Origin of the sequence: Sphingomonas mangrovi (assembly GCF_047975845.1) — a bacterium.
Lineage (GTDB): Bacteria > Pseudomonadota > Alphaproteobacteria > Sphingomonadales > Sphingomonadaceae > Sphingomonas.
Genome location: NZ_JBIUCZ010000002.1, coordinates 55,916 through 112,742 on the forward strand (window position 1 = coordinate 55,916; position 56,827 = coordinate 112,742).

The 56,827-nt window shown below is 68.7% G+C and carries 51 protein-coding genes (2 of these 51 cut by a window edge); 26 read left to right on the top strand and 25 right to left on the bottom strand.

The features are described from left to right. Positions 1-692: the 3' portion of a succinyl-diaminopimelate desuccinylase gene (gene dapE, locus ACBY01_RS01615; RefSeq protein ID WP_416459013.1), read on the top strand. Its footprint begins 463 nt before the window's first position; only the last 692 of its 1,155 coding nucleotides appear in the window; its start codon lies beyond the left edge, outside the window; the stop codon is at positions 690-692. Here the strand turns inward: dapE and ACBY01_RS01620 are convergent. The 4 genes from ACBY01_RS01620 to ACBY01_RS01635 all read right to left on the bottom strand — a co-directional run bounded on the left by ACBY01_RS01620 (position 656) and on the right by ACBY01_RS01635 (position 4,904). Beyond that, positions 656-2,371, bottom strand: a complete 1,716-nt coding sequence (locus ACBY01_RS01620) for a putative bifunctional diguanylate cyclase/phosphodiesterase (protein WP_416459014.1) — start codon at positions 2,369-2,371, stop codon at positions 656-658. The genes dapE and ACBY01_RS01620 overlap by 37 nt on opposite strands. A 61-nt stretch (positions 2,372-2,432) precedes the next feature. Next, positions 2,433-2,987 carry a Smr/MutS family protein gene (locus ACBY01_RS01625; RefSeq protein WP_416459015.1) on the bottom strand — a complete coding sequence of 185 codons (555 nt, stop codon included), beginning with the start codon at positions 2,985-2,987 and terminating at the stop codon, positions 2,433-2,435. Further along, entirely contained in the window at positions 2,968-4,254 is a 1,287-nt protein-coding gene (gene mltA / locus ACBY01_RS01630) for a murein transglycosylase A (protein ID WP_416459016.1), read from the bottom strand. The genes ACBY01_RS01625 and mltA overlap by 20 nt, the downstream gene beginning before the upstream one ends. Before the next feature lie 5 nt (positions 4,255-4,259). After that, positions 4,260-4,904, bottom strand: a complete 645-nt coding sequence (locus ACBY01_RS01635; RefSeq protein ID WP_416459017.1) for a Tim44/TimA family putative adaptor protein — start codon at positions 4,902-4,904, stop codon at positions 4,260-4,262. Between the two features lie 183 nt (positions 4,905-5,087). On the opposite strand from ACBY01_RS01635, the gene secB reads away from it, so the two are divergent. The 3 genes from secB to trpS are packed head-to-tail and all read left to right on the top strand — an operon-like array spanning position 5,088 to position 8,214. Beyond that, the gene (secB, locus tag ACBY01_RS01640) at positions 5,088-5,603 is read left to right on the top strand and encodes a protein-export chaperone SecB (protein ID WP_416459019.1); all 516 of its coding nucleotides are present in this window, start codon (positions 5,088-5,090) and stop codon (positions 5,601-5,603) included. A gap of 28 nt (positions 5,604-5,631) precedes the next feature. Then, positions 5,632-7,194: a murein biosynthesis integral membrane protein MurJ gene (gene murJ / locus ACBY01_RS01645; protein WP_416459021.1), complete on the top strand. Its 1,563-nt coding sequence runs from the start codon at positions 5,632-5,634 to the stop codon at positions 7,192-7,194. A 15-nt stretch (positions 7,195-7,209) separates the two neighbouring features. Then, a complete protein-coding gene (gene trpS / locus ACBY01_RS01650) occupies positions 7,210-8,214 on the top strand; it encodes a tryptophan--tRNA ligase (protein ID WP_416459022.1) in 1,005 nt (334 codons plus the stop codon). A gap of 6 nt (positions 8,215-8,220) precedes the next feature. Here the strand turns inward: trpS and ACBY01_RS01655 are convergent, their stop codons facing one another. After that, entirely contained in the window at positions 8,221-9,282 is a 1,062-nt protein-coding gene (locus tag ACBY01_RS01655) for an SDR family oxidoreductase (protein ID WP_416459023.1), read from the bottom strand. A gap of 98 nt (positions 9,283-9,380) precedes the next feature. On the opposite strand from ACBY01_RS01655, the gene ACBY01_RS01660 reads away from it, so the two are divergent. Further along, complete coding sequence (locus tag ACBY01_RS01660) at positions 9,381-9,758, top strand: winged helix-turn-helix transcriptional regulator (RefSeq protein WP_416459025.1); 378 nt, start codon at positions 9,381-9,383, stop codon at positions 9,756-9,758. Between the two features lie 31 nt (positions 9,759-9,789). On the opposite strand, the gene dnaA is transcribed toward ACBY01_RS01660, so the two are convergent. The 3 genes from dnaA to mutM all read right to left on the bottom strand — a co-directional run bounded on the left by dnaA (position 9,790) and on the right by mutM (position 12,838). Then, entirely contained in the window at positions 9,790-11,196 is a 1,407-nt protein-coding gene (gene dnaA, locus ACBY01_RS01665) for a chromosomal replication initiator protein DnaA (protein WP_416459027.1), read from the bottom strand. Between the two features lie 472 nt (positions 11,197-11,668). Continuing rightward, positions 11,669-11,932, bottom strand: coding sequence for a 30S ribosomal protein S20 (gene rpsT, locus ACBY01_RS01670; RefSeq protein WP_416459028.1), 264 nt, complete (start codon positions 11,930-11,932; stop codon positions 11,669-11,671). 93 nt (positions 11,933-12,025) lie between these two features. Further along, the gene (mutM, locus tag ACBY01_RS01675) at positions 12,026-12,838 is read right to left on the bottom strand and encodes a bifunctional DNA-formamidopyrimidine glycosylase/DNA-(apurinic or apyrimidinic site) lyase (protein ID WP_416459030.1); all 813 of its coding nucleotides are present in this window, start codon (positions 12,836-12,838) and stop codon (positions 12,026-12,028) included. Positions 12,839-12,896: 58 nt separating this feature from the next. On the opposite strand from mutM, the gene ACBY01_RS01680 reads away from it, so the two are divergent. From ACBY01_RS01680 to ACBY01_RS01720, 9 genes are read left to right on the top strand one after another with little or no spacing between them, the layout of a single operon-like run. Next, a complete protein-coding gene (locus ACBY01_RS01680) occupies positions 12,897-13,643 on the top strand; it encodes a class I SAM-dependent methyltransferase (protein ID WP_416459032.1) in 747 nt (248 codons plus the stop codon). Positions 13,644-13,674: 31 nt separating this feature from the next. Continuing rightward, complete coding sequence (gene ubiB / locus ACBY01_RS01685; RefSeq protein ID WP_416459034.1) at positions 13,675-15,207, top strand: 2-polyprenylphenol 6-hydroxylase; 1,533 nt, start codon at positions 13,675-13,677, stop codon at positions 15,205-15,207. Then, complete coding sequence (locus ACBY01_RS01690; RefSeq protein ID WP_416459036.1) at positions 15,207-16,307, top strand: hypothetical protein; 1,101 nt, start codon at positions 15,207-15,209, stop codon at positions 16,305-16,307. Before ubiB ends, ACBY01_RS01690 begins: the two co-directional genes overlap by 1 nt. After that, positions 16,304-17,479 (top strand): bifunctional phosphopantothenoylcysteine decarboxylase/phosphopantothenate--cysteine ligase CoaBC, encoded by a 1,176-nt coding sequence (gene coaBC, locus ACBY01_RS01695; RefSeq protein ID WP_416459037.1) that lies wholly within the window; start codon positions 16,304-16,306, stop codon positions 17,477-17,479. Before ACBY01_RS01690 ends, coaBC begins: the two co-directional genes overlap by 4 nt. Further along, a complete protein-coding gene (locus ACBY01_RS01700) occupies positions 17,466-18,254 on the top strand; it encodes an alpha/beta fold hydrolase (RefSeq protein ID WP_416459038.1) in 789 nt (262 codons plus the stop codon). Before coaBC ends, ACBY01_RS01700 begins: the two co-directional genes overlap by 14 nt. Next, on the top strand, positions 18,251-18,700 hold the full coding sequence (gene dut, locus ACBY01_RS01705) for a dUTP diphosphatase (RefSeq protein WP_416459039.1): 450 nt from the start codon (positions 18,251-18,253) through the stop codon (positions 18,698-18,700). Before ACBY01_RS01700 ends, dut begins: the two co-directional genes overlap by 4 nt. Positions 18,701-18,702: 2 nt before the next feature. After that, the gene (locus ACBY01_RS01710) at positions 18,703-19,128 is read left to right on the top strand and encodes a hypothetical protein (protein WP_416459204.1); all 426 of its coding nucleotides are present in this window, start codon (positions 18,703-18,705) and stop codon (positions 19,126-19,128) included. Then, complete coding sequence (locus ACBY01_RS01715) at positions 19,125-19,877, top strand: HesA/MoeB/ThiF family protein (RefSeq protein ID WP_416459040.1); 753 nt, start codon at positions 19,125-19,127, stop codon at positions 19,875-19,877. Before ACBY01_RS01710 ends, ACBY01_RS01715 begins: the two co-directional genes overlap by 4 nt. Further along, the gene (locus tag ACBY01_RS01720; RefSeq protein WP_416459041.1) at positions 19,856-20,224 is read left to right on the top strand and encodes a DsrE family protein; all 369 of its coding nucleotides are present in this window, start codon (positions 19,856-19,858) and stop codon (positions 20,222-20,224) included. Before ACBY01_RS01715 ends, ACBY01_RS01720 begins: the two co-directional genes overlap by 22 nt. A 31-nt stretch (positions 20,225-20,255) precedes the next feature. On the opposite strand, the gene galU is transcribed toward ACBY01_RS01720, so the two are convergent. Then, a complete protein-coding gene (gene galU / locus ACBY01_RS01725) occupies positions 20,256-21,128 on the bottom strand; it encodes a UTP--glucose-1-phosphate uridylyltransferase GalU (protein WP_416459042.1) in 873 nt (290 codons plus the stop codon). A gap of 114 nt (positions 21,129-21,242) precedes the next feature. On the opposite strand from galU, the gene wecB reads away from it, so the two are divergent. Both wecB and wecC read left to right on the top strand, forming a co-directional pair. Further along, positions 21,243-22,382 (top strand): non-hydrolyzing UDP-N-acetylglucosamine 2-epimerase, encoded by a 1,140-nt coding sequence (gene wecB, locus ACBY01_RS01730; protein WP_416459043.1) that lies wholly within the window; start codon positions 21,243-21,245, stop codon positions 22,380-22,382. Next, a complete protein-coding gene (gene wecC / locus ACBY01_RS01735) occupies positions 22,366-23,664 on the top strand; it encodes a UDP-N-acetyl-D-mannosamine dehydrogenase (RefSeq protein ID WP_416459044.1) in 1,299 nt (432 codons plus the stop codon). The genes wecB and wecC overlap by 17 nt, the downstream gene beginning before the upstream one ends. A 557-nt stretch (positions 23,665-24,221) precedes the next feature. On the opposite strand, the gene ACBY01_RS01740 is transcribed toward wecC, so the two are convergent. From ACBY01_RS01740 to ACBY01_RS01765, 6 genes are all read right to left on the bottom strand, one after another. Beyond that, positions 24,222-25,646, bottom strand: coding sequence for an exopolysaccharide biosynthesis polyprenyl glycosylphosphotransferase (locus ACBY01_RS01740; protein WP_416459045.1), 1,425 nt, complete (start codon positions 25,644-25,646; stop codon positions 24,222-24,224). Between the two features lie 281 nt (positions 25,647-25,927). Continuing rightward, positions 25,928-26,521 carry an FKBP-type peptidyl-prolyl cis-trans isomerase gene (locus ACBY01_RS01745; RefSeq protein WP_416459046.1) on the bottom strand — a complete coding sequence of 198 codons (594 nt, stop codon included), beginning with the start codon at positions 26,519-26,521 and terminating at the stop codon, positions 25,928-25,930. Between the two features lie 120 nt (positions 26,522-26,641). Next, positions 26,642-26,848 (bottom strand): 30S ribosomal protein S21, encoded by a 207-nt coding sequence (gene rpsU / locus ACBY01_RS01750; RefSeq protein WP_125961043.1) that lies wholly within the window; start codon positions 26,846-26,848, stop codon positions 26,642-26,644. A gap of 187 nt (positions 26,849-27,035) precedes the next feature. Next, positions 27,036-27,425, bottom strand: coding sequence for a response regulator (locus ACBY01_RS01755; protein WP_416459047.1), 390 nt, complete (start codon positions 27,423-27,425; stop codon positions 27,036-27,038). Positions 27,426-27,491: 66 nt separating this feature from the next. Next, positions 27,492-29,876, bottom strand: coding sequence for an ATP-binding protein (locus ACBY01_RS01760; RefSeq protein ID WP_416459048.1), 2,385 nt, complete (start codon positions 29,874-29,876; stop codon positions 27,492-27,494). Positions 29,877-29,995: 119 nt separating this feature from the next. After that, entirely contained in the window at positions 29,996-31,261 is a 1,266-nt protein-coding gene (locus ACBY01_RS01765; protein ID WP_416459049.1) for an EAL domain-containing protein, read from the bottom strand. A 603-nt stretch (positions 31,262-31,864) separates the two neighbouring features. On the opposite strand from ACBY01_RS01765, the gene ACBY01_RS01770 reads away from it, so the two are divergent. Then, positions 31,865-33,226 carry a UDP-glucose dehydrogenase family protein gene (locus ACBY01_RS01770; protein ID WP_416459050.1) on the top strand — a complete coding sequence of 454 codons (1,362 nt, stop codon included), beginning with the start codon at positions 31,865-31,867 and terminating at the stop codon, positions 33,224-33,226. Further along, positions 33,226-34,245, top strand: coding sequence for an NAD-dependent epimerase/dehydratase family protein (locus ACBY01_RS01775; protein ID WP_416459051.1), 1,020 nt, complete (start codon positions 33,226-33,228; stop codon positions 34,243-34,245). Before ACBY01_RS01770 ends, ACBY01_RS01775 begins: the two co-directional genes overlap by 1 nt. A gap of 47 nt (positions 34,246-34,292) precedes the next feature. Here the strand turns inward: ACBY01_RS01775 and ACBY01_RS01780 are convergent, their stop codons facing one another. After that, positions 34,293-34,730, bottom strand: a complete 438-nt coding sequence (locus ACBY01_RS01780) for a GFA family protein (protein ID WP_416459052.1) — start codon at positions 34,728-34,730, stop codon at positions 34,293-34,295. Positions 34,731-34,857: 127 nt separating this feature from the next. Here ACBY01_RS01780 and ACBY01_RS01785 point away from each other — a divergent pair, with 127 nt between their 5' ends. Continuing rightward, positions 34,858-35,124: a hypothetical protein gene (locus ACBY01_RS01785; protein WP_416459053.1), complete on the top strand. Its 267-nt coding sequence runs from the start codon at positions 34,858-34,860 to the stop codon at positions 35,122-35,124. Beyond that, complete coding sequence (locus tag ACBY01_RS01790) at positions 35,117-35,599, top strand: SRPBCC family protein (protein ID WP_416459054.1); 483 nt, start codon at positions 35,117-35,119, stop codon at positions 35,597-35,599. The genes ACBY01_RS01785 and ACBY01_RS01790 overlap by 8 nt, the downstream gene beginning before the upstream one ends. 33 nt (positions 35,600-35,632) lie before the next feature. Here ACBY01_RS01790 and ACBY01_RS01795 read toward each other — a convergent pair whose 3' ends face one another. Both ACBY01_RS01795 and ACBY01_RS01800 read right to left on the bottom strand, forming a co-directional pair. Then, complete coding sequence (locus tag ACBY01_RS01795) at positions 35,633-36,283, bottom strand: UPF0149 family protein (RefSeq protein ID WP_416459055.1); 651 nt, start codon at positions 36,281-36,283, stop codon at positions 35,633-35,635. A gap of 318 nt (positions 36,284-36,601) precedes the next feature. After that, on the bottom strand, positions 36,602-37,273 hold the full coding sequence (locus tag ACBY01_RS01800; RefSeq protein WP_416459056.1) for a TetR/AcrR family transcriptional regulator: 672 nt from the start codon (positions 37,271-37,273) through the stop codon (positions 36,602-36,604). An 84-nt stretch (positions 37,274-37,357) separates the two neighbouring features. Between ACBY01_RS01800 and ACBY01_RS01805 the strand changes: the two genes are divergently transcribed. Next, positions 37,358-38,482 carry an FAD-dependent oxidoreductase gene (locus tag ACBY01_RS01805; RefSeq protein ID WP_416459057.1) on the top strand — a complete coding sequence of 375 codons (1,125 nt, stop codon included), beginning with the start codon at positions 37,358-37,360 and terminating at the stop codon, positions 38,480-38,482. A gap of 70 nt (positions 38,483-38,552) precedes the next feature. Here ACBY01_RS01805 and ACBY01_RS01810 read toward each other — a convergent pair whose 3' ends face one another. Continuing rightward, positions 38,553-39,764 (bottom strand): MFS transporter, encoded by a 1,212-nt coding sequence (locus ACBY01_RS01810; protein WP_416459205.1) that lies wholly within the window; start codon positions 39,762-39,764, stop codon positions 38,553-38,555. Positions 39,765-39,851: 87 nt separating this feature from the next. Here ACBY01_RS01810 and ACBY01_RS01815 point away from each other — a divergent pair, with 87 nt between their 5' ends. Further along, positions 39,852-40,763, top strand: coding sequence for a LysR family transcriptional regulator (locus tag ACBY01_RS01815; RefSeq protein WP_416459058.1), 912 nt, complete (start codon positions 39,852-39,854; stop codon positions 40,761-40,763). A gap of 155 nt (positions 40,764-40,918) precedes the next feature. Here ACBY01_RS01815 and ACBY01_RS01820 read toward each other — a convergent pair whose 3' ends face one another. Continuing rightward, positions 40,919-42,340 carry a sulfatase-like hydrolase/transferase gene (locus ACBY01_RS01820; protein ID WP_416459059.1) on the bottom strand — a complete coding sequence of 474 codons (1,422 nt, stop codon included), beginning with the start codon at positions 42,338-42,340 and terminating at the stop codon, positions 40,919-40,921. Positions 42,341-42,839: 499 nt separating this feature from the next. Here ACBY01_RS01820 and ACBY01_RS01825 point away from each other — a divergent pair, with 499 nt between their 5' ends. Beyond that, positions 42,840-43,706: an SDR family oxidoreductase gene (locus ACBY01_RS01825; RefSeq protein ID WP_416459060.1), complete on the top strand. Its 867-nt coding sequence runs from the start codon at positions 42,840-42,842 to the stop codon at positions 43,704-43,706. A 44-nt stretch (positions 43,707-43,750) separates the two neighbouring features. Then, positions 43,751-44,497, top strand: a complete 747-nt coding sequence (locus ACBY01_RS01830; protein WP_416459061.1) for an SDR family oxidoreductase — start codon at positions 43,751-43,753, stop codon at positions 44,495-44,497. Positions 44,498-44,584: 87 nt separating this feature from the next. On the opposite strand, the gene ACBY01_RS01835 is transcribed toward ACBY01_RS01830, so the two are convergent. Both ACBY01_RS01835 and ACBY01_RS01840 read right to left on the bottom strand, forming a co-directional pair. Next, positions 44,585-45,925: a sensor histidine kinase gene (locus ACBY01_RS01835; RefSeq protein ID WP_416459062.1), complete on the bottom strand. Its 1,341-nt coding sequence runs from the start codon at positions 45,923-45,925 to the stop codon at positions 44,585-44,587. Positions 45,926-45,945: 20 nt separating this feature from the next. After that, positions 45,946-46,668, bottom strand: a complete 723-nt coding sequence (locus ACBY01_RS01840; RefSeq protein WP_416459063.1) for a response regulator — start codon at positions 46,666-46,668, stop codon at positions 45,946-45,948. A 268-nt stretch (positions 46,669-46,936) separates the two neighbouring features. On the opposite strand from ACBY01_RS01840, the gene ACBY01_RS01845 reads away from it, so the two are divergent. Further along, positions 46,937-49,150, top strand: coding sequence for a TonB-dependent receptor (locus tag ACBY01_RS01845; protein WP_416459064.1), 2,214 nt, complete (start codon positions 46,937-46,939; stop codon positions 49,148-49,150). A 30-nt stretch (positions 49,151-49,180) separates the two neighbouring features. Here ACBY01_RS01845 and ACBY01_RS01850 read toward each other — a convergent pair whose 3' ends face one another. Beyond that, on the bottom strand, positions 49,181-52,489 hold the full coding sequence (locus ACBY01_RS01850) for a glycoside hydrolase family 2 TIM barrel-domain containing protein (RefSeq protein WP_416459065.1): 3,309 nt from the start codon (positions 52,487-52,489) through the stop codon (positions 49,181-49,183). Between the two features lie 143 nt (positions 52,490-52,632). Between ACBY01_RS01850 and asd the strand changes: the two genes are divergently transcribed. Then, entirely contained in the window at positions 52,633-53,676 is a 1,044-nt protein-coding gene (gene asd / locus ACBY01_RS01855; protein WP_416459066.1) for an archaetidylserine decarboxylase, read from the top strand. A gap of 280 nt (positions 53,677-53,956) precedes the next feature. Here the strand turns inward: asd and guaA are convergent, their stop codons facing one another. Then, positions 53,957-55,516, bottom strand: a complete 1,560-nt coding sequence (gene guaA / locus ACBY01_RS01860) for a glutamine-hydrolyzing GMP synthase (RefSeq protein ID WP_416459067.1) — start codon at positions 55,514-55,516, stop codon at positions 53,957-53,959. Between the two features lie 206 nt (positions 55,517-55,722). Further along, a protein-coding gene (locus tag ACBY01_RS01865) for a prolyl oligopeptidase family serine peptidase (RefSeq protein WP_416459068.1) crosses the window boundary here: on the bottom strand, positions 55,723-56,827 show its 3' portion. Its footprint extends 953 nt past the window's final position; only the last 1,105 of its 2,058 coding nucleotides appear in the window; its start codon lies beyond the right edge, outside the window; the stop codon is at positions 55,723-55,725.

Here is a 56,827-nt window from a genome sequence, read left to right on the forward strand (position 1 = left end):
ACCGCATGGCCGAACGCGGCCTCGCCCCCGACCTGTGCCTGGTCGGCGAGCCCACCTCCACCACGCGGCTGGGCGACATGGTCAAGATCGGCCGGCGCGGATCGGTCAACATCTGGATCGAGGTGACCGGCCATCAGGGCCACGTCGCCTACCCCCACCTCGCCGACAATCCGATCCCGCGGCTGGTCGCCGCGCTCGCCGAGATCGACGCGCTGGTGCTCGACGAGGGCACCTACTGGTTCCAGCCGTCGAACATCGAGACGACCGACCTGGGCGTCGGCAACCCCGCGACCAATGTGATCCCCGGCCGCGCCACCGCGCGGCTGTCGATCCGCTTCAACGACCGGCACCGCGGCGAAGCGCTGGTCGAGCAGGTCCGCACGATCGTGGCGCGTCATGCCCCGAATGCGAACGTGCTCGGGCGGGTTTCGGGCGAGGCGTTCCTCACCCCGCCCGGCGACTTTTCGGACCGGATCGCGGCGGCGATCCACGCGCACACCGGCCTCACTCCGGAGCTGTCGACCACCGGCGGCACCTCCGACGCGCGCTTCCTGTCGCGGTTGTGTCCGACCGTCGAGTTCGGGCTACTCAACGCGACGATGCACAAGCTCGACGAGGCGGTGGCGGTGGCGGACCTGCGGACGCTGCAGGCGATCTACGCGACGCTGGCGCGGAGCGTGTTCGCCGGCTGACCGGACGGCGGCGCCTCGCACGACCGCGCCGTCATCCAGTCGAGCAGCGCCTCCTCGGCCATCGGCGCGGCGACGGCATAGCCCTGCAGCACGTCGCAGCCGATGCCGCGCAGCACCGCCGCCTGATCGGGGTTCTCGATCCCCTCGCCCACCGCGACGCAGCCCAGCCCGTGCACCAGCCCGATGATCGCCTGGGCGATCGCACGCGCCTCGACGCTCTCGCCCACCTCCAACGTCAGGCTCTTGTCGAGCTTCACCCGGTCGATCGGCAGCGCGCGCAGCCGCGCGATGCTCGAATAGCCGGTGCCGAAATCGTCGATCGCGATGCTCGCACCGTCGCCGCGCAGCAGCGTGACCGCGTCGAGCGCATCCTCGCCGCAGCGCATCAGCAGCGCCTCCTTGAGCTCCAGTTCGAGCATCGCCGCGGGCGCGCCTGCCGCCGCGATCGCGTCACGCAGCTTGCGCACGAAGCTGGCGTGGTCGAGTTCGCGCGCGCTGATGTTGACGCTCAGCCGATGGCGGATGCCGCGCGCGTGCCAGCGGGCGACGGTCTCCGCCACCTGCTGCACGATCCGATCGCCGATCTCGACGATCAGCCCGGTCTCCTCGGCACAGGCGAGGAAATCGGCGGGCAACCGCACCCCGTCGGGATGCCACCAGCGCAGCAGCGCCTCCACGCCCGCGGGCGCGCCGGTCGCCGCACTCACCTGCGGCTGGAACACCAGCCCGAACTCGTCGCGATCGATGCCGTCGCGCAGTTGCTGCTCCAGCGAGGTGCGCGCCGCCATCGCCGCCGCCAGTTCGCCGTCGAAGCAATGGACCTGTCCGCGCTCCTCGCCTTTCACCGCGTACATTGCGGCGTCGGCGGCGCGGGTCAGCTCGACCAGCGTGGTGCCGTGCTCCGGCCAGCGCGCGATACCGATCGAGGCGCCGGCATGCACCTCCTGGCCCGAAATGCGATGCGGCACGTCGAGCACGGCCTTGATGCCGAGTGCGGCGCGCTGCGGCTCGCGCGCGGCCTCGCCGCTCAGCAGGATGGTGAACTCGTCGCCGCCCAGTCGCCCGACGATCGGCTGCTCGTCGGCCGAGTCGCCGGACAGATGCGCCGCCCCCTGCTGCAGCCGCTGCCCTACCTGCGCGAGCAGCAGGTCGCCGATGGCATGGCCGTAGGTGTCGTTGACCGCCTTGAACCGGTCCAGATCGACGAACAACAGCGCCGCCGGCGTCCGGGGCGTGCGCCGCGCGAGCCGCTCCAACCGGACCTCCACCAGCTTCTGGAAGTGCGAGCGGTTGGCGAGTTCGGTGACGCCGTCGATCCGCGCCGCACGCTCGACCGCGGCCAGAGTCTCGCGCAGCTGTTCGAACAACGCCTGCATCGCCCGTGCGAGGCTCGGCACGCTCGACCAGACCGTGCGCGGGATCGCGCTCTGCAGATCGCCGCGACTCGCCTTGCTGAGCCGCAGGATCGCGTCGTCAACGGCACCGGCCGTGGTGGAGACATGCTTCTCCGCCGAGGCCCAGCACATGGTGGCACAGACCACCGCGGGGATCAGCGCACTCGATGCGGTCAGCGCGTCGAGCTGGCCCTGGGTGGTCGCGAGCAGCGCCAGGAGGAAGGACACCGCGCCCGCCCAGACGGCGAACACGACCGCGCGACGCTTGAGCGACTTCGCGTGCAACAACCCCGACGCCTCCCTTTACCTGTCATTTTGGGTGTAATGACACGCAAACGGTTAAATTTCAGCGCCCGCGAACGCCCGGCCTCCGCAAAACGACATAGAGCGCGCCGCCGCCGCCGTGGCGCGGATGGGCGTTGCGGACCGCGGCGATCCGATCGGCGTGACGCGATCCCGCCAGCCAGTCGCCGATCGCCGCGCGGATCGCGCCGCGCGCGAACGGCCGCTCGGCTTCGGGTCGCGGTGCGCGGCCAGTCACCAGCAGCAGCACGCGATCCCCGCGTGCGATCGCCTGCTCCAGCGCGCGATCGAGCAGCGCATGCGCCGAGGCGAGGCTGTGGCCGTGGAGGTCGGTGGTGCTGTCGGGCGACACCAGCCCGCGAGCAATCCGGCGATCCCAGCTGCCGTCGAGCAGGTTGGATGCCGCGCGCGGGGGCGCGACCACCGGCCGCGGCGCGGCGCCCGGCAGCCGAGTCGGTTGCGGCGGCTTGGCGGGCTTCGCTTCCGGGGGCGCCGGCGGCAGCTTAAGCTTGGCGGGAGCCGGGCGCAGCGGCCGGATGCCGGCCGTCACCTGCGCCCACAGCGCCGACTCGCGGTCGCTAAGGCGTCGCCCGGCCACCGCGCCCTGCGTTCAGCCGCGCCAGCACGCCGCGCGGCAGCAGCACAAAGGCGGTGCCGCGCGCGGACATCCCGCCCGCGATCGCCCGGGCCTCCTCACCGGCGCCCCAGAAGGTGTCGAAGCGGTTGGCCCCCTTGATCGCGCCGCCGGTGTCCTGCGCCACCCACAGTCCCGTAGCATCGGTGCGGTCCATCGACAGGAACACCGGCGCGCCCAGCGGCACGAACTTGGGATCGGCGGCGACGCTGCCGCCGCCGGTCACCGGCAGCCCCATCGCGCCGAGCGGCCCCGGTCCCGTCAGCTCGCGGAAGAAGACGAAGCTCTTGTTTTCGCGCATGATCGCGCGGCCTTCGGCGGGGTGCGCGCGCAGCCAGGCGACGATGCCCTGCATCGACGACTGTCCGGGCCCGAGCAGCCCGCGGTCCTTCATCAGCTTGCCGATGCCGGTATAGTCGCGGCCGTTCTGGCTGGCGTAGCCGATCCGCATCACCGATCCGTCGGGCAGCCGCAGCCGGCCCGAGCCCTGGACCTGAAGGAAGAAGAACTCGATCGGGTCCGCCGCCCAGCCGATCTCCAGCCCGCGGTTGGCGAGCGCGCCTTCCTCGATCTGGGTGCGGTCGTAATAGGGAACGAAGCCGCTGCCCTGGACACGGCCGCGGATGCGCTTGCTCTTCAGGTCGGTGGAGAACAGCCCCAGGTCGACCTCGATCAGGTCGTCGGGCTTCGCATAGATCGGCACGTCGTAGCCACGCTCGCGACGACGCGAGCCGGCGATCTCCGGCTCGAAATAGCCGGTGGCGAAGGCGCGGCCCTCGCCGACCTGGACCGGCTCGAACTGCGTCGCGAAGAACTGCATCGCGCCGCCTGCGGGCACCGAGGCAGCCGCGGCGCAGGTGGCGGTCCAGTCGCCTGGGCGGGTCAGACCGCTGGCATCGGTGCGCCGCACCAGCGAAGGGCAGCTGATCCGGAAGGCACCCAGCGCACGCTCGGCGCTTTCGCGCGTCAGCGGCAGCGCGGTCGGTCCTGCGGCCACCCCCGACGTGAGCGCGGTCACGGCACCCACGGCAGGCGCCACGGCAACGGGGGCGATCGGCGTCGCCGCGACCGGCTGGCGCACCGGCAGCGCGCCAGACGAGGGTCGCCCTGCCGAAGGCCGCCCCGCCGACGGCCGGGCCGATGGCGCATTCGTCTCGACGCCGCGCGGCACGATCGTGCTCGAACAGCCCGCCAGCAGCACGGCCAGTGCTGCCGCCCCCCACATCCGCATCGAGGTCACGCCTCGTCGGTGTCGGAAAGCTTCCAGTTCGGGTCGCCGCTCTTGAGCGCCCGCGCGAAGGTCCAGACGTCGTGCGTCTCGACCGCGTCGGTCAGCGAGCCGGCGACCACCTGGCCTTCGGCATCGCGGGTGACGGCGGCGATGTCGGCGTCGAAGCGGACGGTGATGCGGGCGATGCCGGCCGCGACGTTCGCGTCGGCGATCACCGCCTTCTCGATCGACACCAGCCGGTTGTCCAGCGTGTGGCCGGCAGTCTCGCGCGCCGCGATCGCATCGCCGAACGCAGCCTGCACCTCGGCCTCGGTGAGCCACTCGAGCGTCTCGCGATCGCCCTTCCAGAACGCCTCCAGGATCATCCGATAGGCGGACTTGGCGCCGTCGAGGAACTCGGCGACGTCGAAGGTCGGGCTCGCCGCGACGATCGCGCGCAGGCCGTTCTCGGCCGCGGGTTCGACATAGCGCTGGGCGATGTCGCGCGGCTCCGGCTGCACGTCGATGGTGCGCGGCGCGGGCGGCATGCCGACGCGCTCCTCGGCCGCGCGGGGCAAGGGCTGTTCGTGGCCGGTACGCTTGCCCAGCACCGCGTACAGACGCAGCGCGAGGAACCCCGCGACCATCCCGAGAAGAACAACGATCAGCACTTCGCCTCCCAAATCTAACGCCCGTAACATAGGCGCAAGCCGGCCCGGTTTCAAATGGCTGCGGCCGGTCCGCAGCACCGGCCGTCGCGCGGGCGCCGCCGTTGAACTGGCGCCGATCGCCTGCTAGGCGCCGAGCCGAAAACGCGGGCCGCCGCGAAGCTATCCTTCAGCAGGGAATTTCTCATGGACGAGCAGAACGACGCCGCGACCGGCGAGCCCTTCGCCAACGGTGCCGACACCCAGCCGCAGGTCGGCGTGCTGTCGCAGTATGTGAAGGACCTGTCGTTCGAGAACCCCAATGCGCCGGCGATCTACCAGGCGCAGGGCCAGCCCAAGCTCGACGTCCAGTTCAACATCGGCGCCACCACGGTCGGCGACGACATCCACGAGGTCGTCCTGAAGGTCGAGGCGCGCGCGGAAGTCGACGGCCAGGCGCTCTATCTGATCGAGCTGAGCTATGCCGGGCTGTTCGGGCTGCGCAACATCCCGGAAGAGCACCTCCAGCCGTTCCTGCTCGCCGAAGCGCCGCGCATCATCTTCCCGTTCGCGCGCCGCGTGCTCGCCGATGCGGTCCGCGACGGCGGCTTCCCGCCGCTGATGCTCGAGCCGATCGACTTCGGCGCGCTCTACATGCAGCAGGCCGCTGCCGCCGCGGGCGAGCTGTCGGGCAACGCCACCGGCACCATCGGCCACGCCTGATCCGGACCGTGCGGACGACTGACCGGCGATGAAGCTCGTCCGCACGCTCGGCTCGGTCGGCGGGCTCACGCTCGCCAGCCGGGTACTCGCGCTCGTCCGCGACTCGCTCCAGGCGCGCTACGTCGGCGCGAGCTTCGCCTCCGACGCCTTCACCATCGCCTTCCGATTGCCCAACATGTTCCGCGCGCTGTTCGCCGAAGGCGCGTTCAACGCCGCGTTCATCCCGATGTTCAACCGCACGGTGGGCGAGACGGGAGAACTGTCGGCCGGGCTCGACTTCGCCGAACGCGCCCTCTCGGTGCTGTTTGCGGCGCTGCTGGGCTTCACCGCGCTGATGCTGATCGCCGCCTGGCCGATCACCTGGGCGATGTCGCTGGGCTTCAACGGCGCGAGCCGCGAGCAGTTCGCCTTCGCGGTCGAGCTGTCGCGGATCACCATCCCCTATCTGATGCTGATCTCGCTCGCCTCCCTGCTGGGCGGCATCCTCAACTCGCTCGACAAATTCTGGATCAACGCCGCCGCGCCGATCCTGCTCAACATCGCGATGGTCGTCGCCCTCGTCTTCTTCAACGGCGACCCGTACGAGACCGCACGCGCGCAGGCGATCGCGGTGCCGGTCGGCGGGCTGCTCCAACTCGGCTGGCTGGCGCTGGCCTGCCGCCGGTCGGGCGTGTCGCTGCGCCCGCGCCTGCCGCGGCTCGATCCCGAGGTGCGCCGGCTGATGAAGCTGATCCTGCCCGCCGCCGCCGGCGCCGGCGCGTCGCAGATCAACCTGCTCATCTCCAGCGCGCTCGCCGGCGGCCTGCTCGCCTCGGGCTCGCTGTCGTACATCTACTACGCCGATCGGCTGAACCAGCTGCCGCTGGGGCTGATCGGCATCGGCCTGGGCACCATCCTCCTCCCCACCATTTCGCGGCTGCTCGGCGCCGGGCGCGAGGCGGAGGCGATGGAGACGCAGAACCGCGGTACCGAGCTGGCGCTGTTCCTCACCCTGCCGGCGATGGTCGCGCTGATCGTCGCGGCCGAACCGATCGTGCGGGGGCTGTTCCAGTACGGCGAGTTCGATGCCGTCGACACCCGCGCCTGCGCTTGGGCGCTCGCCGGCTTCTCGGTCGGCCTGCCGTCCTACGTGCTCGTGAAGGTGCTGACACCCGGCTATTACGCGCGGCAGGATACCCGAACGCCGGTGCGCTATGCGATCTGGTCGGTCGCAGTGAACATCGCCGCCAACATCGTGCTGATCCCGCTGATCGGCCATGTCGGCCCGCCGCTCGCCACCGCGCTCGCCTCCACCGTCAACGTCGTGATGCTCTACCGCACGCTGCGCGCGCGCGGGCACTTCGCGGTCGACGCGCAGCTTCGCCGCCGCATTCCCCGCCTCGCGCTCGCCGCGCTGCTGATGGGCGCGGCGCTCCTGGGTCTCGACTGGCTGCTCGATCCCTATCTCGGCGGGCCGATGGCGATGCGCTACGGCGCGCTGGTCGTGCTGGTCGGGACGGGTTGCGCCATCTATGGACTGGCCTGCTTCGTCACCGGCGCCTTCCGCGTCTCCGACGTCAAAGCCCTGCTGCGCCGCCGCCGCGCAGCCTAAACCATAAGGACTATCATGCGCGTCGTCTCCGGCATCCAGACCACCGGCAACCTGCACCTCGGCAACTATCTGGGCGCCATCAAGCAGTGGGTGGCGATGCAGGACGCGATGCGGCCGGGCGACGACTGCCTGTTCTTCCTGGCCGATCTCCATGCGCTGACGGTGACGCAGGATCCCAAGGAGCTGGCGGCCAACACCATCGGCATGGCCGCGACGTTGCTCGCCGCGGGCATCGATCCCGACCGTTCGATCCTGTTCAACCAGGCGCGCGTTCCCGCCCACAGCGAGCTGTGCTGGCTGCTGCTCGGCACCGCGCGCATGGGCTGGCTCAACCGCATGACCCAGTGGAAGGACAAGGCCGGCAAGAACCGCGAAGGCGCGAGCGTCGGCCTGTTCACCTATCCCGTGCTGCAGGCCGCCGACGTGCTCGCCTACCAGGCGACGCACGTACCGGTGGGCGAGGACCAGAAGCAGCATCTCGAGCTGGCGCGCGACATCGCCACCAAGTTCAACACCGACTTCGGCGTCGAGCTGTTCCCGCTGCCCGAGCCGCTGATCTCGGCCGCCGCGCCGCGCATCATGAGCCTGCGCGACGGATCGGCGAAGATGTCGAAGTCCGATCCGTCGGACATGAGTCGCATCAACCTGATCGACGACGACGACACCATCGCCGCCAAGTTCCGCAAGGCGCGGACCGATCCGGATCCGCTGCCCGAGTCGTTCGACGCGCTGGCCGGCCGTGCCGAGGCGCGCAACCTCGTCACCATCTACGCAGCCCTCGCCGACACGACCCCGCAGGCGGTGGTCGAACAGTTCGCCGGCCAGGGCTTCGGGGCGTTCAAGCCGGCGCTTGCCGATTTGGCGGTGTCGGTGCTCGGCCCGATTCGCGAGCGGCTGGTCCGGCTGCTCGACGATCCCGCCACGGTGGGCGCGACGCTCGCCAAGGGGGCCGGCAGGGCGTCCGCCCTCGCCGCTCCCACGCTGCGCGCCGCTCAGAACGCGCTCGGCCTCCAGGTCTGACGCTGCTTACGGGATCAGCCGGTCGGCGCGCAGCCGCTCGAACAGATCGAAGAACGCCTGATCGCTCGGCTGATAGGCGGTGAAGCCCAGCCGGCGGCTCTTGCCCATGTCGGTGACCACCTCGATCGGTCGGCCGAGATCGGCATCGGTGTGCCAGGGCGACGCGAGCCGGGCGAGGTCGGGCTCGGCCAGCCCCTCGCGCTCGGCGATCGTGCGCCAGAGCGGCGCGTCCCCGGCCATCTGCACCTCCAGTGGCTGGACGCTGCCGTCGAACGGCGCCGGCTCCAGCCCGAACCACCCGGCGATCCGCGCCCACATCCACTTCCAGCGGAAGACGTCGCCGTTGACGACGTTGAACGCTTCGTTGCGCGCCTCCGGGGTGGTCGCCGCCCACAGCAGCTGCCGCGCGAGCAGCCGCGCGTCGGTCATGTCGGTGAGCCCCTCCCACTGCGCCGTCGATCCCGGGAAGCGGAACGGCCGCCCGGTCTCGCGGCACAGCGTCGCATAGACCGCCAGCGTCGTGCCCATGTTCATCGCGTTGCCGACCGCCTTGCCGATCACGGTGTGCGGCCGGTGGACGCTCCACGAGAAGCCGTCGCGCGCCGCCGCCGCGAACACCTCGTCCTCCTGCGCATAATAGAAGTTTTCGACGTCGATCCGGCCCTGTTCCTCCCTGAACGGCGTCTGCGGCAGCACGCCTTTGCCATAGGCCTCGAACGGCCCGAGATAGTGTTTGAGCCCGGTCACCAGTGCGACGTGGCGCGGCCCGGTCGCGGGCGGCAGCGCGGCGAGCAGGTTGCGCACGATCGCGCCGTTGACGCGGATGTTCTCGGCCTCGCTGTCCTGCCGCGCCCAGGTGGTGACGAACACCGCGTCCGGGTGCACCTCGGCGAGCGCCGCCGCGGTGCCGGCCGGATCGGTGAGGTCCGCCGCGATCGGCACGATCCCCGGCTGCGCACCCGGTCGCCGTGCTAGCCCATACACGCGCCACCCGTCCGCCAGCAGCAGCTCCGCCGTCGCGCTGCCGATGATGCCGCTCGCGCCCACCACCAAAGCCGTCTTCACCATATCCATGTCCTTCGTCGTTCGGCGCTCCAGCTAGGCAAGCGCGCGGCCGGCTTCTAGACGGCACCATTCGGGGACATAGGCACCAGGAGGTACCCAGCATGGAGGCTGGCAGCGACGAGCGGGAATGGCGCGAAGACTGCGCGCCGCGGCGCGTGCTGGAGCTGTTCGCGACCAAATGGACGAGCATGGTGCTGCACACGCTGTCCGTTCGCCACGCCGGTGCGGCGCGCACGGGGGTGTTGCAGCGCAGCCTGCCCGGCATCTCGAAGAAGATGCTGACCCAGACGCTGCGCGAGATGGAGGGCAGCGGGCTGATCACCCGCCATGTCCAAGGCACGATTCCGCCCGCGGTCGAATATCGGCTGACGCCGCTCGGCGCGCGATTCGTCGAGCCGGTCGAGCTGCTCTACGCCTGGGGCCGCGACAATGCCGACGCGCTGGACGACCTGCGCAGCCGGCCGACCTCGCGGCGATGAGGCGCGGGCGGCACGCGCCCGCCCGCCCCGCTCACGCGCCTTCGAGCTGGCGGGTCAGCTGGCGGATCGCGCCGTCGATCTCGCCGTCCAGGCCGCGCAGCGACTCGATCCGCTTCACCGCGTGGATCACGGTCGAATGGTCGCGGTTGCCGAACTTGCGGCCGATCTCCGGCAGCGAGCGGCTGGTCAGCCGCTTGGCGAGATACATGGCGATCTGGCGCGGGCGGGCGATCGCCACCGCGCGGCGCGCGGAGACCAGGTCGAGCTGCTTCAGCTCGAAGTGCGTGGAGACCGCGCGCTGGATGTCGTCGATGGTGATCCGCTTCTTCGGCCCCTGCAGCATCTCGCCGAGGGTCTGGACCGCGAAGTCGAGCGTCACCGGCTGCTCGATCAGCTGCGCATAGGCGACGACGCGGTTGAACGCGCCCTCCAGCTCCCGAACGCTGCCGTGGATGCGAGTCGCGAGCAGGTCGAGCACGTCGGCCGGCACGCTCACCGCCGGGTTCTCGGCCAGCCGCTGCTCCAGGATCGCATGGCGCAGTTCCAGCGCCGGCGCCTTGATGTCGGCGACGAGCCCGGCGCCGAGACGCGACACCAGCCGGCCCTCGACGCCGTCGAGCAGCTGCGGGCTGCGGTCGCAGGCGATCACCAGCCGCTTGCCGGCGTCCATGAACGCGTTGACGGTGTGGAAGCACTCCTCCTGCGTCGCGTCCTTGCCGGCGACGAACTGGAGGTCGTCGATCATCAGCAGGTCGACGGCGCGCAGCCGTGCCTTGAAGCTGTGGGTGTCGCGTGCGCGCACCGCGCTCACGAACTCGAACATGAAGCGCTCGGCCGGCATGTAGATCGCCGTCGCCTGCGGGTTGGCCGCCAGGAACGCGTGGCCGATCGCGTGCATCAGGTGGGTCTTGCCCTGGCCGGTGCCGCTGTGAAGGTAGAGCGGGCTGAACCGCGGCACGCCCGGCTCGGCGAGCAGCCGCGACGCGTTGACCGCCACGCGGTTCGAATCATGCGAGACGAATCGGTCGAAGGTGAAGCGTGGGTCGAACTGCGAGCGCTCCGGCGCGGCGATCGGCTGCGCCGCCACCGGCTGGGGTGCAGCCTCGATCGAATCGGCATCGCCGAGCAGCGTCGCGCCGGCGACCGGCGTCGCCGCGGCGATCGATTCGCCGGTCAGCTTGCGCGCCGGCTCCAGCGTGCTCGCGGTCTCGATCGAAACGGTGCGGACTTCGGGCAGCTGGGCGCGAAACTCGAACAGCAGGCGGTCGGCGTAGTGGCTCTTGACCCAGTTGGTCATGAACGCCGACGGCAGCCCCAGGCGCACCATGTCGCCGTCGCTGTCGGAGAGCAGCACCATCGGCTTGAGCCAGCGATCGAACAGCCGCTGCCCGGCCGACAGGCGCAGGTTGTGGCGCACGCGTCCCCACGCGGCTTCCACGACTGCTGTGCCTTTCCCCGTTCCCGTCACGCGAACACACCTCTCCCCCGGCCGAAAGCACCGCCTTCAGCCTGTCCTCTCACCTAGCGATAAGCTCAAACGGCAGCCTGGCCTCAACGGCCGGGACCGTTCGCGAAATCACGCGACACTCGTGCCCCGAAGCCGGGGCGTGGGGCATGTTTAGGAAGGCCGGCGAACCAAGATCAAGAGCCGGGGCGCGGCAAAAAAATAATATAGAGCATTGACATCCCGAACCCTCGGAAATCCGCGAATTCCCGATGTTCCACAATGATAACAGATACTTAGCGGCTTTGTTTGGTTTCGGCGCCGCTCGAATCGTGACAATTCCGTGACTTCTCCGCGGGTTGTCGAAACGTACTTGATTCGTCCCATCCGGCTGGCGATCGGGCACGAAAAAAGGGCCCCGCCGACATCCCGGCGAGGCCCTTTTTCGATCCGTCGGCGGATGGGCTCAGGCGAGCGCCGAAACCGCCTTGGTCAGGCGCGCGAACTTGCGCGACGCGGTGTTCTTGTGGAGCACGCCCTTGGCGACGCCACGTGCCAGCTCCGGCTGCGCGGCGGTCAGCGCGGCAGACGCCGCTTCGCGGTCGCCCGATGCCAGCGCCGCTTCGACCTTCTTGATGAAGGTGCGGATGCGGCTGACCCGCGCGCCGTTGATTTCCGCGCGACGCTCGTTGCGCCGGATACGCTTCTTCGCCTGTGGCGTGTTCGCCATGCCGTCCTGATCCTGTGCTGCTGAACGGGCGCAGATAGTCCACGGCCCGGGAAAGCGGCGCCCCTACCGCGGAGCGCCCGAAACGTCAAGCTTTCAGCGCTGACAGCGGCGACACCAGAAGGTCGAACGCCCCCCGTCGACGCGCCGCTCGACCGTTCCCCCGCACGGGCACGTCTCGCCTTCGCGGCCATAGACGCGCCACTGCTTGGAGAAATAGCCCAGTTCGCCGTCGGGCCGCGCGTAGTCGCGCAGCGTCGACCCGCCCGCCTCGATCGCGGCGAGCAGCACGCCGCGCACCGCCTCCACCAGCCGGTCGAGCCGCGCCCGCGCGATCTGCCCGGCGGGCCGCGTCGGGGCGATCCGCGCGAGGTTCAGCGCCTCGCAGACATAGATGTTGCCGAGTCCGGCAACGATCCGCTGGTCGAGCAGCAGCGCCTTCACCGGGGCGATTCGCCCCGCGAACGCCTGCACCAGATGCGCACCGGTGAAGTCGGGGCCGAGCGGTTCGGGCCCCAGCGCACGGAACGGCGGCCATTCGCCCAGCGACTCGGTGCGCAGCAGGTCGAGCGATCCGAAGCGGCGCGGATCGTTGAGCGCCAGCGCCCGCCCGGCCTCGGTATCGATCAGCAGATGGTCGTGCGGCAACAGTTCGCTCGGATCGACTCGCCAGCGCCCCGACATGCCCAGGTGGAACACCAGCGTGTCGCCGCGGTCGGTGTCGATCAGGCCGTATTTGGCGCGGCGGCCGAGCGCGGTCACCCGCGCGCCGGTGAGCCGCTGGCCCAGATCCTCGGGGATCGCGCGGCGCAGGTCGGCGCGGCGGGGGACGACGCGGGCGATGCGCTGCCCCTCCAGCACGGGACGCAGCCCGCGGACGGTGGTTTCGACTTCGGGAAGCTCGGGCATGATCGCTCGGAGCTAGGCAGGGTTTGCCCGGGGAACAAGCCTTGGCTAAGGCGCTGGCATGACCAGCACCGCTCCGTCCAACACCGTCTCGTTCGGCTATCAAGAAGTCGCGCCCGAGGAGAAGACCCGCCGCGTCGGCGACGTCTTCGCCAACGTCGCCTCGCGCTACGATCTGATGAACGACGCCATGTCGGGCGGCATGCATCGGCTGTGGAAGGACCGCTTCGTCCGGCGGGTGAAGCCGCGGCCCGGCGAGCAGGTGCTCGACATGGCCGGCGGCACCGGCGACATCGCCTTCCGCATGGCAGCCAAGGGCGCGTCGATCACCGTCGCCGACATCAACCCGGCGATGCTGGAAGTCGGCATGGGGCGCGCGCAGCAGCGCGGCATCGACGGGCTGGTGTGGACCGAGGCGAACGCCGAAGTGCTCCAGTTCCCCGACCGCTTCTTCGATGCCTACACCATCGCGTTCGGCATCCGGAACGTGACCGACATTCCGGCGGCGCTGCGGGAAGCGCATCGCGTGCTGCGTCGCGGCGGGCGCTTCTTCTGCCTGGAGTTCTCCACCACCCAGTGGCCGGGCTTCGCGGAAGTATACGACGCCTATTCGCACAAGCTGGTGCCCAAACTCGGCAAGCTGCTCGCCAACGACGAGGACAGCTATCGCTATCTGATCGAATCGATTCGCCGCTTCCCCGACATGCCGACCTTCGAACGCATGATCGGCGAGGCCGGCTTCGTGCGCACCCAGGTCGAACCGCTGCTCGGCGGCCTCGTCGCGATCCACAGCGGGTGGAAGATCTGAGCGCCCTGCCCCGCTGCTCCGAGGATCGGGCATGACCGCTACCGCCACGCATCTCTGGCGCCTCTGGAAGTGGGGCCGCACGCTGGCGCGTCACGGCGCGCTACGCGGGCTCGAACGCGACCCGAACACGCCGCCGGGCCTTCGTCGCGTCGCACACTTGCTGCGAATCGGTGCGTTCGTACCGAGGGTGCCGCGCTATGCGCAGGCGTTGCAGTCGCTCGGCCCGGCGGCGATCAAGCTCGGCCAGACGCTCGCGACTCGTCCCGACCTCGTCGGTGAGGGCCCGGCGCACGATCTGCTCGCGCTGCAGGATGCGCTGCCGCCGCTGCCGTGGAGCGTGATTCGCCCTGCGCTCGAAGCGGGGCTCGGCCGACCGATCGAGAGCGTGTTCGCCGAGATCGAGGAAGCGCCCGTCGGCGCCGCGTCGATCGCACAGGTCCATCGCGCGGTCACCACCGACGGCCGCACCGTTGCGGTCAAGGTGCTGCGCCCCGGCGTCGAGCACGAGTTCGGCCAGGCGATCGACACCTACGAATGGGCCGCAGCCCAGCTCGAGGCCTATGGCGGCGAGCTTAAGCGACTGCGCCCCCGCCTCGTCATCGAGACGATGAAGCGCTGGACCGCGCGCGAGCTCGACCTGCGACGCGAGGCGGCCTCGGCTTCCGAACTGGCCGAGGCGATGCAGGCGGAGCCGGACTTCACCGTGCCCGAAGTCGACTGGCAGCGCACCACCAGCCGGGTGCTCACCACCGAGTGGATCGATGGCATCAAGCTGTCGAACCGGCCTGCGCTGATCAAAGCGGGCCACGACCTGCCGGCAATGGCGAGGAAGCTGGTGCAGGCGTTCCTGCGCCAGGCGATCGCCGAGGGCTTCTTCCACGCCGACATGCACCAGGGGAACCTGTTCGCGCTGCCGGACGGGCGCATCTGCGCGATCGACTTCGGCATCATGGGCCGGATCGACCGCCGCGCGCGCGTGTGGCTGGCCGAGATCCTCTACGGGCTGATCACCGGCAACTACCGCCGCGTGGCCGAGATCCATTTCGAGGCGGGCTATGTGCCGGCGCACCACAATGTCGCCGAATTCGCGACGGCGCTGCGTGCGGTCGGCGAGCCGATGCGCGGGCTGGCGGTCAAGGACATGTCGGTCGGCATGATGCTGGAGAGCCTGTTCAACATCACCCGCGACTTCGACATGCAGACCCAGCCGCATCTGCTGCTGCTGCAGAAGACGATGGTGATGGTGGAGGGCGTGGCGACCGGACTCGATCCCGACATCAACCTGTGGGAGACGGCGGCGCCGTTCGTGCGCGGCTGGATCCGCGACGAGCTGGGCCCCGAAGCGGCGATCGCCGACCGCATCGTCACCGACCTGCGCACCTTCGCGCGGCTGCCGCAGCTGATCCGCAACCTGGAAGCACGCTATCCGACGCCCGGCGGGGCGCCCCCCGCCCCGCCGCTTCGCGAGATCGAGGTGGTGCGCGTCGGCGGCGGCTGGCGCTATGTGGCGGTGGCGGCAGCGAGTGCGGCGATCGCGGTAGCGGCGACGCTGCTCGCCAGCTGATGGCGCGGCCCGTCCACCCGCTGTGGCTGGCCCGCCCGAGCCGCGCCGCGGGACTGGGCGCCACGCTCGCGATGCTGACGGCGCTGTTCACGCTGCTGCTGGTGCTGGCGTCGTTCACCGCGCTGGTCACGCCGCCGCGCCCCGCGGCACCTCCCGGCGGGCAGACCGACCTCGCGCTCTACGAAAGCGTGATCGCCGGCATCCGCGGCGGCAAAGGCTATTATGACGCCGCGGCCGATGCGCTTCGGGCCGACGGCTATGCGCTCAAGCCGTTCGTGACCTTTCGCATGCCGACCCTCGCGACGATCGAGGCGGCGCTTCCCGACGGAGCGCCGTTCGCCGCCGCGATGCTGCTCGCGCTGGCGACCGGCTATGCGTGGATGCGGCGACTGGGCGGTGCGTTCGCGCGGCCGGCGCCGCGCATCGTCGCGCTCATCCTGCTGCTCGGGGGGATGCTCGTCTTCGTCCAGCCCGGGCTGCAGATGCTCCACGATATCTGGGCGGGGCTGCTCATCGCACTGTCGCTGGGGCTTCGCCGCGACGATCGGTGGATCGAGGCGGTGGCGGTCGCGACGATGGCGACGCTGATCCGCGAGACGGCGGCACTCTACCCGCTGTTGATGCTGCTGCTCGCGGTGGCGGAGGGACGGCGGCGCGAGGCGCTCGGCTGGGGCGCCGGGCTGGGCGTGCTGGCGGTGGCGGTACTCTGCCACGCCTATGCCGTGGCGCAGGTCGTCGGGCCGCTCGACCGCGCCTCGCCGGGATGGCTGGGGATGCAGGGCTTCGGCCTGTTCGTGCGCTCCGTGACCAGCGCTACCGCGCTCGAGCTGTTCCCGCTATGGCTGGGGGCACCGCTGGTCGCGCTGGCGTTGATCGGCTGGGGGCTGTGGGACGATCCGGCCGGCCTGCGCGTGGCCGTCACCAGCTTCGCCTATGCCGCACTGATCGGGGTCTTCGCGCGCCCGGACACCTTCTACTGGGTGTTGCTGGTGTGTCCGCTGCTGCTGGTCGGGCTCGTCTTCCTGCCCGACGGCTTGCGCGACCTCACCCGCGCGTTGCTCGACAGGCGGCGGGTTCGGGTGCAGAGGATCACGCGATGAAGCGCATCCTGCTGATCGTCGGAGGCGGCATCGCCGCCTACAAGGCATGCGAGCTGATCCGGCTGTGCCGCAAGGCCGGCATCGCGGTGCGCTGCGTGCTGACCGACGGCGGCGCGCAGTTCGTGACGCCGATGACGCTCGCCGCCCTGTCCGAGGCGCCGGTCCACACCAGCCTGTGGGACCTGAAGGACGAGGCCGAGATGGGCCACATCCAGCTCAGCCGCGAAGCGGACCTGGTGGTGGTCGCCCCGGCTACCGCCGACCTGCTCGCGCGGATGACGGCCGGAATTGCCGACGATCTCGCCACCACGCTGCTGCTCGCCACCGACAAGCCGGTGCTCGCCGCCCCGGCGATGAACGTGCGCATGTGGCAGCACGCCGCCACCGTGCGCAACGTGGCGCAGCTGCGCCGCGACGGGGTGACGGTGCTGGAGCCGGACGAGGGGGCGATGGCCTGCGGCGAGTACGGCCCGGGCCGCCTGCCCGAGCCGACCGCGATCCTCGCCGCGATCGAGCGTGCGCTCGCGCCTGCGTCCGCGCCGCTGGCCGGCCGGCACGTGCTGGTGACCGCCGGCCCGACCCACGAGGCGATCGATCCGGTGCGCTATATCGCCAACCGCTCCTCCGGGCGGCAGGGCTATGCCATCGCCGGCGCGCTGGCGCGGTTGGGCGCTCGGGTGACGCTGGTGTCGGGTCCGGTGACGCTCCCCACCCCGGCCGGCACGACGCGCGTCGATGTCGAGAGCGCACGCGAGATGGCCGACGCCGTCGAGGCTGCGCTGCCGGCCGATGCCGCGGTGATGGTGGCGGCGGTGGCCGACTGGCGGGTCGATGCCGCACCGCGGAAGGTGGCGAAGGGCGACATGGCCGATCGGCTGGCGCTGGTGCCCAACCCCGACATCCTCGCGACGCTGGCGCGGAGCGCGCAGCGGCCGCGCCTGCTGATCGGCTTCGCAGCCGAGACGCACGACGTGATCGAACATGCCGCCGGGAAGCGCGCACGGAAGGGCGCAGACTGGATTGTCGCCAACGACGTATCCGGCGACGTGATGGGCGGCACCGCCAACGCGATCCATCTGGTGACCGCGGACGGCGTGGAAAGTTGGGAGCGAATGGACAAGGACGTGGTGGCAGAACGGCTGGCAGAACGGATCGCACATGCGCTGGCATAGCCTGCTCCCCGTCGCGCTGGGCGTCGTGCTGGCGGGCTGCGCCGGTGGCGAATCGCGTCCGCTCCCGCGCACCGGCACGACCTCGCGGATTCAGGAGAATGGGTTCGGCGCCAGCGGCCGTTCGGTGCGGACGCTGGTCTATGTCCTCCGCCACGACATGGCCGAGGCGACCGAGGACGACGATCGCTTCGCCCGCGAGCTTGCCGCGGCAGCGCCGGGCACGCGCGTGATCACCCTCACACAGCCGATCCGCGGCGGCAGCGACCCGGCGACGGCGGCCAGCCGCGGCTTTACCCGCGACCGCATCACCCACTTCGCCGACCGGATCGAGGCAGGGCGCACGCGCTATCCCGACGTGCCGACCGTGCTGGTGGGCGACGGCGGCGGTGCCGCGATCGCCGCGGACCTCGCCGGATTGCGCCCCAAGCTGATCGACGGCATGGTGCTCGCCGCCTGCCCGTGCATGCTGCCGGAATGGCGCAAGCATATGGAGAAGCGGATGCCGGGCACGTCGTTTCAAGCGGCTGCGGACAGCCTGGACCCGCTGATGACCGTCGGCGGGATCCGCCCCCAGACCAAGGCGGCGCTGCTGGTCGGCGCGGACGATCCGATCACCCCGCCGAAATTCTCGCGCGGCTATGCCGAGGCGCTGGCGCTGCGCGGGATCGCGACCGACTATCGGGTGCTCCCGGGCCGCGGCAACGCCATCCTCAACGACCCCGAAGTGCTGTCGGCGACCACGCGCATGCTCGCCGCGCTGCAGGCCGACCGGTGAGCGCCGCGTCGATCCGCATCGCCGTGCTGCGGCTCGATCACGGCCGCGACCTGCCGCTGCCGGCCTATGCCACCGCGGGCGCTGCCGGAATGGACGTGGTGGCGGCCGAGGACTGCGATCTAGCCCCCGGCGCCCGCCACGCGGTCGCGACCGGCTTCGCGCTCGCGATTCCGTCGGGGTACGAGGTGCAGGTCCGCCCCAGGTCGGGCTTGGCGCTCAAGCACGGCGTCACCTGCCTCAACACGCCCGGCACGATCGACAGCGACTATCGCGGCGAGGTGAAGGTGATCCTCGCCAATCTGGGCCAGGAGTCGTTCGCGGTGCGTCGCGGCGAGCGCATCGCCCAGCTGGTGCCTGCCCCGGTGCTGCATGCTGCGCTTGAGGAGGTGACGCACCTCGACGACACCGTTCGCGGCAGCGGCGGCTTCGGATCGACCGGTCGGTGAGGATGCTGCTGGCACTGCTGGCGGCGGTGTCCGTACAGAGCGTCGACGTGGTGCCGCCGCCGCCCGCGCAAGCCGATCCGGCGCGCGTGTCGCCGATCGATTGGGACGGGCTCGACGCGCTGCCCTACCGCATCCAGCCGCAGGTCACGCCGCAGATGGCGCGCTTCGTCCAGGACGAGATGCGCCACGGCCGCTGCACCCCGCCCGCCCCCACTGCGGGCAAGCGCCGCGTCCATGCCGACGTGGCGGTCCTGGTCGGCGCGGCGGCGATCGTCCGCGCGACCATCCCGCGCGCAATCAACTGTCCCACGGTCGAGCAATATGCCGCCGGGCTGGTGCTCGGCTTCGCCCGCGACAATCTCAATCCGCGCTTCGCCGTGGAGGGGAACTGGTACCGGGCCAGCATGACCTTCGATCTGCCCGAATGACGCTGTCGGACGCCGAGCTGGAGCGGTACGCGCGGCACATCGTGCTGAAGGAAGTGGGGGGTGCGGGACAGGCCCGGCTCGCGGCCGCGCACGTCTGCGTGATCGGCGCCGGCGGGATCGGATCGCCGGTGATCCAGTATCTCGCGGCGGCAGGGGTCGGCCGGCTCACCCTCATCGACGACGATCGGATCGAGCTGTCGAACCTCCAGCGGCAGGCGCTGTTCGGCACCGACGACCTCGGCCGGTCGAAGGCCGACGTCGCGCAGGCCGCCGTGGCACGGCTCAACCCGCATGTCGCCGTCACCGTTCGCCGGACCCGACTCGATACGGACAATGCCGCAGCGCTGATCGCGGGCGCCGACGTCGTGGTCGACGGCACCGACAATTTCGCGAGTCGGCTCGCGGTGGCGGACGCCGCGCTTGCGGCTCGCATCCCGCTCGTCGCCGCAGCGGTCGGCGAGTTCGAGGGCCAGTTGGGCGTGTTCCGCGGCTGGGAAGCGGACAAGCCGTGCTACCGCTGTTTCGTCGGCGCGGATCCGGAGCGTCCCGACCGCAGCTGCGCCGATACCGGCGTGCTCGGCGCGCTCACCGGCATCGTCGGCAGTCTCGCCGCGCTCGAGGCGGTGCGCGCGATCGTCGGCTTCGGCGAGGACAGCGCGGGCAAGCTGCTGCTGGTCGATACGCTGGCGCTGCGCTTTCGCACGCTGCTGCTGCCCAAGGATCCGGGATGCCCCGCATGCGGGGGCTGACGATCCTCGTCGCGACCGCCGATGCCACGCGCTTGCGCGCCGCGCTCTCGACCGCTGCCGCGGCGGCGGCGCTGGGCGGCCGCGTACGCCTGTTCCTGCACGAGGAGGCGGTGCCGCTGCTCGCCGACCTAGACGACCCCGATGCCGCCTGGCTGGCAACCGCGGGGCTTCCCGATCGCGCAATGCTGCTGGCGATGGTTCGGGAGAGCGGCGTCGAACTGCTGGTGTGCCAGTCGGGACTAGCGCTCGCGGGACTGGCGATGGACGCCTTGCCCGCCGACACGCAGGCCGGCGGGCTGGTCAGCCTGCTGGCGACCCTCGGCGAGGATCGCCTGCTGGCGTTCTGAACCGTCCGGCGCAACGCGCCAGACCAGGGGCTTACCGGGCGAGCAGATCCTGGGCGAACGCCCGCACCGCCGGACCGACATCATCGCGCGCGAACGCCGTGGCCAGGTTCGCCTGCAGGAACCCCGCCTTGTCGCCGCAATCGTAGCGGATCCCCTGAAAGGTGACGCCGTGGAACGGCTGGTTGCCGATCATCCGCGCCATCGCATCGGTCAGCTGGATCTCGCCGCCGGCACCGGTCTCCTGGGTCTCCAGCACGCGCATCACCTCGGGCTGGAGCACGTAGCGGCCGATGACCGCCAGGTTGGAGGGGGCGGTACCCGCCTTGGGCTTCTCGACCAGGCCCTGCACCTCGGTAAGCGTCCCGTCCCGGCTGCCGGGCGTGATGACGCCGTACTTGTCCGTCTGATCGTCCGCCACTTCCTGCGCGCAGATCAGGTTGCCGCCGACCTTGTTGTAGGCGTCGACCATCTGCTTGAGGCAGCCGGGCTTGCCCACCATGAAATCGTCGGCGAGCAGCACCGCGAAGGGCTCGTCGCCGACGATGTCGCGCGCGCACCACACCGCGTGTCCCAGCCCCATCGGCTCCTGCTGGCGGACATAGGCGGCGCGGCCCGGCTTCAGCCGCGTTGCATCGAGGACGTTCAGCGACTTGCCGCGATCCGACATGGTCGATTCGAGTTCGTAGGCGATGTCGAAATGGTCCTCGATCGCCGACTTGCCGCGGCCGGTGACGAAGATCATCTGCTCGATGCCCGCCTCAAGCGCTTCCTCGACCGCGTACTGGATCAGCGGGCGGTCGACGACCGGCAGCATCTCCTTCGGCATGGCCTTGGTCGCCGGCAGAAAGCGGGTGCCGAGGCCCCCAACCGGAAACACCGCCTTGCGAAGAGGTTTGATGGACATGGTCGTTCCCTGTTGTTGGTCGCCACGGTCGGACGACCGTCGACAGGATCAGGCCCCCCAGCCCGCGTGCCGAGGCGATTAGCACTCCCCCGAGTTCCGCGATAGAAGGCGGAGATGGCACCGCACCAAAACCGACGCATTCTGGTCGTATTCGGTACACGGCCGGAAGCGATCAAGCTGTTCCCCGTGCTCCACGCGCTCGCCGCGCAACCGGGGCTGGAGGTCCGCAGCTGCGTCACCGCGCAGCACCGCGGGCTGCTCGACCAGGTGCTCGCGATCGCCGGGCTGGTGCCCGACATCGACCTCGACCTGATGGAACCCGGCCAGTCGCTCGACCGACTGACCGCGCGGCTGCTGCTCTCGCTCGGCGAGGTGATGGACCGCGAGCGGCCGGATCGGGTGATCGTCCAGGGCGATACCGCCACCGCGATGGTGGGGGCGCTCGCCGCCTATTACCGCAAGATCCCGGTCGCGCATGTCGAGGCGGGGCTCCGCTCCGGCAACATCTACCAGCCCTGGCCCGAAGAGGTGAACCGGCGGATCGTCGCGCCCATCGCCGACCTGCATTTCGCCCCGACGGAGACTGCGGCCGCGGCATTGCGTGCCGAGAACGTCGACCCGGCGACGATCCATATCACCGGCAACACGGTAATCGACGCACTCCACGCGACCCGCGACCGCATTGCCGCCGATCCCGCGCTTGCCGCCGCCGTCGCACCGATCGCCGAGCGGTTCGCGGGCAAGCGGATCGTTCTGGTCACTACCCATCGCCGCGAGAATTTCGGCGACGGCATGGCGGCGATCGCGCGTGCCGTGGCGCGCATCGCCGATCGTCCCGACGTGGCGGTCCTCTTCCCGATCCACCCCAACCCCAATGTCCTCGCGGCGATGGATGCCGTGCTCGGCGACCGGCCCAACGTCGCCCGGATCCCCCCGCTCGACTATCCCAACTTCATCCGCGCGCTCGAACTCGCGCATATCGTGCTCACCGACTCCGGCGGCGTGCAGGAGGAAGCGCCGGCACTCGGCAAGCCGGTGCTGGTGATGCGCGAGACCACCGAGCGCCCCGAAGGCGTTACGGCTGGGACCGCGCGGCTTGTCGGCCCGCACGAGGACCGTATCGTTTCGGGAATCTTCACGCTGCTCGACGATGACAGCGCCTATGCGGCGATGGCCCGCGCGCATAATCCGTTCGGCGACGGCCGGGCATCGGCAAGGATCGCGGAGATCGTGGTACGTGGTTTCGGACACTGAACTGAAGGTCTGCATGCTCGGGCTGGGCTATATCGGCCTGCCCACCGCCGCGGTGATCGCGCGCTCGGGCGCCGCCGTGCTCGGCATCGACGTCGATCCTCGCGTGGTTGACACGGTCAATTCGGGCAAGGTCCACATCGAGGAGATCGACCTCGACGGCCTGGTTTCGGGCGTGGTGGCGCGCGGGTTGCTGCGCGCCGCCACCGCAGTCGAGCCGGCCGACGTGTTCGTGATCGCGGTACCGACACCGTTCGGGCCAAACCACGAGCCCGACATCACCTATGTGCTGGAGGCCGCCGCCAGCATCGCCGGCGTCCTCAAGGCCGGCGATACGGTGATCCTCGAATCGACCTCGCCGATCGGCACCACCGAGCGGGTGGCGGCGCTGCTCGCCGAGCGTCGTCCCGATCTGGCCGTCCCAGGCCACGGCAGCGGCACCGCCGATGTCGCGATCGCCTATTGTCCAGAGCGGGTGCTCCCCGGCCGCATCCTCGTCGAATTGATCGACAACGATCGCGTGATCGGCGGAATCACACCCCGCTGCGCGCGCAAGGCGCTGCATTTCTACCGCCGCTTCGTCCGCGGCGCTTGCGTCACCACCACCGCGCGCGCCGCGGAGATGACCAAGCTCACCGAAAACGCGTTCCGCGACGTCAACATCGCCTTCGCCAACGAATTGTCGGTGGTCGCGGACACGATGGGAATCGACGTGTGGGAGGTGATCCGCCTCGCCAACCGGCATCCCCGCGTCAACATCCTCTCGCCCGGCCCCGGCGTCGGCGGACATTGCATTGCGGTCGACCCCTGGTTCCTGGTCCACGGCGATCCCGAGAACACCCGACTGATCCGCACCGCGCGCGAGGTCAACGACGCGAAGATCGCCCACACCATCGATCGCGCAGAGGCGCTGGCCGAGGCAGCGCCGGACGCGCCGTTCGCGTGCCTGGGTCTGGCGTTCAAGGCGAACATCGACGATTTTCGCGAAAGCCCGGCACTAAAGGTCGCGCTGCACTTGGCCCATCGTTTCGGCGACCGCGTGCGGATCGTCGAACCCTATGCGCCGCGGCTACCGCATGCGTTCGACGACACCGGCGCGACGCTGGTCGATCTCGACACCGCGCTGGAGACCTGTCCTACGCTGGTGGTGCTGGTCGACCACGACCTGTTCCGCTCCGTGCCGCTGGAAGAGCGAGCGGACAAGTGCGTCCACGACGCCCGTGGTATCTGGCCGGACCAGCCGAAAACTCCGGCCGCAGGCGCGCCGTTTCGGATGGCAGGCTGAACGGCGGGACGCGGCGGAAGAGTAGCGCGCCAGGGTAGCTTGAGCGACGAACGCGGGATGTACTGCTCCAGGCAGCGTGTGGCCTTTTGTCGAGACAGCCAGTGCGACAGGTTAAGCAGGCGGAGCAGGGCCGCCTTTCAAAGCATCTTGGCTAGCGGCTCGATACCGTGAGGTCTGCACCCTTGCCAGGAGATGCCAGCTTTCACTGGCATGACGAACTGGTGACTCGGTGCGCCTTCCCTCCCCCTCGGGCGAGCAGGCACCGTTTCGAAGGCGTTGCTGCAGGACGAGAAAACGCGCGCTCACTTTCAAAGCGCCAAAGTCTGCTGGCGGATCAGTCTGCAGCGCCGCCACCGGGCCTGCGAATAAGGGGTCGCGTCTCCGTGCTGCCGCTTAAGGCAAGTGCGCGCATGCTGGCTCAATACCGTCAAGAACACGGTAGCCCTCTGCAGGGGCGAACACGCGGGAAGCGGCGCGAATACGCCAGCGGCGGTCGCGTAGCTTTAACCGTCAGACGTACGCTTGAAATCGACATCCTGGCCCCTGCCGCCCTCCTCTCAAAACGCGTTGCGGTGCACCAGCACGCGGATGGTTTGGATCAGGATCAGCAGATCGCGCCAAATCGTCCAGCCGTTGAGATATTCGAGGTCTGCCTGCAGCCGGTTTATCAGGTCGCTACGGTGGTTGGTGGCGCCGCGATAGCCGCGCACCTGCGCAAGACCGGTCAGACCCGGCTTGGCGGCATGGCGATGCCAGTAGCGGGCGTCGATCTCCCAGAACAGTTGGTCCTCGGCGCGCGAGCCGATCGCGTGGGGCCGCGGACCGACGATCGACATGTCGCCTGCCAGGACGTTGGCGAGTTGCGGCAATTCGTCGAGGCTGGTGCGACGCAGGAATCGTCCGGCTCGCGTGATCCGGTCGTCGTCGCGCGTCGTCGAGGCGTGCCCCTCCCCGTCGCATCGCTCCGCGCGCATGCTGCGGAACTTGCGCATGTGAAACATCCGATTGCCGCGCCCGATGCGGCGCTGGACGAAGAACACCGGTCCCGGAGACTCGAGCCGGATCGCAAGCGCCACGAGCACCAGCAAGGGGGAGAGGAGAAGGAGCGTAGTGCCCGCTACGATCAGGTCGAACAGCCGCTTGATCATCCGCTCCTCAAGCCCGAGCGGCCCCTTGGCAACGATCAGCGTGGGGTCGGCGCCGAACCGCGCCACACCGATGGGCGTGACCGTGGCGAGTTCGGGCGCGAGGATCTCGCCCTGCACATTGGCGCCTTGCAGCGCGTGCACCCAGGCGGCCCGGCGCTCGGCCGCACAGGCGACGATGACGCGGTCGGCGCGGCGTAGCGCCACCGCCAAGCGATCGTACATCATCGGATCATGGCTGGCGGGATCGAAGCCGGTCGTCGCCAGCACCGCGGAATAGGGCAGGCCCGCCACCCGCTGAAACGTTCCGGCGTCGGCCAGCACCACCACATTATACGGGTTGCCGCCGATGATCCGCCGCGCGCGCCGCAGCAGCAGCGAACGGGTACTCGCCAAGGCAGCCATGCCGAACAGCGTACCGATCGCATACACGCCGCGGGAAAACTCCTCGCTGGCACGCAGGTAGAAGGCGACGAACAGAACCACCCCGGCGGCGAACAGGAGCGACCGCAGCGCCAGTGCTACCCCCATGCTGCTGCGGTCGATGAGGGCCACCGCAACTCCGCCGCTACTGAACGCGGAGATCAGATAGATCGGCGCGATCGCGAAACCGATCAGCAGCCCCTGCTCCCACCCCGCGGCAGCGTAGAGCGCTCCCGCAAGGAAGTAGCTGCCGACGATCGCGATCAGGTCCGACGTGATCAGCGCCGACAGGAGACGAAAGCGCAATACGCCGCGCGAGGGCTGCCACGCCCTACCGGACCCAGAGCTTGTACTGGCACCAGCTGCAGCCGATACCGGCATGCCCGGCTGATAGCCGAAGACCTCTCCGCCCATTGCCACCCCCGCCCGGAGTAGATAATCGTCGACATGATGGAACAGGAATATGGCTTACTCAAGATTTACTTACCGACAACTAATCCAGTTCGGTAGCGGCGTTAACTTCTCCGCTGATCGTCGGAAGAATGTTCGCAAAGAGCTTGATTTGTCATGGAAATGCGGTCGTCTCGTACAGAGGCGACGAGGACGTGCGAGCGCCCACAGCCCAGCGACTAAAACGACAACGGCCCGGCACCTTAGGTGCCGAGCCGTCGGAGTACAGTCGCCGGGTCGCCGGTTTAACGGCCGGGAGTCCCCTGCGGAGCGGGGGCACCCGGTGCCGGACCGCCCGGGGCCGCGCCGCCGGGACCACCAGGGCCGCCGCCCTGCATCATCTGCTGCATCATCTGCTGGCGCAGCACTGCCTCCGGGATGAAGTCGAGCAGTTCGACGTCGAACTGGAGCGTGATCTTGGCCAGTTCGGCCGGTTCGCCGGTGAGCGGCGGAGCACCGGCCGGGCGCGGCGCGCCATAGCCGAGGTGCGGCGGGATCCAGAAGCGGTACTTGGCGCCCTTGGGCATCATCTTGAGCGCTTCGGCGAAGCCCGGCACGACACCGCGAACCGGCATCGGCGTCTGCTGGTTCTGGTCGAACACGCTGCCGTCCGGGCGCTTGCCGACATAGTTGACCAGCGCGACGTCGTCGTCGGTCGGGGTCGGGCCCGACCCCGGCTCGATGATCTCGTAGCGCAGGCCCGACGCCGTGGTCTCGCCCTTGCTCGTTCCGGCCCAGGCGAGCGCGGCGGCCGCGGCGATCACAAGCGCGATGCCAACCCACAGCCACACGAGGTAGCGCGACTTGACCGGCTGAAGCGGGACGGCGGTGACGGACATGAGAAGCGATCCCGCTTGCGTCCGGCGCGCGACTCGGCCCCGGGCGACGATAGGAAGAGAAACGAAGCTCAGCAGGCTGGGACGTCCAGCGCCCGCAGCGGAGCGCCGGACACGCAGGTCCTACCGGGCGTTGTCACGCTCCGCGCGCTTGCGCTCGAGCTTGCGGGCGCGGCGGACGGCGGCGGCACGCTCGCGCGCGCGCTTCTCGCTGGGCTTCTCGTAGTGACGGCGCAGCTTCATCTCGCGATACACGCCTTCGCGCTGCAGCTTCTTCTTGAGCGCGCGCAGAGCCTGGTCGACGTTATTGTCGCGGACGATGATTTGCATGAGGCCGTGTAACTCCGATTCGTTCGTGCAATAGCAAAGGATCGCCGGAGCAAGGGCTGCGGCGGGATTGGGTGCCCCTACCAGCACGGCCCTCCGCATTCAACCATTTTCCCGCTTGGTCGCGACCGCTCCGGCCGGAGATCGCGACGGATCGTACGGAAATGCGGCGTCGATCCGCAGTTGCGGATCAGAACAGCATCGCGCCGTCGGACTTGCTAGCGAGAATTCGCCCGATCGCGTCGAACAGCGCATCCATCGCCACCGGCTTGAACAGCACCTCGTCCGCCCCGGCGGCGAGACAGCGGTCGCGCAGGTCGGGCGCGGTGTCGGCAGTGACGACGATCAGCGGCAGGTTGCGCTTCGCGTCCGGACGCGCGCGAATGCGCCCGATCGCCTCCAGCCCGTCCATCCCGGGCATCCGCAGGTCGACCAGCACGACGTCGAAGTCTTCCTCGTCGATACGGCGGAAGCCTTCCTCGGCGCGATCCGCCTCCACCATCGTGGCGCCCGCGACATCGAGCATGTCGCGCACCACCCGGCGGTTCATCGCGTCGTCTTCGACAAACAGGACGTTCATCGCCCCCAGGTCCTGGTCGGCGGCGTGAGGGTCAGCGGCGATGCCATGATTTCCAACGCTATTGCGCTATGCTGCGCGTGAAACAAGGGGCGAGTCCCCGGGAGTACCGCGGCTCGTCGCGAAGAGGGTTTCGACGAGGCGAGCGCCGGACACGGGCTTGGCGATCACGAGGTCGAAGCCGGCAGCCAGCAGGGTGGCGCGAGTCGCCGCGTCTAGGTCGGGCCAGAGGATCGCGCTGGTCGCGCCCGCAGCCTTGGCGGCGGCGGCGAGCGGTGCCGTCCGCGACCGCAGATCACCCTCGCCATCAAGCGCGGCCGCATCTGCAAGCACGCGAATCACGCCGCCGCGGGCGAGCTCGGCAAGCGCCTGATCGACCGTGGTGGCGAAGCGCAGATCGGGGGCATGTGGCGCGAACAGCGCCTTCAGCATGCCGCGAACGATGGGATTGCGGTCGAGCACGAGCATGCCGGCCCCCGACCCGCCGGCTGCCTCGTCTTCGGCGGGCGGCGCTACCTCCACCAGCGGCAGATCGACGATGAAGGTCGCCCCCTCCCCCGCGACGCTGTCGACGCGGATGTCTCCGCCGAGCGCCTCTGCGAGATTGCGGCAGATGGTGAGGCCGAGGCCCGTGCCGCCATAGTGGCGGGTGGTGCCGGCATCGACCTGACGGAAGGATTCGAAGATCTGCGCGTGCTTGTCGGCGGGGATGCCGATGCCGGTGTCCCAGACCGCAATGGAAAGCCGACGCTCGGCTCCCTCACCGTCGGCGGACACGCGTACCCCGACGCCCCCCTGGTGGGTGAACTTCAGCGCATTCGACAGGAGATTGAAGACGATCTGCCGCAGCCGGGTCGGATCGCTCTCGATCCAGCGGGGGACGTCCCGACACTCCAGCGCAAAGGTCATGCCGCGGCCGTGCGCCTGTTCTTCCCAGAGCCGCGTCGCATCGCGCAGCGTCGCCGAGAGATCGACGGTGGTGCGATCGACGGTGAAGTTGCCGTTCTCCATCTTGGCAACGTCGAGGATGTCGTCGACCAGCCCGCGCATCCGCATGCCGGCGCCGTGGACGATGTCGATCCGCTCGCGCGTGGCAGGCGCCAGCCCGGGATCGGCGAGCATCACCTGGGTCATGCCGAGGATGCCGTTGAGCGGAGTCCGGATCTCGTGACTGGTGGTGGCGAGGAACTCGGTCTTGGTCGCCAGCGCCTTTTCCAGCGCGACGTTGGTGATGCCGAGGTCGATATTGACCGCGCGAGTCTCGTTCCGGCTACGCCGCAGCGTGACGATGCCGAAGGTGAGCAGGCCGACGAGCAACGCCACCGCCGCAGCGATCCCGCCGAACAGAATCCGCTCGAAACGCGCGCGCGCACGCTCGAACGCTACGTTGCGGCGCAGTTCCTCCGCCTTCAGCCGGGCGATACGCAGTTCCTGGTTCTGGAAATCGAACCGCGCCCCCATCAGCGCCGCCTTGGCCGACGTCGCGATCTCGAGCGCCTGCTCGTCGAGCCGCCGCAACGCGAAAAGGTGCGCGACCGCCTTCCCCGGCTCGCCCGCCCGACGGTAGATCTGGGCCGCGACGAGGTGGTTGTCCCGCATCGCGAGCGTGGTCTCCGCGAGCGGTACGCCGTCGAAGCTCCGCTCGATGAGCGTCCGCGCCTGCCCGACACGCCCCTGCTCCAGCGCAACCCGCGCGGCGACGCTGTCGATTTGAGAATCGAGTTCCGCGTTACGTGCGGCGCGGGCGAGATCGGTCGCTTGCGAAATGCTTTCACTCGCTGCCGCAACCTGCTTCGCGTTCAACTGAGCGCGGGCAAGGTTGGCCAGAATCCGCGCGCGAACCCCCTTGCTGTCGCGCGGCGAAAATTCGAGCGCCTTCGTGAAGGCGACAGATGCCTCCTGGAACCGCCCCATCTCGGTGAGGACGTTACCCAGGCCATTGTAGGTCGCGGAGCTCAAGATGGGATCGTCCGAGAAGATTTCTCGCGCTTGGTTGAAATACCGTTGGGCGCCCGCGAAATCGCCACCCTCCCGGTATAGAGAAGCCAGCCGGATCAGAACGCGCGCCTCACTGCGCAGATCAGGACCTTGCGCAAACGCTCGGTAGGCGCCCTGATAATCGGCAAGCGCGGCCGACACTTTCCCGTCAGCAGCATTCAAGTCGCCTCGGGTCAAGAGAACCTGTCCGCGGAACGCGGCTGGTGGCGGCAGCTTCGCCATCTGCCTTGTCACCCGCTCCAGCAAGCGCCGGCTCGCGCCTGTGTCCTGATTCAAGCGTGACAGAGCATCCGCCTGAACCCAGCGTGCCGTCATCACGACGAGCGGATCGACGGATGCGGTTCGAAGCGCCCGTTTTTCCACGTCGTTGCTTAATGCCAAAGCGTGCCTGGGATCCTGCCCGAGGACAGCTTGCGCCTGTTCCAGTTGCGTTTGAAAAGCGGTGTCGGCCGGCACCTGCGTGCTAGGTTGCGATACGGCGACGCTTCCACCGCATGCGCACCAGATGAGAAGCGCCGCTACGCTTGGCGCAAGCGCCCATCGCCCACCGCCCATTCCGCCCCCGCGCTGCCAGATCATCCGGTCTTCCAGAGACGGTCCGAGCGGCGGAACGAGAAAGGCTGGTTGTTGAGCGCCTTCAGGTGCGAGGCCTCGTCGAGGAACAGGCGGAAGGCGTCGATCTCGACGGGGCGGCTGATCAGATACCCCTGGATCATGTCGCATCCCATCACGCCGAGCAGCGCCATCGCCGCCGGCGTCTCCACCCCTTCCGCGGTAACCTCCATGTCGAGGGCATGGGCGAGATCGATCGTCGAGCGCACGATCAGCGGATCGCGATTGCTGCTGGTCAGCTGCGTCACGAAGAGCTTGTCGATCTTCAACTCCCGCGCCGGCAGCTGCTTGAGATAGGCCAGCGACGAAAGACCCGCTCCGTAATCGTCGATCGCGATCTCCACGCCGATCTCGGCGAAGCGCTGCAGGTGCCGGATCGCGCATTGCGGGTCGCGGATAACGGCAGTCTCGGTGATCTCGAAGCCGATCTTGGCGTCGCGCTCGGCAAGGATCCGGCACGCCGCTTCGACGAACGCCACATCGGCGAGCAGCACGCCCGAAATGTTGATGAACACCGGAATGTCGTAGCCGGCCTCCGCCAGCATCCGCTGGTCGCGGATCACGCGATCGAGCGTCCACAGCGTCAGCTCGACGATGGCCTGGCTCTGCTCGGCCGCTTCGATGAACTCCCCGGGCAGCACGAGCCCGCGGGCGGGATGGCGCCAGCGAACCAGCGCCTCGGCGCTCGCGACCTGCTGCCGCCGGACGTGCACCTTGGGCTGGTATTGCAGGAAGATCTCGCCGTCGCGGATCGCCCGCGGCAGTTCGTGGATCAGTTCGAGCGGATCGATGCCCGGCTCGCCCTGCGCGACGTCGCGAAAGACATCGCGAGCCTGAGCGCGGGCATCGGACAGCGCCTTTTCCGCACCTTCGACCAGCCGCACTTCCTCGCAGTCGCAGTTGCGTCCCGCCGCGCCGCCGACACGCAGCCGTACGAGATGATGCTCACCGTCGAGGTCGAGCGGCTCGGCCATGCTGGCCTGCAACGCCTCGGCGGCCGTTTGAACCGCCGCGAACTCCGCCGCTTCAAACTCCACGGCGATGAGCCGATCCGACAGGGCACGCCCGCGGCTGTTCGCCAGCGCGCCCGTGCACCTCAGGATCAGTTCCTCTGCCAAGGTCAGCGCGCGTGCGAGCCCCAGATAGCGTCGGAGCGCGCCGAAGTTGGCGACTTCCACCAGAAGCAGGACGCGCAGCAGATCTACGGTGCAGGTCTCGCGATCCAGCACATCGTACCGCTGCGCGCCGGAGCGCACTGCCTCCCCCGTCGAGCCAACGAGCTCCGAATCCGCTCGTCCCAGCGCAGGCGGCTGGGAGGTACCTTCCTCCGGGCGGAACGGCATGAGCGAGGGTGGCGTCATAGCCTCGCCGAGATCGCACGCAGAGTTGAAGGTCTAGTTAATAACAAAAGTGCGAGTGGTTACTCTTGCATTAGGGTTAAGAATGCGTTAACTAAGGCTTAGAACAAGCACGGAGGCGACTATGTTGTTCGAAATCATCGCTTTTTTCCGCAAGAGCTACGGCAGCGACATCAATCCCTGGTAAACCTGCCAGCGGGTCGGTACGCCGCTCCGAGTTGTGAAAAGCCGTTCGGTCGCAAGATCGGACGGCTTTTTCGATTCCGGGCGGGTCGAGTGCCTCTGTAGAGCACAAGGCGCTCGGCCAGAGCGCCACGCCCGGTAGCCTTCTCCGCGAAGCGCTCGGCCGGATTGCCCAGCTCCAGAGCCGTTCCGACCTTCCCACCCGCGACAATCGCCCATATGTGCCGATGCTTGGGACATGCCCGGGACGCTCCAGCAGGATCGTTTCGGCACGGAAGAAAGAGCTAGCACATGCGCATCGTCATGATCGGATCGGGGTACGTCGGCCTGGTATCGGGCGCCTGCTTCGCCGATTTCGGACATGACGTGGTCTGCGTCGACAAGGACGAGAGCAAGATCGCCAAACTGCGCGCGGGCGGCATCCCGATCTACGAGCCCGGTCTCGACGAGTTGGTCGCGCGCAACGTCGCCGCCGGCCGCCTCTCCTTCACCACCGAGCTTTCCAGTCCCGTCGCCGAGGCAGATGTCGTCTTCATCGGCGTCGGCACGCCGTCGCGCCGCGGCGACGGCCACGCCGACCTCTCCTACGTCTATGCCGCCGCCCGCGAGATCGGGGCGGCGATCAAGGGCTTCACCGTCGTCGTCACCAAGTCGACCGTTCCCGTCGGCACCGGCGACGAGGTCGAGCGCATCATCGCCGAGGTGAACCCGGACGCCGAGTTCGCGGTCGCCTCCAACCCCGAGTTCCTGCGCGAAGGCGCGGCGATCGAGGACTTCAAGCGTCCCGATCGCATCGTCGTCGGCATCGAGGACGAGCGCGCGCGGGCGCCGATGGAAGAGGTCTACCGCCCGTTGTTCCTCAACCGCTCGCCGGTGCTGTTCACCGGCCGGCGCACCAGCGAGCTGATCAAATACGCCGCCAACGCCTTCCTGGCGATGAAGATCACCTTCATCAACGAGATCGCCGACCTGTGCGAAAAGGTCGGCGCGGACGTGAAGGACGTCTCGCGCGGCATCGGCCTCGACAACCGCATCGGCGCCAAGTTCCTCCATGCCGGTCCCGGCTACGGCGGCTCGTGCTTTCCCAAGGACACGCTGGCGCTCGTCAAGACCGCACAGGATTACGAAGCGCCGATCCGGCTCATCGAGACCACCGTCGCGGTCAACGACACGCGCAAGCGCGCGATGGCACGCAAGGTGATCGCGGCGCTGGGCGGCGACGTCCGCGGCAAGTCGATCGCGCTGCTCGGACTCACCTTCAAGCCGAACACCGACGACATGCGCGATTCCCCAGCGCTCGCGATCGTCCAGGTGCTCGAAGACGCCGGCGCCACGGTGCGCGCCTATGATCCGGAGGGCATGGACGCGGCGCGCGCGCTGATGCCCGACATCGTCTATACCGATTCGGCCTATGCCGCGGCCGAAGGCGCGTGCGCGGTGGTGATCGTCACCGAATGGGACGCGTTTCGCGCGCTCGATCTCAAGCGGCTGGCCGGGATCATGGCGCAGCCGGTGATGGTCGATCTGCGCAACATCTATCGCGCCGATGCGGTCGAGCCGTCCGGCTTCGCCTACCACGGCATCGGCCGGCCGGGGCATCCCAAGGCGGACGAGCCGGTCGCACCGGCGCCTGCCGACGCGGTCGCCGACTGATGCGCTACCTGATCACCGGCACCGCCGGGTTCATCGGGTTCCACCTCGCGCGCCGCCTGCTCGCGGACGGGCACGACGTCACCGGCTTCGACGGGATGACGCGCTACTACGACGTGCGCCTGAAGCAGGCGCGCAACGCGGTGCTGGCGCAGTATGACCGCTTCCGCATGGTCGAAGGGATGCTCGAAGACCGCTCCGCGCTCTACCAGGCGGCCGAGGTCGCCGAGCCGGAGGTGATCGTCCATCTCGCCGCACAGGCTGGGGTGCGTTACTCGATCGAGGCGCCCGGCACCTATGTCGACAGCAATCTTACCGGGTCGTGGAACGTGCTGGAACTGGCGCGCGCACTCCAGCCGCAGCATCTGCTGATGGCGTCGACCTCGTCGCTTTACGGCGCCAATCCGACGGTGCCGTTCAGCGAGTCGCACCGCGCCGACGAACCGCTCAGCCTCTATGCCGCGACCAAGAAGGGCATGGAGGCGATGGCGCACAGCTATGCGCATCTGTTCGGCGTGCCGAGCACCATGTTCCGCTTCTTCACCGTCTATGGCCCGTGGGGCCGCCCGGACATGGCGCTGTTCAAGTTCACCGACGCGATCCTCGGCGACCGTCCGATCGACGTCTATGGCCACGGCCAGATGGCGCGCGACTTCACCTATATCGACGACCTGATCGAGGCGGTGGTGCGGCTGGCGGCGGTGCCGCCCGGCGAGGACAATCGCGCGACGGGAGAGGCGCTGATCGACACGCTGTCCCACCAGGCCCCCTATCGCGTCGTCAACATCGGCGGTGGCAAGCCTACCCCGCTGATGGACTTCATCCGCACCATCGAGGCGGCGACCGGCGCGGCCGCCAAGCTCAACATGATGGACATGCAGGCCGGCGACGTGCCGCGCACCTATGCCGACCCCTCGCTGCTCCACGCCCTGACCGGCTATACGCCGCACACCCCGGTGGCCGAAGGCGTGGCCGCCTTCGTCGACTGGTTCCGCGGCTGGCGGGCGGAAACCGCAGGCTGAGGTCGCGCGGGACGACGTAAGCAGAGCATCGCCACCTACGCAATCACTCAGCCGCCCCCGGTTCGGCTCGGCGACAACCCGCGCGTGTCCGGGCGCAGCGCGTCGAAGGCGGGCAGATCGTCGGTGATCGACATCCAGCCGGGCGCCTCCCGAACGTACAGACGAAAGGTGGGAGACACCGCGCCGGGGTCGTCGAGCGCGGCCGCCACGATGTCGATCTCGTCGGGCTGGTGCGCGACGTGGATCGTCAGGGGATCGCCGCAGTCGAGACAATAGCCGCGCTCGCCAAAGGGCGTCGACCGGTAGCGCCCCAGGCGATCCGCACCCCGTTCGACGACGAAGTCCGCAAGCGGGACGGTGGTGAAGACCAAGCCGCCCGACCCGGAAACATGCTGGCAGATCCGGCAGTGACACCAACCCGTATCGTACGGGGTGCTTCGCAGCCGGAACCGAATTCCTCCGCAGGAACAGCCGCCGGTCAGCATTCCGCTTCTCCCCTTCATATCCGAACTGCTCAACGCGCGAACGATGGACGAAGCAGCGGGCGCTTCCAGTCCATACCTAAATTTGATATTTATCTTGGTACATTGGTAACGTAAGTACGGAGGCGCTATGGAGATCGAGCGGGTACAGACCGGCGTCCGCATCGAACGGCGGCTGCTCAAGGTGCTGAAAGGGCTGGCCGAACATCTCGACATGCCGCTCGGCGAGTTGATCGAGGGTATCGTGCTGCACGCGTTCGAGGGTGCGCACCCGTTCTCGCCCGAAACGCGGTCGAAGATCGACGGACTCAAGGCCGTCTACGATCTCACCTTGACCGCCGCCGACAGCCACCACCTGACGGAAGCTCGTTCGCGCGAGGAAGCAGGCGATGCGTGACGTCCCCTCCCCGGCGATGCGCGTCCGCCGTCACGGCAGCTTCCAGCTCGATCTGCCCCCGGTCGAGGCGTTCAAGCTGTTCACCGCAGCCGGCGAACGGCTCTGGGTTCCCGGCTGGTCGCCGACCCTGCTGGGTGCGCTCCCCCAGCATCCCGGGCTTGTCTTCACGACCGGGCACGGCCCGGAGCACACCGTCTGGACCGTGCTCGACAGCGACCCCGCCACCGGACGGCTGCGCTATTCCCGTGTGACGCCGGGATCGCGAGCGGGGATCGTGACGGTACGCGTGACGCCTGCCGCCGACGGATCGCACGTCGCCGTCGACTATGATCTGACCGCGCTCGGCGAAGACGGCGAGGCGGCGCTCGACGCCTACTCCCTGGACGCGTTCGCGGAGATGATGGAGGCATGGCGCCGGCTGATCGTCGCCATGCTGGCCGAGCGTCGGGCCGACCTGCTCACGCTTCTGGTCTAGCAGAACGCAGCGGACCGCCACATCGCGGGCGTGTCAGGCGCCGCAGCAGCGCTTGGACTTCTTCCCGGATCCGCAGCGGCAGGGGTCGTTCCGGCCGATCTTCCCCGATACCGCCGGCGTCGGCGCGACCATGCCGGTCCCTCGCACGGCGTGCAGCCGCAACACCGCAGCGACGATGTCCGCGGGCGCCTCGCTATGGATGGCGTTGATCTCGACGCTGTCGAGCGAGCTCTCGTTGCGGGCGATCGCGATCAGTAGCGACAGTCGTTCCAGAGCATCGGCGGCGTCGCCGTCGTTCCCCAGCGCGTCCCAAGCCTCCGGCCGGAGCGCCATCGCCTCGGCGAAGCCGTCGAGCCACAGCTCCCACAGCAGCTCGCCGTTCCGCTCGTCGACGTCGAAGACCGGCTGGAGCTTGCCGCGCGCCAGGTCGCGCGCGATCTCGGTCTGACGCGCCGTCACCGCATCGGCGAACCAGCGGACGTCGAGTTCGTCCTCGAACGGCGGCACCCCGCTCTCGTCGGAGCCCCACACGATCTCCAGCCACTCGCCACGCAGGATCGGCTCGGGGCTCACCAGTATGCCGGTAAGGAAGCCGTCGAGTTCGCTGAGCAGCATGGGCTCCTCCAGCGGCAGATCGGCCAGCGCATCGTCTAGGCGACGGAAACGCGAAGGAAGCTGTTTCATGCGTAGATCCTGGTATCGAGAGGCGCGCGGCAAGCGCTCTTTAGCAGCGGAAAGCGCCTAGTCGCGCGGGCAAGTCGAATGCCATAGATCTCTCACCAGCCGCTCGCCTCCACCTGCGGACCTATGCGGTGTTGCCGCAACACGGTCATGGCGACGGTGCTGGCGATGGCAGTTCCCGGCGAAGGTAGCGCCGTAGCTGGCATTCTCGAACCGCGCTACTCTCACGCTGCGGTCCGCTTTGCAGGTCGCTTGTCGTATCCGATATGGCGAGCGGACCCGCTGCCTACGGTTCGTCGGGCAGGCCGCCTGCGACGCCCCCTATCGAGCCGGCGCGAGCCCCGCCAGAATGAGCTCGATCCCGGCGGCGAACTGATCGCGATCGTCGTGGCCCGGCAACTGGGCCGCGGCAGCGCGCAGGAACGGGTACTCCGCCGGATCCAGTCGCCCCCAGCGTTCGGCAACCGCGCCCAACAGCGCCCTTCGATCGGCCTCACCGGGATGGCGACGCGCGTTCGCCGCATTCTGGCCGGCCACTCCCATGATGTAGTTCACGCACGCCGACCAGGCGTCGAAGCGCGCGCCCTCCGGGACGCCGAGCGACTGAAGCCGCCCGCCGATGCCTTCGAAGAATCGCAGCGTCGCCGCTTGCGTCGGGTCGAGAGAGAGTTGGGCGCCTACCCAGGGGTGCGCGTCGAACGCATCGAACAGGGCAAGCGCGATCTCGCGGATTGCCGCGCGCGGATCGGGGCTCGCGCCGACCGTGTCCATCGCCAAGCCGACGACATGGTCGGCAGCCGCCGCCAACAAGGCGTCCTTGTCGGCGACGTGCCAATAGATCGCCCCGCTTCCGGTCGCGAGCCGCGTCGCGAGGGCGCGGAACGTCAGCGCCCGCTCACCCTCGGCATCGAGAATGGCGATCGCCGCCTCGACGATCCGCTCCCGGGTCAGCGCCTCGGTACGCCGTTCCGACCGTTGGCTCCTGCTCACCATCGCACCTGCTTGACACACCTGGAACGCAGTTCCAAGAGTGGGTGACTGGAACGGCGTTCCAGTCACAACTTCGGAGAAGCTTGTATGACCCTTCCCGTCACGATCATCGGTGCAGGCCTGGGCGGCCTGGTCTTCGCGCGCGTCCTGCACCTCCGCGGCATTGCTGCCATCGTCTACGAGGCGGAGCCGTCCCCTTCGGCGCGCACGCAAGGCGGCCTGCTCGATATCCATGCCGGGGACGGCCAGGTCGCGTTGCAGGCAGCGGGGCTGACCGACGCGTTCCGGAAGCTCATCCTCGAAGGGCGCCAGCAGTTCCGGATTCTGGACCAGGACGGCGAGGTGTTGCTCGACCAGCCCGACGACGGGACGGGCGGCCGCCCCGAAGTGCAACGCGGCGAGTTGCGGCAGATGCTGCTCGATTCGCTCCCGGCGGACGCCGTCCGGTGGGGGCGCAAGGTGCGGGAGGTCCGCACGCTGGGCGACGCAAGCCACGAGGTGACCTTTGCCGATGGCGCGTCGATCCGAACGGGTTTGCTGGTCGGTGCGGATGGTGCCTGGTCGAAGGTCCGGCCGTTGCTCTCAAGCGCCGTCCCCGAATACACCGGCACCGCCTGCGTCGAGACGTATCTGTTCGACGCAGATACGCGGCACCACGCGAGCGCCCGCGCGGTCGGCGGCGGCGCGATGAGTGCCGCCGCTCCGGGCAAGGCGATCATGGCGCACCGCGAGCGCGGCGACACGCTCCACACCTACGTGATGCTCACCAGGCCGGCGGATTGGTTCGCCACCATCGACTTCACCGATCCCGCGGCTACCCGCACGCGGATCGCCAAGGAGTTCGCCGGTTGGGCGCCGGCGCTCGCCGCGCTGATCACCGACAGCGACACGGCGCCGGTGCTGCGCGCGTTCCATTCGCTGCCGGTGGCGCATCAATGGGAGCGCGTTCCCGGGGTGACTTTGCTCGGCGATGCCGCGCACGTCACGGCGCCGAACGGCGAAGGCGCCAACCTGGCGATGTACGACGGTGCGATGCTCGGAGAAGCGCTCGTCGCCAACCCCGGCGACGTCGAGGCGGCACTGTCGCGATACGAAGCGGCGATGTTCGCTCGCAGCCGGAAATCGAGCGAGGAAGGCGCCGGGTTCTACGAGATCCTGTCGAGCGACGATCCTTCGGGGCGGCTGATCGCAATGTTCCGCGAGGGGGAATGAGCTCCCGGAAGTCCGTGCCCAAGGCCGGTGCTTCGCGCCTGAAGCCCCGGATGCGATCGATCGCCGCCAGCTAGGGTTGACGGTTGAGGACGCCCGTTTCGGCGCGGACACAGGATCGCCCGTCCGCTTTGTCGCGGCGGGCGGCCACCGTCACGGCAATCAAGCCGAGTGCCGATGTGCCGGCCCCCGCCAGGGCAACGGCCGGGTAGCCCAGTCCCGATGCGATGACGCCGCCGCCCAATGCTGCCCCCACCGCGTTGCCGAGATTGAACGCGCCGATGTTGACGGCCGAGGCGAGGTTCGGCGCGTCGCTGGCGGCACGCATCACCCGCACCTGCAGCGGCGGGACGAGGGCGAAACTCGCGACGCCCCAGCCGAAGATCACGAGCGGCGTCACCCACAGGCTGGACATGGTGACGGAGAACAGGACGAGGATCGCGGCCAGCGAGGCGAGCGTCACGATCAGCGTGCGGTCGACCGATCGATCGGCGTAGTGCCCGCCGATCCAATTGCCTGTGGTGAGCCCGAGCCCGTAGATCACGAGCATCGCCGTCACATAGCCGAGGGACGCCTCCGTGACCTCGCGCAGGAGCGGCGCGATGTAGGTGAACACGGTAAACATCGCGCTCGATCCCACCACCGTCAGCGCCAGCGCACCGAGCACCTTGCCGCGCGTCAGCACGCGCAGTTCGGCCAGCGGGTCGCCGCCGTCGGCTGCGGGCAACTGCGGCAGGGTCAGCCGCAGCGCCGCCATGGTGACGACGCCCAGGGCGGCGATTCCCCAGAACGACGCGCGCCAACCCAATTGCTCGCCGGCCCATGTCGCCAGCGGCACGCCGACGATGTTCGCGACGGTCAGCCCCATGAACATCGCCGCGACGGCGCTGGCGCGCCGCTCGGGAGCGACCAAGCCGGCGGCGACGATCGATCCTACTCCGAAGAATGCTCCGTGGTTGAAGGAGGTGAGGACGCGTGCGGCGAGCAGCATGCCGTAGCTCCCCGAAACCGCCGACAGGAGATTGCCGAGCGTGAAGATGGCGGCAAGCCCGATCAGCAGCGTTCGCCGCGGTACGCGTCCGGTGGTCAGCGTCATCAGCGGCGCGCCAAGCATCACCCCCAGCGCGTAGGCGCTGATTAGCAGCCCGGCCGCGGGAATGGAGACATGCAGGTCGGCGGCGATGACGGGCAGCATGCCCATCGGCGCGAACTCGGTCACGCCGATGCCGAACCCTCCGATCGCAAGCGCGATCAAACCCGCATTCCCGCCGCGCCGATCAACCATGATATTCCCTCGATCCACTGTGTTCGTGCAAAGGTGGGCATCACGGGGCACAGCGGTTAGGCCGGACGAACGCCAAGGAGCTTTGCGATGGATGCAAAACTACGCAGAGGCGCCGACCGGGCGGGAGCGCTGGCGCTGTTCGCTGCGATCGACGAGCAAGGAAGCTTCTCGGCGGCCGGCCGCGTGCTCGGCATCAGCCCGTCCGCGGTAAGCCGGGGGGTCGACCGGATCGAGGAGCGCCTCGGCGTCAGGCTACTGCTGCGCTCCACGCGGAGCCTCTCCCTCACGGCGGAGGGGCAGGCCTATCTTCGCGCAGCCCATCACATCCTGGCGGAACTCGACAGCGCCGAGCAGCAGATCGCCGACCGGGGCGCGCCACGAGGGCGGCTGCGGATCAGCGCGGCGCTCTCGCACGGTCGCCTGTGCGTCGTCCCGCTGCTGGGTCGCTTCGCGGCGCTCTATCCGCACATCCAGCTGGACGTTTCGCTGACCGATGCGCTGGTCGACGTCGCGGCGGGAGACGCCGACGTCGCGATCCGGGTCGGCGCGCTTGCGAGCAGCAGCCTCACCGCGCGGAAAGTGGGGTCGGCGCGCAGGGTGGTCGTGGCAGCGCCCGACTATCTCGCACGGCATGGCACCCCGGAGACGCCCGAGGACCTGCGCCACCACAACTGCCTCAATTTCACCTTCCGACGCGACCGGCCGCATTGGCCATTCCGGCACGACGGACGGGAGTACGCCCTGCCGGTGACGGGCAACCTGGAGGCCAATAACGGCGACACCGTCGGGCAGCTCGCCGCACTCGGCATGGGAATTGCCCGCGTCGGCGCCTTCGCCGTCGCTGCCGACATCGCGCAAGGACGCCTTGTGCCCATCCTCGAGCGGTTCAATCCCGGCGACATGGAGGACTTCCACGCCGTGTTCGTCGGTGGCGCCAGCACGCCGGCACGCGTCCGCGTGTTCGTAGACTTCCTGGCGGACGCCCTGTCGGGACGATGACCGCTGCGGGACGGGCAAAGGGGTTCCCGATCGAGCAGGCTTCGTCCCGGTTAAGCCGTCAGAACCGAACTTCGCCAGGTCGCGCGAACCCGAGAACGCTCTCCCTGTAAGGCCAGATCGCTCTTGGCCCGAACCGCTGCCCGGCTGGCTCCCGATCAGGGTGTTGGAAGCCCACGCGCCCAGTTGAGAAGCCGCGCCTTCAGCCGATCGCGGCGGGCGGGCTGCGCGGCTGCCACGTTCCGGGTTTCGTTCGGATCGGTCGAAAGGTCGTAGAGCTGCACGTTGCTCCCGTCGGCCTCCGCGAGGAGCTTCCAGTGCCCGTCACGGACAGCCAGCCGAGGCGCACGATCGCGCGTCGGGAACGGTCCTCCCGGCTGGTTCCGAGCGCCGGGAAGGCCGAAGGCCCAGAACAGCGCTGGCCGATCGGCGATGGTGCGCCCCTTCAGAAGGGGCGCCAAGTCCATGCCGGTGGTGGGTGCCGTCAGCTTCACCCCGGCGACCGAGGCGAATGTTGGGAACAGGTCGACGCCCTGCGCGACGGTGGTCTCGTCCCGATGCGGTCGGCGGGTCCCCTCAGGCCAGGAGAGGATCAGCGGTTGCCGGATGCCTCCCTCGTACAAGCTGCCCTTGCGACCGCGCAGCGCGCCCGCGCTCCCGGGTGAGACATGCCCGTCGCGATAGTAGATCTCGCGCGCGGTCGGGCCGTTGTCGGAAGTGAGGACGATCAGCGTGTTGTCGAACTGTCCCATGTCCTTGAGCCGGTCGACCAGATTGCCGATGGCGCGATCCATCTTGACGATCGACGCCTGATATTTGTCGTCGGTCTGGTCGGCGCCCCTTCCCTGCACTTCCTTCAACTGCGCCTCATCCGGGGCCCAGGGATCGTGCACGTCGTTCAGCCAAAGCTGCACGAACCAGGGCTGATCCTGATGCCGGCTGACGAACTCCAGGGTCTTGGAGGCATAGAGCTGGGTCAGGTTGGACTTGCGATCGTAGAAGAAGGGGCCTTGCCCGAGTGCGGCGGACTGGTCGCTCAGCCCCCTTTCCTCGTCCGACACCAGAACTCTGGGGCCCAGGCCTTCGAAGGTCGTGAGGCTCTCGTCGAATCCATAGGCGGTGGGCCACGGCGCATCGTCCACGTCGCGTCCGCCACCCATGTGCCATTTGCCGAAATGCGCGGTCGCGTAGCCGACGCCCTTCAGCAGCGAGGCGACGTTCGGCAGCGTCGGATCGAGCCAATTCGCCTGACCGTGCCGTGCGTTGGCCGCACGATCGTTGATGAACGTCACGAAGTTCAGTTCGGCCGGAAAGCGTCCGGTGAAGAAACCCGCGCGCGATGGCGAACAGATCGGCGCCGCGTCGTAGAAGCGCGTGAGCAGAACCCCCTGAGAGGCGAGTTTGTCGACGTTGGGCGTCTCGACCTTGGTGTTTCCGGTGATCGACAGATCCGCGTAGCCCATGTCATCGATCAGGATGAACAGGATGTTCGGCCGCGGATCGGTCCTCGACGGCGCTGGCGGAGACGGCGCGGCGCGCTGCGCCGGGCCCAGCCCAACGGGCGCTGCGCCCACGAGCATGCACGTCCCCAGCAGCAGGAGCAGGCGGCGAGCACGGAGGCGGTAAGGACGCGCCGAACCTTCCCGACCTTGGGCCGACGAACGGGCGTTGCGGGTGGATGGATGACGGCCGAACATGATCCCGATCTCCTTCCTCTGCGACAGTCTTGGGCGCCGCCGTCACGAACCCGCTTGTACACCAACCGCGAAGGCCGTCTCGCGATAGTCGATGCTATCGTGTCGGTTCGCAAGTTCCCGATGTCGATCGCTGCGAACGCGGGAGCGGGACCGGCGAACGTAGCCCCCCCTGCACGCGCCATAACAGACAGCACGCACCAGCCCGCCGAGCCGCCTTTCCGTCCGCAGGCTTGAGATCCCGGTGCGCGTGACATCGGCACGGACGAACCGGCGCACACCCGTTCCACCAGTGAGACGGCGCGTCCAGACTGTGCGTCTATTTGCACGTCCATGGATCACGCATCTTCCGCTTGCCAGCAAGGCTTGATCCAGGAGCGAACCAATGACCATTCTCGTAATCGGTGCCACCGGTCGTGTCGGCCGCCATGTCGTCGACCAGCTTGTCCGCCGCGAAGCCAGCGTCCGAGTGCTGACCCGCGATGCCGCCAAGGCATCCTTCCCCGCCAGCGTCGAGGTGGTGCAAGGCGACCTGCTCGATATCGACGCGCTGCGCGCCGCGTTCTCGGGCGTCAGCACGCTGTTCCTGCTCAACGCGGTGACGGGCGACGAATTCACCCAGGCGATCATCACGCTCAACGTCGCGCGTGAAGCCGGCGTCGACCGGGTCGTCTACCTGTCGGTGTTCGACGCCGACGGTGCAGTGAACGTGCCGCATTTCGCCGTGAAGTCCGGCGCCGAGCGGATGCTGCAGGCGATGAATTTCGGCGCCACCATCCTGCGCCCCACCTATTTCATCGACAACGAAGCGATGGTGAAGGACGTGATCGTCGGACACGGCGTCTACCCGATGCCGATCGGCAGCAAGGGCGTTGCCATGGTCGACGCTCGCGACATCGCCGAAGTCGCCGCGATCGAGCTGGTTCGGCGCGAGCAGGCCCCGAACAAGCTGCCGATCGAGACGATCAATCTCGTCGGCCCCGACACGCTGACCGGCAGCGACATCGCCGCGATCTGGTCGGAGGTGCTGGACCGTCCGATCGCCTATGGCGGCGACGATCCGAGCGGGTTCGAGCAGGCCATGGCGACATCCATGCCCGCGTGGATGGCCTATGAAATGCGGCTGATGGCCGAACGCTACGTCAGCGACGGCATGATCCCGGAGGCAGGCGACGTCGAGCGGCTGACCGCGCTGCTCGGCCGCCCGCTGCACCGCTATCGCGACGCCGCCCGCGCGCTCGCAGCCGCCTAAGCGTCGGCGCGCCCCTCCCTCTCCAATACGATCAGGAGTTCACGATGCCCACTATCCTCATCACCGGCTGCTCGTCAGGCTTCGGCCTGGCGACGGCCCGCCACTTCGCGACACGCGGCTGGGACGTCGTCGCCACCCTGCGCTCGTCCGACGAGAGCGTGCTGCCGGCATCGGACCGGATCCGGACCTTGGCGCTGGACGTCACCGACGCGGCCAGCATTGCCCGCGCGATCGAAGCGGCAGGACCGATCGACGCGCTGGTCAACAATGCCGGCATCGGTCTGCTGAGCGCGATCGAGGGCACGCCGATCGCCGTTGCCCGCGAGCTGTTCGAGACGAACACGCTGGGCACGATCGCCATGACCCAGGCCGTCCTGCCGCAGATGCGCAAGCGTGGGTCGGGCGCCATCGTCAACGTTACCTCCAGCGTGACGCTGGCGCCGCTGCCGCTGCTGTCCATCTACACCGCGAGCAAGGCGGCGGTGAACGCGCTGGGGGACAGCATGGCGATCGAGCTGGAGCCGTTCGGCATTCGCGTGCGCACCGTTCTGCCGGGCCGGGCGCCCGACACCGCGTTCTCCGCCAACGCACGTCCCCGCATGGCCGGCGGGATCCCGGAAGCCTACGCCGAACTTGCGGAACGGGTCTTCGCAGGCTGGCAGCAGGATACGGCGCCGGTCACCTCGGCGGACGACGTGGCCGAAGCGATCTGGCTGGCCGTCACCCATCCCGACGCGCCAGCGCGCATCCCCGCCGGTGCCGATGCGGTGGCACTGTCTCGGAAAGCGTGACCGAACGGGCTCGGGAGCATCCAGGTGGATGTGCCCGAGACCGTGCACGCCCCATCAACGGGCTGTAGATGCACCACCGTCATCTGGTCAGGCTGCGGGAAGGCTGAGGATGGCGAGCGTTCCGCCGCAGGGGGCGTCGGCCAGGGTGAAGCTGCCGCGATTGCGCGCGGCAAAATCGCGGACGATGCTGAGGCCAAGGCCTGCTCCCCCGGTGTCGCGATTGCGCGAAGCCTCGCCGCGCTCGAACGGGCGAAGCAGGCGCTCCCGCTCGGCAGCCGGAATACCCGGACCCGAGTCCCTGACCGAGATGGTCACGCTTGCCGCGGCTCGTTCGACCGACACCATGCCACCGCCTGCGTAATCGATCGCGTTCTGCAGCAGATTTTCGATCGCGCGGCGAAAGGCGGGCGCGGATACCGAGATGCTTGCATCGGCGCCGTCGAGGAGGCGGAGCGAGGCGCCACGTCCTTGCATCTCTCGGACGATCTCGGCGAGCAGCGGCCGTACGTTCAGCACCTCGGCCGGAGCCGCTGCGGCGCGCGCGAACGTCAGCACCTCGCCGATCATCGCCTGCATGCGGTCGATATCGGCAACCATGCGCCTGCGCTGGGGTTCGGGCACAGCCTCGACGCGTAGCCTGAGGCCGGTCATCGGCGTGCGCAGGTCATGCGCGATCGCCGTCAGCATCCGCGCGCGCTCCGCCGCCTCGTTGGCGAGCCGGGTGCGCATCGCACCGATCGCGGCGGCGGCTTCGCGCAGTTCGCGGGGTCCTTCCTGGGGTACCGCATCGGCGCTGTCGCCCAAGGCGTTGGCGAGCGCGCGGAAGGGACGCGTCAGGCGGCGCGCGAAGATCCACGCCAGCGGGACGAGCAGCAGCAGCGTAACGGCGAGCGAGACGAGAATGTTGCGCTGCCAGGCGCTCAGGAACGGCCGGCTCGGTTGAACGCGCAGCCAGGAGCCATTCCGCTGCCGGACACTCAGCGCGAAGGCCGGCCGCACCATCCGCAGGACGGAGTTGCGGTATTCGGCAGACTGGATGTTCGGGTCGAGCCTCTCGAACAGGCGGTTTCCCCGTTGCCGAAAGACGATCGTCTCTCCGAACGGGTTCTCCGTGTCGGTCGCCGACTGGCCGGTTCCGCGGCTTCCCGCGACGATCGGCTCCACCTCTTCCAGCCAGGTGACCCGGACGGTCTCCGGCGTCCGGCGGAGGTCCGCCGCGATCGACTTCTCCAGCGTCGACACGCGTGCTCCGAGTGGCGGTTCGGCGACGATGTCCCGCTCAAAACCCGGCACCGAGTGCCGCAACGCCTCGATCGCTTCCTCAGCACTCATCCGGATCGTGGGCGGCGGCGGCGCGAACACGACGATCGTCGCCGTCGTCGCGACACTCAGCATCGCCACGGCCACGCCGAAGCCGCCGATCGACACCAGGGCGCTCGGCGGCCGCCTCACGCCGGGCGGACCGGCGGCACGAAGCGGTATCCCACGCCTCGCACCGTCTCGATGATCGGGGCCGGATCCGCCTCGGCCAGTTTGCGGCGCAGGCGGCTGACCGCGATGTCGATCGCCCGATCGTAGGACGCCGCATCCAACCCGCGCGCAAGGTCGAGCAGCGTGTCTCGCGTCAGGATGCGTCCTGGCCGAGAGGCAAAGGTGGCGAGCAGTGCATGCTCTCCTTCGCTCAGCGAGACGGGACGGCCGGCGGGATCGCGCAAGCGCCGTTCCTCCACGTCCAGCCACCAGCCGGCGAAGGTGACGCCCCTGCTTGCCTGCTCCTGCTTCGACGGCTCCGCCGAAGGCCGCCGCAGCAGGGCACGGATACGCGCCAAAAGCTCGCGCGGCTCGAACGGCTTGGTCAGATAGTCCCATGCGCCGACCTCCAGCCCGACGATCCGGTCGGTCACGTCGTCGAGGGCACTCAGCATCAGGATCGGCACGCCCGTGGGGGCAAGGCGGCGGCATAGCGAGAGCCCGTCCTCCCCCGGCATCATCACGTCCAGTACGACGAGATCGACAGGCGCCTGCAGCAGTTGCCGCTCGCACGCGGCGGCGTCGCCCACAGCGCGCACCGCGAAGCCGTGGCCGGCGAGGAAATCGACGATGGCATCGCGGATGCTCGCGTCGTCGTCGACCACGAGGACCGTACTGCTGGCGATGACCCGGGACTCCATGGCGGCAGACTATCCGCGTTCTGTAGCATTTGCGTATCGCCGCCTGCTACCGAGCGGCCATCCCCGCGCTACCGGCACCCGCTTGAACGCAGCCCCTGAAGCAACATGCTGGGGATTGGGCGTGAGACGGAACGTCACATGGATCGCGGGGATGCTGGCCGGAATCTGTTCCGGAGACGCGGCGGCGCAGCAGACGCTCGAACCTCCGGTTGCGGCACCGCCCACATCCTCCGCACCGGCAGGAGAAGAGGACGAGGATATCGTGGTAATGGGAGGGCGTCCGCGCGGATCGGTCATCGGCGACATTCCGCCCGAACGAACCTTCCGCCCGGCCGACATCAGGGCGTTCGGCGCGGACGATGTCGAGGCGCTGCTGGACGCCATCGGGGCGCAGACCGCCAGCAACCGCGGGCGAGGCGACGACGGCCCGGTCACGCTGCTGAACGGCCGGCGCGTGTCGAACTTCTCCGAGATCGCGCGCATCCCGGCGGAAGCGATCGAGCGCATGGAGATCCTTCCCGAGGAAGTGGCGCTCAAATACGGCTATCGCGCGGATCAGAAGGTCGTGAACGTCGTGACGTTCCAGCGATATCAAGCCGGCATCGGCGAGGCGGGTTTGCTCGCCGCGACCCGGGGCGACCGCACCACGGGCGACGCGGACGCAGACTTCCTGCGAATCCGCGACGAAACGCGGTTCGCCCTGGGGGCGAGCTATTCGCGTTCCACGCCGTTGCTCGAAAGCGAGCGCAACGTCCGACAACTCGCCGGCCAGACGGGAGTGGGGCGTTTTCGGACTCTGCTGCCGTCGACCGAGCGATTTCTGCTCAACGGCCTCGTCAGCGGCCCTGTGCTGGGCGAAACGTCGGCCACGGTGAACGGACGCTTCGAGGCGAACCGCAGCCGAAGCCTCGTCGGCCGTGGCGAGGACGGTGCACTACGGCGCGACAGCGACGGCGATACCACGCACCTGGGCACGACCTTGGCCGGGCGGACCGGGACGTGGCAATGGACGGCGCTCGGCACCTATGATCGCATCGCCAGCAGGATGCGGACCGACCTCGGCGACCGTTCCGCCCCGCGTGACACCGCTCGATCGATCGACTCGGCCGTCACCGCCGATCTGATCCTGTCCGGCCCGATCGTGAACCTACCCGCCGGGCCGCTGTACGCGAGCGTGCGGGGAGGGATCGAGTTCCGCGACTTCGAGAGCCGGTCGGGACGCAGCCCATCCTCGGCACGATCGGACATCGGCCGCGACAAAGGCGGGCTTCAGGCGAACGTCGACGTCCCGCTGCTCGGCTCGGCCGACCAGGCGGCGTCGGGGATCGGCCGCCTCTCGGCCAACGCGAACGTGGCGATCGATCGCCTCTCCGATACCGGCAGCATGGCGACGTTCGGTGCCGGCCTGAACTGGTCGCCGATCCGGGCGATCGGCATCATCCTGTCCGGTACCAGCGAACAAGGGCCGCCAACCCTCGATCAACTCGGGGGACCTGCGCTGGTCACGCCCAACGTCCGCACCTTCGACATCGCGCGCGGCGAGGTGGTGGACGTCACACAGGTTTCCGGCGGCAATCCGCGCCTGCGCAGCGACGAACGTCACGTGGTCAGACTGGGGTTGAACCTTCGTCCATTGTCGCGGACCGACCTGACCCTCAGCCTCGATTACGTCGCGGCGCACGTCGACGATCCCATCGTCGCCTTTCCGATCGTGTCGCCGCAGGTCGAAGCCGCGTTTCCCGAGCGCTTCCTCCGCGACGCGACCGGCCGGCTGCTGCAGATCGACGCGCGTCCGATCAACTTCGCCGCGTCTCGCCAAAAGCAGCTGCGGTGGGGCGTCAATCTGACGAAGCCGTTGGGTGCGGTGCCTTCGGGCATGGACGGTGGCATGATTCGCATCCCGGCGGAGCAGGCGGGGCAGATGACACGGGGGCCGAACGGAACCTTCACCTTCCGGCCGCAGCCCGGAAGCGCGTTCGCCCGCAACATCATGACCGCCTCGAGCCGATTGTTCGTCAGCCTGTATCACAACTGGTTCCTCGAGGACTCCCTCCGCCTGCGCGGCGGACTCCCCTCCCTCGATCTGCTCGACGGCGGCGCGACCGACGCCAACGGTGGCCGTCGCCGCCACGAGATCGAGTTCCAGGCCGGCGCCTTCAAGCGCGGCCTGGGAGCTCGCCTCTCGGCAAGCTGGCGGAGCGGAACCGAGGTCGACGGAGCGCAGGGCACCGCCGATGGGCTACGCTTTGGAAGCCTCACCACGGTGAACCTCAGCCTGTTCGCCAATCTCGCCGAACGCTTCGGCGGCGCGCAAACGCCTTCATGGCTGAAGGGCACGCGCGTCACCTTCGACATCGCCAATCTGCTCGACAGTCGCCCCGACGTTCGCGATCGTCTGGGCACGACGCCGTTGCGCTATCAGCGCGCCTATCTCGACCCGCTGGGCCGCACGATCAGCCTGCGATTGCGGCGGGCCTTGTGACGTTGCTGCAGCCACGACAGCGGGGATGCGTCATCTGGCCGGCGCGGCGCCGCCGTGTTCCGGGATCGCCGTGCGCGCGATCTGTGCCGGATCGTCTCCCGCCGTCAGCGGCCGTAGGCGTACCGTAAAGCTGTAATGGCGGAAGGGCAGCTGGTACTTCGTCATGGGCTGTGCACCCCAGCTGTTGTCGCCCCCAACGCCCATTTGCGCATGGTCCACGGTGAGGGTCGTGAAGCCCTCCGGCTTGACGTCGAGGCCGTGCCGATTGGGTGCCAACCGGTCGTAGTCGAGGTGCATCGGATCCAGCGCGAGGGCGGCGCCCGAGAAGGGCGCCGCGCCGCTGATCAGCAGGCCGTTGCCGGCTCCGTCGGTCACCGCCATCCAGCGCAGATCGGTCTTGTTCCCGGTTTCCTGCGGGCGAATGTAGGGGTGATACTGGTCGCGCACCGCGCCCTTGTAGCGACCGAGCATCGCGCCCGACTTGCGATCGGCATAGCTTTCCCACGGCCCCCGCCCGTACCAGGCAAGCTGGTCGAACGCCTCGGGCATGCGCATCGTCCAGCCGAACCGCGGCAGCACGGGCAGGTCCTTGCGCCCATCCTCGATCGTCTCGGTGACGACGATGTCGCCGGTCGGCGCGAAGCGGTACCGCGTGCGCACCCAGGCGACATTGTCGCCCACCGTCTGCACCACCTGTACCTCGACGCCGTCGCCCTGCCGCTGGGCGGAGAAGCCGGTGAGCGCGCGGTTCAGGCTCGCTTCCTTCCAGACGGCGAGCTTCGCCGGCATGTTCCAGCCGATGTCGTTGTCCGTCGCCGGGCGCCAGAAATTAGGTCTCGGCGCGGCCTCCACCAACTCGCCCGCCCGTCCACGCAAGGAGACGAGCTCGCCCGTGGCGCTGTCGAACCGCGCGGCATAGCCCGGCCCCGTGATCTGCCACGCCGTTCCCGTCTCGCGGAGCTCAACCCGGCCGGCCGCCTTCGCGGGCGCGGCGGCGGGCGCGGCAGGAAACACGATCTCGTCGGTCGCGACGGTCGTGCCGGCCGCCGTCATCGGCAGGCTGTCCTCGCGGGTGACCAGCGCGAGGCGAGCGACATATTCCGCGCCGGGCTTGGGCCGTCCGGCCGGCCGCTGGAGCGGAAATACGCCGCTGCCCCGCGCCGGCACCGAAAGCCGCTGCCGGCCGCAGCTTCCCTGTTCGACGCCATCCTCCAGCATCGTGCAGACGATGTCGAACCGGTCGAGGTCGAGGAAGTCGAACCGATTGGTCACGCGCACCGCGCCCGTACCGCTTCCGTCACCGTCATCGGCCGCCGCGAACGCCGCCGGCTGGTAGACGTGCCGCACCTCATAGGCATGCGGGTTGGGCCGCCCTTCAGTGCCGATCATGCCATTGGCGACGAAACTGCCGCGCAGGCTTTCGGGCGACTGGGTTTGCGACAGCATCAGCGGGCCGGGATCGCCGCCATAGGCGTGGAACCGCGATCCGTCGGGATGGCGATAGTTCAGTCCCTGATCGATCCAGTCCCAGATGAAGCCGCCCTGGGTGTTCGGATGCTTGCGGATCTCGTCCCACAGATCGGCGAAGTCGCCGCCGGAATTGCCCATCATATGGGCATATTCGGTCATGATGATCGGCGTCTGCCGGAACTCCTGCGCCCATTTCGCGATCGCCGCCTGATTGGGATAGAAGGGCACGACCATGTCGGTGAACGGCGGCTTCATCCCTGCCGCCTGATATTGCACCGGCCGGGTCGGGTCGCGGCGCTTGGCCCAGTCGTACATCTTCTGGAACGCCGGTCCGCCGCCGGCTTCGTTGCCGAGCGACCAGGCGATGATCGACGGGTGGTTCTTGTCGGTTTCGACCAGCGACCGCATGCGATCGAGATGCGCGGCTTCCCATTCGGGCTTGTGGCCGAGCTGCCACTTCTCCTGGGGGCCGATGCCGAAGCCCGCCTCGTAATAGCCGTGGCTCTCGATGTTGCTCTCATCGACCACGTACATGCCGTAGCGGTCGGCAAGGTCGTAGAAGGCGGCGCGCTGGGGATAATGCGAGGTCCGGATCGCGTTGACGTTCATCGCCCGCATCTGGCGGATGCGCGCTTCCAGCGTTGCTTCCGACACGACCTTGATGGTGTCGGGATCGTGCTCGTGCAGATTGACGCCGCGGATCGTGATCGGCTGGCCGTTGACCATCAGTTGCCCGTCGCGGATCGCGATGTCGCGGAAACCGATGTGCCCGGGTACCGCCGACAGCACGGCGCCCGCATCGTCGCGCACCACCAGCATCAGGCCGTAGAGGTTCGGGGTTTCCGCCGTCCATCGCCGTACTTCGGCAAGGCGCGTGCTGAACCGCACGCTGCCGGTCGTGCCATCCGCAAGGGTGACGGAGCGGCGTTCGCTCCAGACCGGCTGGCCCTGCTGGTCCGAAAGGATCGCCTCCACGCTATAGGCGCCCTGCCCTCCGGCACCGGAGGCGAGGTCGACGGACAGGTCGAGCGTACCGTCGCGATAGCCCTCGGCAAGACCGGCCTTGGCGAAATAGTCGCGCACCCACGCCTTGGGTACGGCGAACAGTTCCACCGGCCGCTCGAACCCGGACACCCGCCACATGTCCTGGTCTTCGAGATAGCTGCCGTCGGAAAAGCGATAGACCTCCACCGCGATGTCGTTGCGGCCGGCCTTCAGATACTCCGTCACCTTGAACTCGGCCGCGTTCTTGGTGTTTTCGGAATAGCCCACCTTGCGGCCGTTCACCCAGACGTAGATCGCCGAGCCCACGCCGTTGAAACGCAGGAAGACGTCCTGCCCGTGCCAGCCCGCCGGCAGGTCGAAGCTGCGGCGGTAGCTGCCGACCGGTGCATAATCGTCGGGCACCAGCGGCTGGTTCATCGGAAAGGCATAGCCGATGTTGACGTAATAGGGCCGGTCGTAGCCCTGCGCCTCGATGATGCCGGGCACCGGCATGTCGTTCCAGCCCGAAACGTCGAACCCCGGCTTCCAGAACTCTGCCGGCCGCTCGGAAGGGTTGCGCGACCAGTGGAACTTCCAGGTGCCGTCCAGCGACAAGTGGCGTTCGGACTCCGCCGCTTTGCCGCGTTGCGCCTGCGCCACGCTCTCGTAATTGAACAGCGTGGCGTGCGGTGCCTCGCGGTGGACCGCGAAGATCGTCGGGTCTTCCCATTCGCGGTGCGGGCGCTGCGGATCGAGGCTCGCCTGCGCGATGGGCGGCCCATCCTTCCAGCTGGGCGGAATCGGATTCGTCTTCTGCTGCGCGACCGCCGGCATCGCCGCGGTCGCCAGAAGATAGCCCACGCTGAACAGCGCCCAAGTCCGCATTGCGCCCCCCATCCCTGCCGATCGGCTGATCCCGACGTATTAGGCTGTTTGCGGCGTATGTCAGCTATGGGTTCTCTCAGAAGAGGCACAGAGCTGAGGCCCATCTCGCTTCATGGAGCCGGCCCACCGCTACTCCGCTTTCCTTGACGGAGAAGCGGACAGTTGCATCCATCCCGTGCATTGCGGACATCGACGCTCAGGAACGCGACTTCCGGCAGTGCCTCAACGACTTCCTCGTAGCGGCATCGACATGGCACATCGTCGAACGCACATGCCACGGGTCGACCTGCCGGTTCACGACCCTACAAGGGGGTGTCGTCGTTTCGAGATTCGCCATGTCCGATCGCCTGAAGGTCCTGCTCCAGTACATGCTGCCCAAGCAGCGCCTGACCACCGTTGCCGGTCGCATCGCCGGGGCGCAGGGAGGCGCGATGACGACGCGGCTGATCCGCTGGTTCGTCGGCAGATATGCTGTCGACATGAGCGAAGCCGCAGATGCGGACATCGGCAGCTACAAGAGCTTCAACGACTTCTTCACCCGCCCGCTCAGGGCCGGCCTCCGCCCGATCGCGGCGGCCGATTTCGTCTGTCCGGTCGACGGTGCCATCAGCCAGTTCGGCGCCATCGACGACCATCACATGCTCCAGGCGAAAGGGCATCGCTTCACCACGACGGAGCTGGTCGGCGGCGACGAGACGCTGGCCGCGCCGTTTCGTCACGGCAGCTTCGCCAACCTGTATCTGTCCCCCAAGGACTACCACCGCCTGCACATGCCCTGCGACGGCAGGCTAGTGCGCATGATCTACGTGCCGGGGAAGCTGTTCTCGGTGAACCCTGTCACCGCGCGCGGCGTGCCGAACCTGTTCGCCCGCAACGAGCGCGTCGTCTGCGTCTTCGAATCCGCGCAACATGGTCCGTTCGTGATGGTGCTGGTCGGCGCGACCATCGTCGGAAGTATGGCGACCGTGTGGCACGGTGTGGTCAATCCCAAGCGCACCAACACGACGTCCGAATGGCGCTATGCCGATCAGGACATCGTGTTGAAGAAGGGCGAGGAGATGGGCCGCTTCCTTCTCGGCTCGACGATCGTGATGTTGTTCAGGCCGGGAGCGATCACCTTCACCAAAGATTGGGCGCCTGAGCGGAAGGTGCGCCTGGGTGAACCGATGGGCGATCGCGCAGCCTGAGACTTTCGTGCGCTCGCCATCCAGGCCCCGGAGACCCTAGCCGCGCCATTTCGCAACGTCCTACCGGTTCCCGTCGCAGCAGATGCGCGAGATCAGCAGCGCGGCGGTCGAGAATCTCACCCGTCACTCGCCCTTCGAGATCAGCAACCTGATCCCGGCTGTGTTGAGCGGCAGATTTTTTGCCGCGCTTTCCAGACGTACGTACGAAAAAGGCCCGCATCTCTGCGGGCCTTACCGGTGATGAGTGCCTATGGGGCGCCAGCCAGTGCCGGACGCCCCATCACTCCCACTCGATCGTGCCGGGCGGCTTGCTCGTGTAGTCGTAGGTGACGCGGTTGATGCCCTTCACCTCGTTGACGATGCGGGTCGCGACGCGGGGCAGGAAGTCGCCGGGGAACTGGAACGCCTGGGCGGTCATGCCGTCGGTCGAGGTGACGGCCCGCAGCGCCAGCACCGAGTCATAGGTGCGGCCGTCGCCCATCACGCCGACCGAGCGCACCGGCAGCAGCACCGCGAACGCCTGCCAGATCGCGTCGTAGAGGCCAGCGTTGCGGATCTCTTCGAGGTAGATGGCATCCGCCTTGCGCAGGATGTCGCAGCGTTCCTTGGTGACTTCACCCGGGATGCGGATCGCGAGGCCGGGGCCGGGAAACGGGTGGCGGCCGACGAAGGCGTCAGGCAGGCCCAACTCGCGACCGAGCTCGCGGACCTCGTCCTTGAACAGCTCGCGTAAGGGTTCGACGAGCTTCATGTTCATCCGCTCGGGCAGGCCGCCGACATTGTGGTGGCTCTTGATCGTCACCGACGGGCCGCCGGTGAAGCTGACGCTCTCGATCACGTCCGGATAGAGCGTGCCCTGCGCCAGGAACTCGGCGCCGCCGATCTTCTTCGCCTCGTCGTCGAAGACGTCGATGAAGGTCTTGCCGATAAACTTGCGCTTGGCCTCGGGGTCGGTGACGCCGGCGAGGCCATTCATGAACAGGGCTTCCGCGTTCACGTGGACGAGCGGGATGTTGTAGTGGTTGCGGAACAGCGAGACGACCTGCTCGGCCTCGCCCGAGCGCATCAGCCCGTGGTCGACGAAGACGCAGGTTAGCTGGTCGCCGATCGCCTCGTGAATCAGCACCGCGGCCACCGCGGAGTCGACGCCGCCCGATAGGCCGCAGATCACGCGGCCGCTGCCGACCTGGGCGCGGATGTCGGCAATCTTCGCCTCGCGGAACTCGGCCATCGTCCAATCGCCGGTGAGGCCGCAGACGTGGCGCGCGAAGTTGCCGATCAGCCGACCGCCGTCGGGGGTGTGCACGACCTCCGGGTGGAACTGGGTGCCGTAGTAGCGGCGCATGTCGTCGGCGATGACGGCGAAGGGGGCGCCGGGGCTGGTCGCCACCACGCGGAAGCCGGGTGCGAGCGCGGTGACCTTGTCGCCGTGGCTCATCCATACCTGATGTCGGTCGCCTTCGCCCCACAGCGCGTCGAACAGGCCGCAACCGTCCTCGATGCCGATATAGGCCTCGCCGAACTCGCCGCTCATCCCCTTCTCGACCTGGCCGCCGAGCTGCTGGGTCATCACCTGCTGGCCGTAGCAGATGCCGAGCACCGGCACGCCCGAATCGAAGATCGCCTGGGGGGCGCGCGGGCTTCCCTCCTCGGGAACCGAGGCGGGGCCACCGGAGAGGATCACACCGCGCGGGCGCATCCGCTCGAACGCTTCGGCCGCCGACTGGAAGGGGGCGATCTCGCTGTAGACGCCGGCTTCGCGAACGCGGCGGGCGATCAGCTGGGTGACCTGGCTGCCGAAGTCGACGATCAGGATGGAGTCAGTGGGATGTGCGCTCATGGGCCTGCGCGATAGCAGAGCTTGTGCGCGCTGCCAGCCCCTTTGGGGAGAGGATCGGACGGGCCTCTCCCCTTCCGTTCATCTCGCGGTGCCGCCGAGCTTGTCGAGGTGGTGTATCGCGAGAGGCGGCGTTGGCCACGCCCTCTCGATACGGGCTCTCGACACGCTCGATCCCTACTGGAGGCGAACGGAAAGTTCGAGGAAGGTTACTCCACCGGCGTCACGTCCATGCCGGTCCAGCGCGCGGCGAACGCCCACAAGTCGGCATATTCCTCGATCACCTTGTCGGTCGGCTTGCCCGATCCGTGGCCGGCGCGGGTCTCGATGCGGACGAGGTGCGGCTTGTCGCCGACCTTCGCCGCCTGGAGTGCCGCCACATATTTGAACGTGTGGCCCGGCACGACGCGATCGTCGGTATCCGCGGTGGTGGCGAGGATCGCGGGATAGTCCTTACCCTTGCGGATGTTGTGATACGGCGAATAGGCGCGCAGGACCTTGAAGTCGGCTTCCTTCGACGGATCGCCGTAATCGTCGACCCAGTAGCGGCCGGCGGTGAAGCGGTCGAAGCGCAGCATGTCCATCACGCCCACCGCGGGCAGTGCGGCGGCGAACAGGTCGGGACGCTGGTTGACCACCGCGCCGACGAGCAGTCCACCGTTGGAGCCGCCCTGGATCACCAGCTGCCGCTTGGTGGTGTCGCCGTTCGCGATCAGGTCCTCGCCCGCGGCGATGAAGTCGTCGAACACGTTCTGCTTGTTGGCGAGGCGCCCGCCGTCGTGCCACGCCTTGCCGTATTCGCCGCCGCCGCGGATGTTGGCGACCGCGAGCACCCCGCCCTGCTCCAGCCACGCGATGCGGTTGGACGAGAAGGCGGGCAGCACCGACGAGTTGAACCCGCCATAGGCGTAGAGCAGCGTCGGTGCCGGGCCGCTCGTCCCCTTCTTGCGCACGAGGAACATCGGCACGCGCGTGCCGTCCTTCGAGCCGTAGAAGCGCTGGGCGACGTCGTAGGCGTTCGGATCGAACGCCACCTTCGGCGTCTGCCACGGGGTCGCCTGGCCGGTCGCCACGTCGTAGCGATAGATGGTGGTCGGCGTCGCGAAGCTGGTGAACGCGAAGAACGTCTCCGGATCGTCCTGGTCGCCGCCGAAGCCGCTGGCGGTGCCGATGCCCGGCAGCGCCACCGCGCCGTCGCGCCCGCCGCTCAGCGAATAGCGGCGCACCTCGGTCTTGGCATCGACCAGATAGCTGGCGATCAGCTTGCCGCCGGTGAGCTTGGCCCCCTGCAGCGTCGCCGAGTCCTGCGGCACG

Excerpts from the sequence above, each read along its gene's own strand:
- mltA (WP_416459016.1), bottom strand. The coding sequence starts at position 4,254 with ATGCGGATGTGGGGGGCGGCAGCACTGGCCGTGCTGCTGGCGGGCTGT.
- secB (WP_416459019.1), top strand. The coding sequence starts at position 5,088 with ATGGACGAGCAGAACGACGCCGCGACCGGCGAGCCCTTCGCCAACGGT.
- murJ (WP_416459021.1), top strand. The coding sequence starts at position 5,632 with ATGAAGCTCGTCCGCACGCTCGGCTCGGTCGGCGGGCTCACGCTCGCC.
- trpS (WP_416459022.1), top strand. The coding sequence starts at position 7,210 with ATGCGCGTCGTCTCCGGCATCCAGACCACCGGCAACCTGCACCTCGGC.
- ACBY01_RS01655 (WP_416459023.1), bottom strand. The coding sequence starts at position 9,282 with ATGGTGAAGACGGCTTTGGTGGTGGGCGCGAGCGGCATCATCGGCAGC.
- ACBY01_RS01660 (WP_416459025.1), top strand. The coding sequence starts at position 9,381 with ATGGAGGCTGGCAGCGACGAGCGGGAATGGCGCGAAGACTGCGCGCCG.
- rpsT (WP_416459028.1), bottom strand. The coding sequence starts at position 11,932 with ATGGCGAACACGCCACAGGCGAAGAAGCGTATCCGGCGCAACGAGCGT.
- mutM (WP_416459030.1), bottom strand. The coding sequence starts at position 12,838 with ATGCCCGAGCTTCCCGAAGTCGAAACCACCGTCCGCGGGCTGCGTCCC.
- ACBY01_RS01680 (WP_416459032.1), top strand. The coding sequence starts at position 12,897 with ATGACCAGCACCGCTCCGTCCAACACCGTCTCGTTCGGCTATCAAGAA.
- ubiB (WP_416459034.1), top strand. The coding sequence starts at position 13,675 with ATGACCGCTACCGCCACGCATCTCTGGCGCCTCTGGAAGTGGGGCCGC.
- ACBY01_RS01690 (WP_416459036.1), top strand. The coding sequence starts at position 15,207 with ATGGCGCGGCCCGTCCACCCGCTGTGGCTGGCCCGCCCGAGCCGCGCC.
- coaBC (WP_416459037.1), top strand. The coding sequence starts at position 16,304 with ATGAAGCGCATCCTGCTGATCGTCGGAGGCGGCATCGCCGCCTACAAG.
- ACBY01_RS01700 (WP_416459038.1), top strand. The coding sequence starts at position 17,466 with ATGCGCTGGCATAGCCTGCTCCCCGTCGCGCTGGGCGTCGTGCTGGCG.
- ACBY01_RS01710 (WP_416459204.1), top strand. The coding sequence starts at position 18,703 with ATGCTGCTGGCACTGCTGGCGGCGGTGTCCGTACAGAGCGTCGACGTG.
- ACBY01_RS01715 (WP_416459040.1), top strand. The coding sequence starts at position 19,125 with ATGACGCTGTCGGACGCCGAGCTGGAGCGGTACGCGCGGCACATCGTG.
- ACBY01_RS01720 (WP_416459041.1), top strand. The coding sequence starts at position 19,856 with ATGCCCCGCATGCGGGGGCTGACGATCCTCGTCGCGACCGCCGATGCC.
- galU (WP_416459042.1), bottom strand. The coding sequence starts at position 21,128 with ATGTCCATCAAACCTCTTCGCAAGGCGGTGTTTCCGGTTGGGGGCCTC.
- wecB (WP_416459043.1), top strand. The coding sequence starts at position 21,243 with ATGGCACCGCACCAAAACCGACGCATTCTGGTCGTATTCGGTACACGG.
- ACBY01_RS01740 (WP_416459045.1), bottom strand. The coding sequence starts at position 25,646 with ATGGGCGGAGAGGTCTTCGGCTATCAGCCGGGCATGCCGGTATCGGCT.
- ACBY01_RS01745 (WP_416459046.1), bottom strand. The coding sequence starts at position 26,521 with ATGTCCGTCACCGCCGTCCCGCTTCAGCCGGTCAAGTCGCGCTACCTC.
- rpsU (WP_125961043.1), bottom strand. The coding sequence starts at position 26,848 with ATGCAAATCATCGTCCGCGACAATAACGTCGACCAGGCTCTGCGCGCG.
- ACBY01_RS01755 (WP_416459047.1), bottom strand. The coding sequence starts at position 27,425 with ATGAACGTCCTGTTTGTCGAAGACGACGCGATGAACCGCCGGGTGGTG.
- ACBY01_RS01770 (WP_416459050.1), top strand. The coding sequence starts at position 31,865 with ATGCGCATCGTCATGATCGGATCGGGGTACGTCGGCCTGGTATCGGGC.
- ACBY01_RS01775 (WP_416459051.1), top strand. The coding sequence starts at position 33,226 with ATGCGCTACCTGATCACCGGCACCGCCGGGTTCATCGGGTTCCACCTC.
- ACBY01_RS01780 (WP_416459052.1), bottom strand. The coding sequence starts at position 34,730 with ATGCTGACCGGCGGCTGTTCCTGCGGAGGAATTCGGTTCCGGCTGCGA.
- ACBY01_RS01785 (WP_416459053.1), top strand. The coding sequence starts at position 34,858 with ATGGAGATCGAGCGGGTACAGACCGGCGTCCGCATCGAACGGCGGCTG.
- ACBY01_RS01790 (WP_416459054.1), top strand. The coding sequence starts at position 35,117 with ATGCGTGACGTCCCCTCCCCGGCGATGCGCGTCCGCCGTCACGGCAGC.
- ACBY01_RS01795 (WP_416459055.1), bottom strand. The coding sequence starts at position 36,283 with ATGAAACAGCTTCCTTCGCGTTTCCGTCGCCTAGACGATGCGCTGGCC.
- ACBY01_RS01800 (WP_416459056.1), bottom strand. The coding sequence starts at position 37,273 with ATGGTGAGCAGGAGCCAACGGTCGGAACGGCGTACCGAGGCGCTGACC.
- ACBY01_RS01805 (WP_416459057.1), top strand. The coding sequence starts at position 37,358 with ATGACCCTTCCCGTCACGATCATCGGTGCAGGCCTGGGCGGCCTGGTC.
- ACBY01_RS01810 (WP_416459205.1), bottom strand. The coding sequence starts at position 39,764 with ATGGTTGATCGGCGCGGCGGGAATGCGGGTTTGATCGCGCTTGCGATC.
- ACBY01_RS01815 (WP_416459058.1), top strand. The coding sequence starts at position 39,852 with ATGGATGCAAAACTACGCAGAGGCGCCGACCGGGCGGGAGCGCTGGCG.
- ACBY01_RS01820 (WP_416459059.1), bottom strand. The coding sequence starts at position 42,340 with ATGCTCGTGGGCGCAGCGCCCGTTGGGCTGGGCCCGGCGCAGCGCGCC.
- ACBY01_RS01825 (WP_416459060.1), top strand. The coding sequence starts at position 42,840 with ATGACCATTCTCGTAATCGGTGCCACCGGTCGTGTCGGCCGCCATGTC.
- ACBY01_RS01830 (WP_416459061.1), top strand. The coding sequence starts at position 43,751 with ATGCCCACTATCCTCATCACCGGCTGCTCGTCAGGCTTCGGCCTGGCG.
- ACBY01_RS01840 (WP_416459063.1), bottom strand. The coding sequence starts at position 46,668 with ATGGAGTCCCGGGTCATCGCCAGCAGTACGGTCCTCGTGGTCGACGAC.
- ACBY01_RS01845 (WP_416459064.1), top strand. The coding sequence starts at position 46,937 with ATGGGAGGGCGTCCGCGCGGATCGGTCATCGGCGACATTCCGCCCGAA.
- ACBY01_RS01850 (WP_416459065.1), bottom strand. The coding sequence starts at position 52,489 with ATGCGGACTTGGGCGCTGTTCAGCGTGGGCTATCTTCTGGCGACCGCG.
- guaA (WP_416459067.1), bottom strand. The coding sequence starts at position 55,516 with ATGAGCGCACATCCCACTGACTCCATCCTGATCGTCGACTTCGGCAGC.